This is a genomic window from Kangiella sp. M94 (assembly GCF_054926195.1).
Genome location: NZ_CM142903.1, coordinates 2,875,730 through 2,933,400 on the forward strand (window position 1 = coordinate 2,875,730; position 57,671 = coordinate 2,933,400).

Here is a 57,671-nt window from a genome sequence, read left to right on the forward strand (position 1 = left end):
AGCCAGTTGGATGCCTTGCCAGGCAATATCGGCAAGCTTATCAATTTCTTCAGGCGTAATGACATAGGGGGGCATAAAATAGACTATATTGCCGAGAGGACGAAGTAGTGCACCTTGTGACAGAGCATGCTCATAAACACGCATACCTCGGCGCTCCTTCCAGTCATAAGGAGTACGGCTGGCTTTGTTCTGAACCATTTCTGCTGCAAGAATCATGCCGGTTTGGCGGACTTCGGCAACGTTAGGGTGGTCCGCAAAATGAGCCGTGGCTTGAGCCATGTGCTGTGCTAAAACCTTGTTGTTCTCAATCACCGGCTCGCTCTGGAAAATATCCAGGGTCGCTTTAGCAACCGCGCACCCTGTGGCATAGCCAGTGTAGCTGTGCGAATGAAGGAAGGCAGTCAGTTTCTCGTAGTCATCGTAGAAAGCCTGGAAAATTGATTCACGCGTCAGCATGGCTGAAAGTGGTAAGAAACCGGCAGTAAGGCCTTTTGAAACACACATAAAGTCTGGGCTGATATCAGCCTGTTCACAAGCGAACAAGGTGCCAGTACGACCAAAACCAACCGCGATTTCATCGGCAATTAAATGTACATCGAACTCATCGCATAACTTGCGCAACTCACTAAGATAAACAGGGTGATACATGCGCATCCCTGAAGCACATTGTACTAATGGCTCGACGATGATGGCAGCGACATTTTTATGTTCGCGCTCAACCAGCTCACGCATTTTTTCAAATTGACGTAGCGAATAATCATGCCAGCTCTCGCCTTCTTCACGGAAAAAACAATCGGGAGAGGGTGCTGTCATAACATCAAACATCAGTGGCTTATAAGGAGCTTTGTATAAGCCTAGATCTGAAACTGCCAATGCACCGGTGGTTTCGCCGTGGTAACCACTTTCTAAGGCGATAAATTGAGTTTTCTCAGGCTTTCCTGACAGTTGCCAGTAATGCAGGCTCATCTTTAAGGCAATTTCTACCGCTGAAGAACCATTCTCACCGTAGAAGACACGATCTAACCCTTCCGGAGTCATGGCCACCAGTTGCTCAGCCAGATCAATGGCGGGCTCATGCGTGAACCCAGCAAAAATCACATGCTCCAGCTTATCGACCTGCTCTTTCATAGCGTTGGCAATGATAGGATTGCTGTGGCCAAATAGATTGACCCACCAGGAGCTGACTGCATCAATGTAGCGATTACCATCATAATCTTCTAAGTACACGCCATCACCGCGTTTAATCGGTGTCATAGGGTAGCGCTCATAATCTTTCATCTGACTGCAGGGATGCCAAAGAACGGCTAAGTCACGTTTTTTTAGGGAAGCGTTATCCATAGAGATAGTTTGAAACCATTGAAAAATGATGGCGCTATTATCGCGCATTTGTAATTAAGACTCAAAGAAGTAATCTTGTGCTAGAATCCAAGGCTTAAAAAAATTATGTATAAGAGGGATACATGACTTCTTTTGGGAAAATATTAGAAGAAACAGTAGATGTGGTTTTAGAACACAAATTAACGTTATTAAGAGTCACTTTGGTGCCAATCGTCTTAGGGATAGCCCTGAGTTGGACGCCTCTTTATCTTACAGAAACTTACCAATTCATCTTATATAACATTATAGATGCTGTAATTTGGGCGTTATTAGCAATTTCAGTTCATAGGGTGATATTACTTGGACCTACTGCGACAGGGCTGTTGGGTAATCTCCGCTTACAATCTAGGGAACTGATGTATATTGGTTATGGGTTTCTAATTGGATTAATGATGAGCCCTATAGTATTTTTTATAGGACTCCTCCCAATATTTGGATTCATATTAGGTATGATTGTAGCGTTAGTTCTGTGGAGTCGCTTATCAATAGTTTTACCTGCAGTCGCTGTTGATAAAGAGTTCGGACTTACTAAAGCATGGAACGCAACGAGCGGCTATAGTTTGACATGTTTTGGCACAGTGGTATTTATCCCGGTTCTGACTATGCTTCCACTGTTAATGCTTATGCCAGACTTCCCTGGAGTTGTGGCTTCGATCTTATCGACAGCTTATACCATGATAATAATGATATTCAATATTGGACTTCTGTCGACGACATATAAAAAACTGGTTGCTAACGACGAGGTGGAAGAAGATAAAATTGAATTGTAGAAATCAAAAAAAGCCGGCGTTTGCCGGCTTTTTTTTTTGAAGCTATCAGAACAATAAATTAATAACGATAGTGTTCTGGCTTGTATGGGCCTTCTACAGGAACGTTGATGTAATCAGCCTGATCCTGACGCAAGGTAGTTAAACGAGCACCAATACGTTCAAGGTGCAGGCGAGCCACTTTTTCATCAAGGTGTTTAGGCAGGATATAAACATCGTTGTCATATTTATCGCCGTTCTTCCATAACTCAATTTGAGCCAATACCTGGTTGGTGAAAGAGTTTGACATTACGAAGCTTGGGTGGCCTGTAGCACAGCCAAGGTTCACTAAGCGACCTTTAGCTAATAAAGTGATGCGCTTACCATCAGGGAATCTGATTTGGTCAACCTGCTCTTTAATGTTAATCCATTCGTATTTTTCCAGACTGGCTACGTCAATTTCATTATCGAAGTGACCAATGTTACAAACGATCGCTTGGTCTTTCATCCGCTCCATGTGCTCATGACGAATGATGTCATAGTTACCTGTCGCTGTTACAACAATATCTGCTTGCTCAACAATATTTGGATCTTCAAGATCAACCACACGATAGCCTTCCATTGCTGCCTGTAGCGCACAAATTGGATCAATCTCAGTAATCCAGACAGTGGCGCCTAAACCGCGAAGCGATTGAGCAGAACCTTTACCCACATCACCATAACCGCAAACGATAGCGATTTTACCGGCGATCATGACGTCGGTAGCGCGCTTAATACCATCTACTAGAGACTCACGACAGCCGTATAAGTTATCAAACTTGGACTTGGTCACTGAGTCGTTGACGTTAATGGCTGGGAATGGCAGTTCGCCACGTTTCTTCATTTGATATAAACGAGCAACACCTGTGGTAGTTTCTTCAGTCACGCCTTGGATGTTGGCCAAAGTACGCGAGTAAAAGTCATTGTCTTCAGATAGCTTAAGCTTGATTGCTTTGAATAAAGCTACTTCTTCTTCACTTTTAGGGTTGTCTAATACGGAAATATCTTTTTCAGCACGAGTACCAAGAATAAGAAGCGTCGTAGCATCGCCACCATCATCCAGAATCATGTTCGGAGAGCCGCCGTCATGCCATTCCATGATGTGGTGCGTGTATTCCCAATACTCATCTAAAGTTTCGCCTTTATAAGCGAAAACAGGGATGCCTTGATCAGCAATTGCTGCGGCAGCGTGATCTTGAGTTGAGTAGATGTTACAGGATGCCCAACGAACTTCAGCGCCTAATGCAATTAAGGTTTCGATTAGCATGGCTGTTTGAATAGTCATGTGCAGAGAGCCTGCGATACGAGCGCCTTTTAAAGGTTGTTCTGAACCATACTCTTCGCGAACAGCCATCAAGCCAGGCATTTCACTTTTTGCCATGTCGATTTCTTTGTGGCCCCAGTCAGCGAGAGCAATATCTTTAATGATGTGGTCAGTCATAATTTTCCCAGATTTTTTTCAGGCCTCTTTTAATCCAAAAATAGAATTAAAAAAGACCGTTCAGTGAGTGTAAAAGTAAATAGATTATAGGTTAGCGGCAGCGCGCAATGCGTCCGCTTTATCAGTTCTTTCCCAAGTAAAGCTGTCTTCAGTACGGCCAAAATGACCATAAGCTGCTGTGGCTTGATAAATCGGTTGAAGCAAGTTCAACATTTTTGTTAAGCCACGTGGACGCAAGTCAAAGTGCTCACGTACCAAGTTAACCAGCTGGTCTTCGCTGATTTTGCCAGTACCAAAGGTATTAATGCTGATTGAAGTTGGCTCCGCAACACCGATGGCATAGGAGACTTGAATCTCGCAACGATCGGCAAGACCGGCAGCAACGATGTTCTTGGCAACATAACGGCCAGCATACGCTGCACTACGGTCAACTTTGGATGGGTCTTTGCCGGAGAAAGCTCCGCCGCCGTGACGCGCCATACCGCCATAAGTATCAACGATAATCTTACGGCCTGTTAGACCGCAGTCGCCCATTGGGCCGCCGATAACGAACTTACCGGTTGGATTAACAAAGTATTTAGTTTTGTCACTGATCCATTCAGCTGGCAACACAGGCTTGATAATTTCTTCAATGACAGCTTCCTGCAGGTCTTTCAAGGAAATCTCAGGATTGTGCTGAGTGGACAGGACAACAGCATCGATGCCAACCGGTTGATCATTTTCGTAACGGAAAGTGAGCTGACTTTTAGCATCAGGACGCAACCAGGCTAGAGTACCGTTTTTTCGTAGCTCAGCTTGTTTTTGCACCAAACGGTGTGAATAAGTAATCGGAGCTGGCATTAAAACATCAGTTTCGTTAGAGGCATAACCGAACATTAAACCCTGGTCGCCCGCACCTTGTGCTTCAGGGTCGTCGCGGTCAACACCTTGAGCAATGTCTGGACTTTGCTTACCGATAGCATTCAATACCGCGCAGGACTCCCAGTCAAAACCCATTTCAGAGCTGTTATAGCCAATTTCTTTAATGGTGTTTCGCGCAAGCTCTTCAATATCAACCCACGCAGAGGTCGCAACTTCTCCTGCGACAATCACCATCCCCGTTTTAACCATGGTTTCGACAGCAACGCGAGCATTGATATCTTGCGCTAGAATGGCATCAAGTACCGCGTCGGAAATCTGGTCGGCAATTTTGTCAGGATGTCCTTCAGATACGGACTCCGACGTAAATACGGAATAATTGCTCATTTCTACTAAGTTACCTTTTATTTAAAACAGAGTGATAAAACCAACGTAACAACACTAAAATGCTGGTCAAAAAGTAGGCGGATTTTACACTGTTTAGCCGTCTAAATCACCTATTTTTACACCTTTGTCTGTGAAAATCACATGAAAAGAATTGATGTTTATTATAAAGAGCAAAAAAGATAAATAAACCTTAATAAAATTATAAAAGCCAATAAAATCAATGGTAAAAACCCTACATTAAATAATGGTATACCGCCGGCTATGGGCTGGTGTTAAATTAGAAAGTGCTAAATGTAGGTATGCAACATACCACCTATAACTGAAAGGTATAATTGATTAGAATTATATTCTAAGCTTTGAATAAATGATGGAACGGGAAGGATTAATGACGCCGCAATTTAAATACCGCAAGCATAAGTTTGACGAAGGTGAGCCTTTATCGCCCTGGCGCGAAAAAATTCATGAAGTGATTTTTGAAGCTGATACTTTCGCCGGTAAAACTTTTGATGTGGCTTTGATCATCACCATCTTTATCAGTGTCCTGGCGGTGATGCTCGATAGCGTTAAAGTGATTTCGGTACAATACGGTAGTTTACTGCTTGCAGCAGAATGGGCCTTCACCATACTGTTTACCATTGAATATATCTTACGTTTGATTAGCGTGCGCAAGCCTCTGCAATACGCCAAGAGCTTTTATGGTGTGGTCGATTTGCTTTCAATAATTCCAACCTATCTAACTCTGATTATTGTCGATGCAAAGTACTTCCTGATTATTCGTATTCTAAGAGTACTGAGGATATTCAGGATCTTTAAGCTGGTCAACTATATGGGAGAGGCCAGCCTGATGATGAACGCAATGAGAAACAGCGGTACAAAAATCAGTGTGTTTTTGTATACCGTTCTAATGTCTGTTGTGGTGTTCGGCTCGTTGGTTTACGTCATAGAAGGACCTGAAAATGGGTTTACCAGTATTCCAACGTCAGTCTACTGGGCCATCGTCACTTTAACCACAGTGGGTTACGGCGACATCTCACCACAGACGCCTTTTGGACAATTTCTTGCCTCTTGCATCATGATTTTAGGTTATGGATTAATTGCGGTCCCGACCGGAATCTATAGCGCAGAGATTACCCGCGAAGCGATAAGACAAAAAGGAGTAACTAACAATGCCTGCCCAGCCTGCGCTTACGAAGGTCATGATAAAGATGCAGAGTTTTGTAAAAAATGTGGGACCAAGCTTTAAAAGAAGTGTCGAAAAATTGAACACAAGTCAAAAATGCATATAATACGCCTTTTATAATAAAAAGGCTGGGATATGAAAAAAATACAATATGGAATCTTGATAGTGGTTCTGCCACTCATACTTGCGTTTGCTTATTACTTTTCACCTTCAAAACCACTGTCGATAGTAAAAGATATAGGTCAGTTACCGGTTGAGACTTACATTGACGGCATTAACGGTCAAAATACTATTGTGTTTAAAGAAAACTTGTATTTTTTTAAAGAAACACAACAAACCGGCCGAGAGTTATGGAAAGTGGATAAGTTTAACAATGTAAGCTTAACCCTTGAGACCATGCCAGGAAGAGAGTCTGGTAGAGTTGAAGCTCTTTTTAAGTCAGATACTACGCTTTATCTCATAGTACAGGAGCCGAATACCTATACTAGTCTAATATATTATCTCGAAGATCCACAGGGAGAATTTATAAAGATTAATCCAGGCATGTATATCAATCCAGACAACCTGAAAGAATTTAATGGCAAATACTTCACCCTCACAAACTCGGGAAATAATAGTGACAATACTATTGTGGAATTTGATGGGCCTGATACTAGTTATCATACGATAACTGGAAGTAATTGGTTTTACACAATAGAAGATTTTACCTACTTCAATAATGAAATTTATTATAGTTTTAGTGATGATCCATTACGAGAACTTCGCAAAATATCGGGTGGAACTGAAACAACGATTTATTCAAGCAACCATAGAATACCGTTTTTATTTACAACAGTTGATGGCGTATACATCGTTGAAAATAATTATGACACCACTCCTTCCTCTTATGACCTGAGTTTATTGCAAGAAAACCAAATAATTCCTTTAAAGAGTTTCAGTTCTATAGATTTCTCTAGGAGTAAGGTTGTAGATGAAAAGCTAGTGTTATTAGCTGCTACCACTGGAAGCCAAATTAACCAATTATGGCAGTTCAATGGGACTGAACAGAAACAGTTAACAGATTATCAAGAAGAGCATTATTTGAGGATTGAAGACCTAGCGGGAAGAAATAACGCTACGTATTTTTTTGAAGAGGGCTTTGATGGCAAGAAGTTAAAATATAGTGATGGTGTAAATCTTTATGATGTAGTTACAGGATATGATTACTCCAACTCACTTGGAAGTACAAGCTTACTAGAACTAGGTGGTAACTTTATAATCAGTGGTAGAAAGAATCAGGAGGAGACAACTAGTTTAGCAGTGGCAATACTAGAAAATGGGGAAGCCACTGAAGTGCTGCTTGATCAAAATGCATATTACTACCAGCTATTCATGATGGAAGGTGAGCTCTATGCCTTGGCCACAAAAAACAATTCAGTAATTGAACTTTATAGAATTGATACTCAATTAAAAGTTGCTACATTAGAAATGGCATTTGAAGGAGAGCATGCTTGGTATATTGGCGTTGACGACCTTAGTCACCGTATTTATCTAACTTATAGTGCAGTGGGCGAGTATGGTAGCCCGCTTTCAGTCATAGAAGGAGCTTCAGTACAAAAACTGCAGGTAACCAATGCAACTGGTGGGAGCTACCCCAAAAATTATACGGTTGTAAAAGATAAGACATATTTTATTGCGAAACATGATGAGTATGGTGAAATAATTTGGGAATCTGATGGTTATGATGCACAGCTTGTGGAGACTATCTATAACGAAAAATTAGATTATTACCCCGAGATGATGTTTAGCGTAGATGGTCGGTTAATTTATTTTCAAAAAAATGTAAATAGTAGTTATTTACAGGTCTGGGCTTTAAATGAGGGTGGACCGCAGAAAATTTCACAGAATTCATATAATTATCTGCAAGATTCATTTACTAATGATGGGACACAGCTATATTTTGTCGGTGGTTATGATGGAAGCAGTTTAAAATATTTATGGAGGGTTACTCCTAGCCGAGTTGATCTGATAGGTGAACTAGAATTCACTTCAACCGATATGGAGTTAATTAATACACCACATGGAATATTTTTCACCACGGGATACGACGGATATACAGGCGTGTGGCAGATAGATGGATCATCATTAATAGAATTTAACAAAAATGGGTTGGAATTTTCAGCGCCTCACCATAGGGAAATTCTTTGGGATTCAGGAAGTGTGTATGTTAAAGAGTGTATCGATGAGTATCATGTTGCACTCTACAAGATTAATGATGGAAGTGGATTAGAAGAGATAGATATTGGTGAGTTATCAGGTAAGCGTTGTACCGACATTTGGTTTCATCAGCTAGATAATGAAAATGTTATTTCAATAATTGACCATGGTAGTCAATCCATGGGGGTTTGGGTTTTAGAAGATGGCCAAATAGTTAAAGTTGATAGTTTTGGGATACCCTCTTATACACAGTTTGTGGCGAAAGACTCAAGGTTATATTTCAACGCTAGACCATCAGATTCAGGGCAAAATTACCTTTATGTTTATGAAAATGGGGAAGCTAAAAACCTGAACTTGGGACTAGTAAGTGATTTAAAAATAGCTAAAGGGAAACCGGAAGATGATGTTGACTGGTTATTCTATAAAGAGCAATACACTAGCAATGGATATCAACTGTATAAATATGATGGGACTAATATGAGCTTACATAACAGTATCTCAAATGACTACCTGGATATTTATAATGTTACTAAGGTTGGTGAAATTAACTTTCTACAAATTGGAAACTCCGGCGGTGATAATCAGTTGATTGCTTTGGATGACAGTGGTGAATTGACTTATTTAAATTCAGACCAAAGCATAAGTTTCAGTACTAATGGTTCTTATGGAGAGAACCTTATGGCTAATGGCCATGGGAAATGGTTGTTTATGCAAGGATGTCACTATACCGTTGGTTGTGAGCCGTATTCATTAAATTTAAACCAGTTACCATCAGCTGGATTTACAACTGACAAAAATCACTATGTTGCTGGTTATGAGGTAGTTGTAGATGGCTCTGAATCGACTGACCCAGAGAATAACATTATCAAATATAACTGGAAGTTGATTGACTATGAATATGCGCAAATAGAAGGGAATGGAAATAAGCAGGCTTCAATCAAGCTACCATTGGTAGCACAAGATACTAATTTAACCATTGAATTGGAAATTGTTGATGATGGTTATGATAAGAGTATCGCAACAAAGCAGATTAGTGTTGAATTCAATCATCCTCCTGAGGTGGTCATCAATGCCCCCGGCTCCGCTGTAGAGGGTTCAGTAATTGAGCTTAGTGCTGAAGGGTCAAGCGATGTAGAGGGGGAGTCGCTAAGCTTTCAATGGAGTGTTGTGGAAGGCGACAATATAGTGTTGAACAATGCAAATCAGATGGTTGCATCATTCACGGTACCGAGCTTAGAAGAGGAAACCGATATAACTGTGGCAGTTTCTGTCAGTGATACAGTTGGAAACACTTCTACTGCTGAGGCGAAAATTTCACTACAAAAGTCGAGTGGAAATACCAATCCTGATCCAGAGTCTGGTGGTGGCTCAAGCGGAGGTGGCTCAACCAACTGGTTGCTATTGCTGATGCTTGCATCACTGATGATAATAAGAGCTGGTTATTATCGTCGCTAAATTGTGTTAGTAAGAAAAAGGGTAGCTTTGAGCTACCCTTTTTTATGAGAGTTGCTAGGTTACTTACCTAATAACTCTTTAGTTCCTTGTAGATATTCTTTACCTTTTGCCTGCACAGTCTCTGGGTCATTAGTTTCAGAGGCGATATGTACTTTCTCCAAGTTTTCCTGAGTTTTGTCCAGATGCTCTTCGATAAATTGTAGAGCATTTTCCAGGCTGTATGACATCTGATGAATTTCGGCCATGGTGTAGGGGGTTAGCTCATATTGGATGCGACCTTCAAGTTGTGCATTATATTTTTCTATAATGGCGAAGGCTTCGGCGAGGGTTTCTGGTTTTTCACCTTTGAAGTGTCTGACATCGGTTGCGTGGGCAGCGGATAATGTTAGTGTTGCAAGGATTATTGTGGTGAATGTTTTACGAATTGACATGTTACACCCTTATTGAGAATGATTGTTGTTTGCATTCTACTATTGGGGTACTGGTGTGCCAAGTGATTCAGATCAATACTTTGATAGATATTCTTAATAGGTAATATGAATGACTCAATAGCTGCTTGAGTTAGATGTAATAAACGCTTTTGGTCATAACCTTGGACATTAATCCCATGGCGCCTTTTATCGGTTTGGGTAGTTCTGTACCACCATGCTCAAGTGCTGTAGTGGCATGTTTGAGCTCTTCTTCGCGCATCTGTTGCAATATGACACGGCTTTTACTGTCCTGGATCGGGAGTTTTTCAAGGTGTTCATCCAGGTGGCGGCAGACCTGATGTTCCGTCTCGGCAACAAACCCAAGACTCCACTTGTCCCCAGCAATGCCTGCCAGGGCACCAATGGTGAAAGAACTGGCATACCAGAAGGGGTTGAGCAGACTTTCACGGCTACCTAATTCATGGATACGCTCGCTACACCAAGCCAGGTGATCCACTTCTTCCTGTGCTGCCTGTTCCATCTTGTCACGAACATTGGGTAGTTTGGCGGTCAGTGCCTGCCCTTGATACAGCGCCTGGGCGCAGACTTCGCCAGTATGATTAATACGCATCAGGCTCGCGGCATGGTTCTTATCTTGATCAGACATTTTGGATTCATCAATGTCATGCGCAGGGGTTGGTCGAGGCTTGGCATCATAAATACCCCGAGTGGTTTTCAGCGCTGAGTCTGCTACCAGACAAAGTCGATCAAAAAAGCTGTATTGACGCATAGATCTGCTACACTTATTCGCTCAAAGAGAAGCTATTGTAGCGATAAATCATTAAAAAGTTAATCTGGGTCAGCAGGCACTAGCCATAAGAACAAGGAAATTGAGGCAATTTATTAACCATGGGCGATACTTTAGAAAAAAACGATCTGGCAATACTCATCGAATCCAAAAATCCTATCATTGTTATCGAGTCGCACGAAGAAGCTCGAGTCACTGAATTACTGACAAAAGTAGCAATAAAACTCAAGAAACCACTATTTGGCTGGCATTTGACCGAAGGCCTGCGCCGGGTAGAAATGACTGATTCACACTTTGCGCCACTCGACAGTACGCAAAAGCCTGATGACTGTTTAAAGCATATTAAACGCATGGAGCGTCCAGGCATTTATGTACTCTATGACTTCCACCCCTTTCTTGATGAGCAGCATCCGGAGCAGGTGCGATTGGTCAAAGATATTGCGCTACAGTTTCAAAAATATCATCAAACCCTGGTGCTGGTCAGCCACAAGCTGAAGCTGCCAGAAGAAATACGACGATTTTCTGCCAGATTTGATTTACGGCTTCCCAGTCATCAAGAGTTGGAAAAGTTAATTCATACCGAAGCCACGCGTTGGGCGCTCAGTAATCAAGGGCAAAAAGTAAGAACTGATAAACCAACCATGCAACGGCTGGTGCAGAACTTAACTGGCCTGACTTTGAGTGATGCGCAACAAATAATTCGTAACCTGATTTATGATGATGGTGCCATTACTGACTGTGAAATGGATAAGGTTAATCAAGCCCGCTATGAATTATTGGATCTGGAAGGCGCGGTGCATTATGAGTATGAGACTGCGCATTTTGCCGATGTTGGTGGCATGACCAAGCTTAAACAATGGCTGGAGATGCGCCGTAAGATATTTATCAGCGAACAAGACTTGGGCTTGGATAAACCAAAAGGGATTATGTTGGTGGGAGTGCAAGGAGGAGGGAAATCCTTGGCTGCCAAAGCTGTAGCAGGAATGTGGGGCGTCCCATTATTGCGACTCGATTTTGGCGCTTTATACAGCAAGTGGCATGGTGAAAGTGAAAAGAATTTACGTGAGTCGCTAAAGCTTGCCGAGATGATGGCGCCTTGTGTCTTATGGCTGGATGAAGTTGAAAAGGGTATATCGACTGGCGATAACGATGGCGGGACTTCCAAACGAGTGTTGGGCACCATGTTGACCTTTATGCAGGAAAACAAGTTACCGATTTTCATTGTCGCAACTGCTAATGATATTTCTGCACTACCGCCCGAGTTGGTTCGTAAAGGTCGCCTGGATGAAATCTTTTTTGTCGACTTGCCAGACTTTGATTCTCGCCAAGAGATCTTCAGAATACATTTAAGTAAGCGTAATCAAGATTTTGAGCTGTTTGATTTAGCAAAACTAGCTGAGGCCACTGAAGGCTTTAGCGGAGCTGAGATCGAACAGGCGGTGATTGCGGGTTTATACGCTGCACATTATGGTGATAAGCCCTTATGTAATGAGACATTGCTAGGTGAGGTTGCAGCTACCAGCCCACTCTCTAAAGTGATGGCAGAGAAAATGATAGCGCTTAGGCAATGGGCCGAAGGTCGTGCTGTCGTTGCCAACTGACTGAAAGAATAAAGGAGCTTTAATGAAACTGATATATTCCACCGCATCGCCCTATGCTCGAACTGCGCGGATTTTTGTGCAGGAGCTTGGATTAAACGATCAAGTAGAAGAAGTCTTTCAGCATCCTTTTGATAATCCTGCGGAGTTGATTGAAGCCAATCCACTGTGCAAGGTGCCTTGTCTAATTGATGACAGCGGCACTGCAATATTTGATAGTCAGGTGATTTGTGAATATCTGGATGCACAGGCCGGTAACCGTTTGTTTAAAGAGATTAACAACGATTGGCACTTGAAAACTCTATATTCTCTGACGCGTGGTTTATTGGATTCGGCCGTCGCTTGGCAACAGGATAAAATGCGCGCGGAATTGCAGTCTGATTTCTGGCAAGAGCGGTTTATCAAGAGTATTGATCGTGGCTTGGGCTATCTGGAGCAGCGACTGAATGAGTTACCAAAGGAATTTTCCGCCATCCACATTAATTTAATTGCTGTATTGGACTATCTGGACTTCAGGCATGCCGAGTACCAATGGCAGACAAAGTTTACTAAGCTCAAGAACTGGTGGCAGGCATATAAAGAAAAGCCTTCGATTGTAGCAACACAACCGAAGGCTTAGGTCTTTTGATTTAATCCGCAGTAATTTAACCGACTGGCGAGTTATTTTTTGCGCCAGGCACCATTGAGATTGATGTAGTGGCCGCTTTGGGTTTTCTCAAGATTTCGTTTCGCGGCAATTGCTTCAACTTCCGCTAAGGTTATGTTGGCTTTACGTGCTTCCTGAGCATAAATAGCGCGTCTTTTATCATTGATGTCCTGCACAAAAGAGCGAATCTGTGAGCTTGGATTAGAAACCACAATGCCAACATAGCCGGTAGACATTTCACCGACCACACCTTGATCTTTCAGTGTGCCAATGTCTAGCGCAAATGCCTGCGCTGACAACAACAAGCTGACCAATAGCGCCATTATTGAATAATTAAGCTTCTTCATAATTGACTCTCCTAAAATAGACCTGAGTCTTCGCTCAAGGCCTTATCCAATTCGCGTTCTACCTTAACCACAATCTCATGCTTGATGGTGAAATCACCGATGATGTGAATAGGCTTATCGGGTGCTTCCAACTTTACTGTGCAAGCCGTGGCCAAAATAGAACAGCTGGCTGCTGCAAGCAAAGTGGTTAATCCGCTTAGTTTCATACTGGTTCCTTACACAGATTATTAATAACTGTCATTTTACGAGCTTAACATGAATTCTCACTGAATTTTGAGTAAATCCTTCTGTTTTAAATCTTCCAGCACAGGCGTCGCCATATCTCCGGTTATCAGCATGGAGTAAAGCAGGTTTGGCAGGTTGCCACGCAAGGTCAGATCAAGTTTGATCGGGAAGCCATTATAAACATCAGGGTTAGAGCCCAGAGTATATAAAGTGATGATATAGTCGCCTTCACTGCTGTAATCAATGGTGCCGCTGAGTTCCTTATAATGAAAATTTTCCATTGCTTGAAAGGCGATATTGGCTTGTTTAGCACCTTCAGATTTAAGCTTAAGAACACCAGGCTGTTTGCTGATAAAAGTGCCATTAGTAATCTGTCGGCTGTCAGGTTTAATGATTAATGGCAGGATAATATCAAAGTTACTGGTTACTGATAGCTTTTCACTCTCAAGCGCAGATAACAATTTTTGCAGATTGATGCTGGATAACATCAATGTAAAAGGCTTAATCGAAGTCTTGTGCATATCAAAGCGTGGAATGCTGATGGTGCCGCCAAGTAACTGACCGCTGATATCATGGAATTGATAGTCAGTAGCAGTATGTTCGAGCCTAAAACTCAGATCAGTGATAGCGATACCGGCGGCTAACTCAATACTTTCAACTTTGGCATTGACCGAACCCTGCAAAGAGGATTTTTTACTCAGGTTATCGGTGACGGTAGCCTTGTTGAGAGCCAATTTATCATACAGCAGACTTAAATCATCAATACTGAGATTGCCTTCGAAAAGTAATTTTAATGGGTCACCACTGAGTTTGTTAATATTGAGATCACCACCAGTGATCTGTAATGCTGGGTTAGCATTTAAAAATGGCGTCCAGCTTTTCAGCGTTAGCATGGGCAGGCTTGAGCGGGCAATCTGTAGGTCATGGTCGCCGGTTTTAAGCTTATAGGCATAGCGTACTGGAATGGTGTTTTGCGAAGACTGCAACGAACCTTTGGCAGTCAATGTTTGCTTCAATAATTTCCAATCAAATTTACCGCTGACATAATCCACCGCAATATTGTCAGAAAGATAGCTGGCCTGATTAAATTCGAGAACACCATTGATCGCATCATTGTTGGCATCCGTACTAAGGCTGCCCTTAACTTCGCGCAACTTTAGGGGCTGTTTTAGGAGCGATAATTCGCCGGCGGAGTAGTTGGCTTTGAAAACATCGTTTGTAAGATTGACCTGAGCCATCAATTGAGTGGCGGTGACCGTTTCATCAGATAAAGCAAGTTTGAGGTCAATGGGCTTAACCAGTTTTAAATTAAGCTTTTTTTTGGCCTTAACTGACGACTGAGTCTTATTTTTTTCGCTGAGCGTAGCCGTCAGATTCTGTGTCCAATCAACATCACCTTGCCACTGGTGAGCGGGTAAATTAACAGTGTAGGCAGTTCCTTTCAGGGTGCTATTAGCAAGGTCCAGATGTAACTGCTGACTGTTAAGCTGTAAATTGCCAGTTTCTAAACTTGCCGAGGCATTGATATGAGCCTTGAGAGAGCTTGCATTAAAGTTAAGGCTTTTATCGTTAGCGCGATAGTTTGTTTTTGGTAAATCAAGGTCAGCAGTAATTTGCGCCGATACTCGTTGCTCTGATGCCGTGAAAGTTTTTGACAGGTCGAGAGAGGCGCTATCAATTGAAGCTGCAGTTTGCAAATTATGATTGTTGGCAGTTAGCTCTAACTTGCCGTTGGCTTTCAAGGTTTGCGTTTCAAGATTGAAATCGAGTTGGGTATCTTCGCGGGCAGTCAATTTAAGTAGGACATTTTTATCAAGCTGTTGTGTTTCCAGGGTTAAGCCGAATTCTTTCGCATAGCTTGCCACCTCTTGTTCAAACCATGCGGAATTAAATCGCAGCGGTATCTCTAATCTGCTGTTTTCTTGCAGTGTGGCTTTAAACTGTTTGTCGGCATTTTGTTGTAGGGTGGTGGCCAGATCAAAACTGATAGTGTCGAGGTCTGCAGAATAAATTTGGATGAATGGAATCTGTTCGATCTCGCCAGACAGGTCAAGTTGCCAGCCGGATTGAGACAATGGAAATGCATTCAATGTCAGGTGATTATTGCTTTGTTGCAAATCTAGAGTAAGCGTCTCAAGGGTTTGATTGCTGTGCTGAATGTTCGCTGCCAGATCGAAATTGAGACTCATCCAGTCAATTTGGCTATTCAATCGTAATGTATTGTCATCAGCTTTAAATTGAATATCAGAAAGTTGAAAGTTCTGTCCTGCAAAACCTTGCAGCTCAACTTTATCAATCGATAACTGATTGATCGGGAATTGTGGCAGCGTGATTGTTTGAGGGAGCTGAAAACTTGTGTCGGTGGATTTTTCCTCTGATGAGGATAACTTGATAATGGCAGCTTCAGCAGAAACGCCCAGTAATTTTTGCTGCCATAAAGAATAGCGAAGTTCGGTATTGTTGAGTTCTATGGCAACTGTATTTGGCCCATCAATATGCAGAGTCAGTTGCTTGACGTTGGTGCGAGTAAGACCGGGGCGCTCTAAGTCGAGTGATTCTAGCTGTATCGATGCAGGTAAAAATTTAGCCAGTTGACCAGGCACCCAATAAGGCGAAGTCCAGTAGGCAATCAGTAGGAGCAACGCCAGACAGGCGCTAATCCATGCAATCCATTTTAGAATTTTTTTAATCAAGTGAAACTAGTCCGCGTGTCTCTAACGTCGATTTTAAAGCATAAAAAAAGCCTTACAGGTTAGTGTAAGGCTTTTTGATGAATGGTCAATGAACTGAGATTAATTTGCCTGTTCGCGCGCTATCGCTCGATGACCAATATCAGTGCGGTAATAAACCTTATCCCATGAGATTTGCTTTACACCGGCATAAGCTTTGGCTTGTGCTTCCGTGACAGTATCACCCAAGGCAACTACACATAGAACACGACCACCATTAGTGACAATCTGACCGTCTTTTTCTGCGGTGCCAGCATGAAACACTTTAGCGCCCGACAGGGTATCAAGACCGAGAATGACATCGCCTTTGTGATAGCTTTCCGGGTAACCGCCAGCAGCCATAACCACGCCCACTGCTGCGCGTGAATCCCACTCGGCAGTAGTAGTATCCAACTTGCCATCAAGTGCAGCTAAACACAGTTCAGCCAAATCCGATTGCAAACGGCTCATGATCGGTTGTGTTTCAGGGTCACCAAAGCGACAGTTGTATTCCAGAACTTTTGGTACGCCATCAGCATCAATCATCACGCCGGCATATAAAAAACCAGTGTAAGGGTGACCTTCGGCGGCCATGCCTTCAACCGTAGGAATAATCACTTGCTGCATGATGCGGTCATGCATTTCAGGCGTGACAACCGGAGCAGGGGAGTAAGCCCCCATGCCGCCCGTATTTGGTCCTGTGTCGCCATTGTCGCGAGCTTTGTGATCTTGTGAGGTTGCCAATGGTAGAATATTTTTACCGTCGACCATCACAATGAAGCTGGCTTCTTCGCCTTGCAGGAATTCTTCAATCACGACACGATGACCGGCATCACCAAACTTATTGCCCGCCAACATATCGTCAATTGCTTCATCAGCCTGTTCGATAGTGTCGGCAATAATGACGCCTTTACCCGCGGCTAAGCCATCAGCCTTAATCACGATAGGCGTACCCATTTCGCGAACATAAGCTTTGGCTGGTTCGATGTCGGTAAAGTTCTGGTAAGCAGCCGTTGGAATATTGTGGCGCGCTAAAAAGTCTTTGGTGAAGGCTTTTGAGCCTTCCAGCTGCGCGGCACCCTTAGTAGGGCCAAAACATTTAAGACCAGCTTCAGTAAAGGCATCCACTACACCAATGACCAGTGGCGCTTCCGGGCCAACAATAGTCAGCTCGACTTTGTTGTCTTTTGCAAAAGCGATTAAGCCATCAATATCTTCAGCGCCAACTGCAACCGTCTGCACCTTATCTTCCAGCGCAATACCAGCATTACCAGGTGCTACAAATACAGTGTCGACATTAGCGGATTGAGCGACTTTCCATGCCAAAGCATGTTCGCGTCCACCGCTACCAATAATCAATACGTTCATATCAATTCCTATAGCAAACACTTATTAATGACGGAAGTGACGCATGCCAGTGAAGACCATGGCCATGCCATGTTCATTGGCAGCTTCAATAATTTCATCATCGCGAATTGAGCCACCAGGCTGAATCACTGCAGTTATACCTGCTTCAGCGGCTGCATCAATACCATCACGGAATGGGAAGAAAGCATCAGATGCCATCACAGAGCCCTTAACTTCAAGGTTCTCGTCGGCAGCTTTAATGCCAGCAATTTTGGCACTATAGACACGGCTCATCTGGCCGGCGCCAACACCAATAGTTTGCCCTTTGCGTGCATAAACAATGGCATTAGACTTAACGTATTTGGCCACTTTCCAGCAGAACATCAAGTCGCGCATTTCTTCTTTGCTTGGCTCGCGTTTGCTGACGATACGTAAATCGTCTTCAAAAACCATGCCCAGGTCGCGATCTTGCACTAACAGGCCGCCATTGACACGTTTGAAGTCATGTGCGGCAGCTGGTGCAGACCATTCGCCACATTCAAGCAGGCGAACATTCTGTTTGCTCGCAACTGCAGCTTTAGCTTCTTCAGACACTTTAGGTGCGATAATCACTTCGACAAATTGACGCTCAACGATGGCTTTGGCTGTGTCGCCATCCAGCTCGCGGTTAAAGGCGATAATGCCACCGAACGCTGATGTTGGGTCGGTCTGGAATGCTAAATCATAAGCCTGGCCAATGTTGTCGGCAATCGCCACACCACATGGGTTGGCATGCTTAACGATAACGCAGGCTGGCTCATCAAAGCTCTTCACGCACTCAAGCGCAGCATCGGTATCAGCAACATTGTTAAAGGATAGTTCTTTACCTTGCAATTGCGTGGCAGTCGCAACGCTGGCTTCCTGCGGATTATGCTCAACGTAGAAAGCAGCAGTTTGATGCGGGTTCTCACCATAGCGCATATCCTGTGCTTTCTTGTATTGCACAGAATAAGTCGGTGGAAATTCGCTGTTATCATCAGCTGCCTGCACACCAAGGTAGTTGGAGATAGCTGCGTCATAACGGGCAGTATGCGCGTAGGCTTTAGCCGCCAGGCGGAAACGGGTCGGTAGATCCACGCCGCCGTTCTCAGTAATTTGACGTGCTACCTCATTGAAATCATCATTTTCAACGACGATAGTAACGTCTTGATGGTTTTTGGCGGCAGAACGAACCATGGTTGGTCCGCCAATATCAATATTCTCAATCGCATCTGAAAGGGTTGCATCCGCGCGAGCAATAGTACTCTCAAAAGGATAGAGATTGACTACGACAAGATCGATACCAATGATGTCATGTTCCTGCATGACGTCATCGTCCATTCCGCGACGACCAAGGATAGCGCCGTGAACTTTAGGATGTAAGGTTTTAACACGGCCATCCATCATCTCAGGAAAGCCAGTGTAATCCGCAACGTCGGTGACTGTGATGCCATTGTCGCGCATCAATTTTGCAGTACCGCCAGTGGATAAAATTTCGATGCCTTTATCGGTAAGGGCTTGGGCAAATTCAACTACACCAGTTTTATCAGAAACGCTGATTAACGCGCGCTTGACTGGGCGATAGTTAGACATGGTAGCTCCTATAAAAAATTTAGGGTTCTGATACGAACCCTAATTTGTGGTGACTGTTTGTGTTACAGAAGATTGTAGCGTTTAAGCTTCTTACGCAAGGTTCCGCGATTAAGGCCTAAAACCTGGGCGGCTTTAGTCTGATTGTTGCGCGTATAGTCCATAATGGCGCGTAACAATGGTTCTTCAACTTGCGTTAACACCAGGTCATACACTTCGCTTAACGGTTGACCATGCATCTGCTTTAAGTAGTTCTGCATTGACATGGCAACGTGCTCACGCAAAGTTGGATTTGATGCAAACGAGTTACCGTCTACCTGGTTGTCTTGGTTGTTACTTTCTCGAGTTAGATTTGTATCAAAGATAGTCATGCTGCTATAGCCTGTTGCTTTTGTTCAAAATAACGGTCTAAAACGCCCAACTGTTCATCACCATCGTCGATGGCATTGAAGGTTCGACGAAACTCATTGGCATCTGCCTGTTCTTGCAAATACCAGGAAACATGTTTGCGTGCGATGCGAGGTCCCATCACAGTGCCATAAAACTCGTGCAAAGCGGCGATATGGCCGAGTAACACCTGGCGCACTTCCTGCCAGCTTGGTGCCGCAAGCTTCTCACCAGTCTGCAGATAGTGCCAGACTTCGCGGAAGATCCACGGATTACCCTGTGCGCCGCGACCAATCATCAACCCATCAACACCGGTGTAATCTAATACAAACTTGGCCTTTTCGGGGCTGGTGATATCGCCATTGGCAACTACTGGGATGGATACTGATTGCTTAATTGCCGCAATAGTATCGTACTCAGCGTTGCCCAGATATTTATCAGCGCGGGTACGGCCATGAACCGCCAACGCCTGAATGCCTGCCTGTTCCGCAATTTGGGCAATCTGCACACCGTTACGGTTGTCATGATTCCAGCCAGTACGGATCTTAAGGGTGACCGGAACCTCAACCGCGGCCACAACGGCATTCAGAATGTCTTCCACCAGCTGCGGATCTTGTAAAAGCGCTGAACCAGCGGCCTTTTTACAGACCTTTTTGGCGGGACATCCCATATTAATATCAATAATTTCAGCACCATTTTGCACATTATATTGCGCGGCCTGAGCTAACATAGCTGGCTCAGCACCGGCAATTTGCACAGAGCGGATGCCTGGCTCTCCCTGATGATTACTGCGCTGTATACTTTTACGCGTATTGCGAAGCTCTGGATTGGCAGCGATCATTTCAGAAACGGTCAGGCCAGCTCCAAGCTCTTTGCATAGTTGACGGAAGGGACGATCAGTCACACCCGCCATCGGCGCCAGGATCAACGGATTTGCTAGTTGATAAGGACCAATTCGCATAAGCGCCATCAGGGTTGAATTTAAGGTCGCCGATCATACACGCTTTAAATCGTTTTTTGAACGGAATTTGTATAAAAAAGCATCAATTTTTTGCTTGACAATAAAGAGTTCAAAGGCTTATAGGAAAAGCACTTATCAAATGTCAATTTAGTTGCTGGAGATCCCTTGTCCACAAAATCATGGCTTATATATGCAGCAATTAGACTCGAGTGTTAAGGGTAAGCACAAATAACCCATTTATATTGAGCTAAGCCATGTACAAAATATAGTAATCAAAATCTTGGAGGATTTTGATAAGAATTTTCAGCACAGGGATGTGATGTAAATTCTGGTGCGTTAAGTATTTTGGGAGTGGCGCAGGGAGTCACGCAAAGCGTGACCTCAATATACGGGTGGTCTTCTTTTGGTTACTTTTCTTGACCACGCAAGAAAAGTAACTCGCCGAGGGGCGAAAATTGGGATGAAGGAAGAATATCTGTAAGAAATGGATTCCCGCCTACGCAGGAATGACTGGAGTTAGATTGTAATTTTGTTGGCAGACGAACAAAGAAAAGTAAATTTAAGCAGAAAAACTACAACCTACTGAACCAGCTTGATCTGATAGCCACTGTAATGCTCAAGACTACTATTGAAGCTGAAGCCTATTTGTACGGATTGACCGGGTTGGATCAAGGCGTTGTGGTTCACTTCTGGCAGGTATTGTTCAGGTGTGTAAATAGGGCTTTTATATTGCTTCCCCTTTATATCGCTCAAAATAACCTGAATTTTAGGGAATGGTTGTTCAAAGTCGGCTAAGTTTTTTAGCACCATGCTGACTTCTTTCTGTCCGCCGGGACTTTCAGACACATCGATAGAGCTAACGCGATATTGCTTAAGGTCCTGTAGTGGTGGCACTACGCATTGAAATACTTTACAGGAAGCCTGCATCACTGGCCGCCAACTAGTGTCTTGTGACAATATCGTTTTGTTAGGCCAAATATAGAGAAACCATAACGCCAGGAAAATCAAGATAAGCCCAGCGAGGGAGTAGATGAACCATTTGATAAGATGGGGGGCAGAGCTGGTGGTTGCTTCTATCGCTAGCTCGTAATGCTCGCTTTTGTCTTCATCGGTCAGCTCTGGGATGGCGCTATCCATGATCTTGTCTTCAGCTTGCTCAACGGTCTCTTCCATTTGTGCTTTTTGCGTTTCTTTATCTAAAGACACCAAAGAGTCGGTGGCTAAAAATAAAGAATGGCAATTACCGCAACGGACGTGACCAGAAGCCACCTCAAGGTGCTCGCGACGCAATTTAAACACTGATTTACAGTGCGGACAATTGGTTAAAAAGGTTTCGCTCATAGCTTTGAAATGACTACCCCATTGAACAACTTAAATAGAAACGCCCAAAACATCATAATTAAGATTGCTTGGTTCCTGATAAACGCGCCCAGTCTTCCTGAACTTTGGCATCATCCATCTCGAACCATTGACTGTAAAGGCTGTTCAATTCTTCAGCCTGAGTTTCAAGCAGGCCTGATAATACCAGATTACCGTCTGCTTGCACCGAATTTGCAATGGATTCTGCCAACTGGCGCAAAGGTTCAGCCAGAATATTGGCAACCAGGATATCGGCCTGCGGCAGTTCTACTTGTTCAGGCAAACCTAATATCAGGCGGTCACTCTCAATGCCATTACGGTGCAGGTTTTGCTTGGTAGCTTCTATCGCTTGCGGATCAATATCGACTGCATAGACTTTTTCAGCGCCAAGCAGCAAAGCAGCGATAGCCAGAATGCCGGAGCCACAACCGTAATCAATAACGGTTTTACCTGTCAGGTCTGCGCCATCAAGCCATTGTAAACAAAGTGCTGTGGTGGCATGGGTTCCGGTGCCAAAGGCCAAACCGGGATCGAGTTTAATATTGACCGCGTCAGGTTCCGGCGTTTCACACCAGCTGGGCACGATCCAGACACGCTCACCAAACTGCATTGGCTTGAAGTTCTCCATCCATGAGCGCTCCCAGTCCTGATCTCGAATAATTTCCCATTCGTATTGCTGGCCGATATGTTGCGCAAAGTCATGAGATTGAATCGCCGCATCAATGGAACTGGTGTCAACATCAGCTTCAAACAACGCTAACACCACGAGATGTTCCCATAGCGGTGTTTCGCCCGGTTTAGGCTCGAGAATGGGTTTATCTTCAGCATCCAAAAAGGTAACTGCCAGCGCGCCAAGTTCCATTAAATAATCGCTTAATGAGTCGGCATCGGGGTTTTTGTAATCGAATTTAAGTTGAATCCAGGCCATGACAAAGAGAATCAATAATTTCCGGCTATTATAGAGGCAAAGTATAGGATCTACTAATCAGCTCATTGAATTAAATGGGTTACTTGCTATAGACTGAAGGCAACCGACAAAGATGTTGGGCTGCTTTTAGCAAAAGAGAAGGCAAACGGAAGCAAAAGATACAAGGAGTCATTATGCCGCTTAAGGACAGCGTAAAGGATGCATTGATCGAGCAGATCGAAAGGCACGAAGGTCGTGTTAGTCATTTCTATTTAGACTCATTAGGTAACGTGACGATTGGTATTGGCCATCTAGTCGCTTCAGAAGCCGCCGCCGCAGAACTTCCCCTCTATATACCGCGTATGTTTGGCTGGTGGTTGCGAAAGGCAACTGAAGAAGAGAAGTGCGCTGAATATCAGTTTGTGCTGTTAAATGGCCCAGAGTCTTTTCACCGTTACAAAGCCAGCTACTATAAGCAATTTACTCGACTCATCATGTTAGATGATGATATCGAGCAACTTTTGCTAAACCATATCGACAGCTTTTATAAAGAGTTACGTCAGCTGTATCGCCCACAGAAAGGATCCCAGCGACAGTTCGATGATTTCCCGGACGAAGTGCAAATGGCCTTGTTTGATATGATTTTTAATTTAGGCATGACCAATTTGCGTACTGCCTGGCCGAAATTTAACGGTGCTATTAAAGTTGAAGATTGGAAAACTGCTGCTGCAGAGTCGCGTCGTAGGCAAGTATCACCAGCGCGTAATCAATATGTGCGGGACTTATTGTTAATGGCTTATCAAAAGCAACAACAGGTTGAGGCTGGAAAATCTAAGGCTTCTTAGCCTTGTATTTTCTTAAGAAGAAAAAAGCCGCTCGACTGATTTTAATTAAACAGTGAGCGGCTTAATGACGTGCAGCAGTTACTTAGCTAATGAGCTAAAGAAGCTTACTCCTTTTCAGAGAACATATGCTGTTCCAAATAGTGGATATTGGTACCACCCTTCTGGAAATTAGCATCAGCAAGAATGCGCTTTTGTAATGGAATATTGGTTTTAATCCCATCAATCACGATTTCCTCCAGTGCCATCTGCATGCGCGCAATAGCGACTTCGCGAGTTTCACCATGCGTGATCAATTTACCGATCATTGAGTCGTAATAAGGCGGAACCTTGTAGGTTGCGTAAATGTGCGAATCAATGCGAATACCGGGGCCACCTGGTGCATGGTAACGCTGAATAACACCCGGTGATGGAATGAAAGTATCCGGATCTTCGGCGTTAATACGACATTCAATTGAATGGCCATTTAGCTTAATATCTTCCTGTTTGAAAGATAACGGTTGGTTACTGGCAATACGTAACTGTTCTTTGATGATATCAACACCGGTGATCAGCTCAGTTACTGGGTGCTCAACCTGAACACGGGTGTTCATTTCAATAAAGAAGAACTCACCTTTTTCATACAAGAACTCGAACGTACCGGCGCCGCGATAGCCGATTTCTTTACAGGCCTGCACACAACGTTCACCAATATGACGACGCATTTGTTCAGAAATACCTGGCGCGGGCGCTTCTTCGACCACTTTCTGGTGACGACGCTGCATTGAGCAATCGCGCTCACCTAAATAGATGGCATTGCCGTGACTATCAGCTAAAACCTGAATCTCAATATGACGTGGGTTTTCGAGGAATTTCTCCATGTAAACCATATCATTATTAAACGCAGAACCCGCCTCGGCTTTAGTCAGTTCAATCGCCTTAACTAATTCGCTTTCCTGGCGCACAACACGCATACCGCGACCGCCACCGCCACCGGCAGCTTTGATGATCACAGGGTAGCCAATGCGTTTAGCCATGGCTATATTTTCTTTTTCATTATTGCCTAATGGACCGTCTGAGCCTGGCACACAAGGTACGCCAGCTTTTTTCATTGAGGCAATCGCCGAAACCTTATCGCCCATTAAGCGGATGGTATCTGCTTTGGGGCCGATAAAGGTGAAGCCACTCTGCTCAACCTGCTCGGCAAAATCGGCATTCTCAGCAAGGAATCCGTAACCTGGGTGGATACCAACGGCATCGGTAATTTCAGCCGCAGAAATAATCGCAGGGATATTCAGGTAACTTAATTGTGCTGAAGCGGGACCGATACACACTGACTCATCAGCCAGACGTACGTGCATCAAGTCTTCGTCAGCGGTTGAGTGCACGGCGACGGTCTTGATTCCCAGCTCGCGGCACGCGCGCAAAATGCGCAAGGCAATTTCACCGCGATTGGCTATGACCACTTTTTCTAACATATTCAGTGTCCTATTAATTCATCGGGCTTTAATTAGCCGCTGGATTTACTCAATGATGAACATTGGCTCGTCGTATTCAACAGGTTCGCCGTTGGATACAAGGATTGCTTTAATCGTGCCGGTAACATCGGACTCGATTTGGTTCATCATCTTCATGGCTTCAACAATGCACAGAACATCGCCTGCTTTAACTTGTTGACCAACCTGGACAAAATCTTTAGCGCCTGGAGACGGAGCAGCATAGTAAGTTCCAACCATCGGCGAGCGGATGATATGGCCACTCATTTCAGGTTCGGCAGCTTCAGCTGGGGCGCTTTCTTGCTGAGGCGCAGGAGCCTGTTGCTGAGGAGCGGCTTGTGGAACTGAGTAATGAACTGGTGCTGGAGCTGTCGAGCTATGGCGCGAAATGCGAACCGATTCTTCACCTTCCTGAATCTCAAGTTCGGCAACGCCTGATTCTTCAACCAATTCAATTAATTTTTTAATTTTGCGTAAATCCATAATCACTACCTATTAATCATGTTGTAGGGTTTTAATGGCTGCATCTATGGCGTAGCGGTAGCTGTCCGCCCCAAACCCAGCCACTACGGCTAGCGCAACATCACTAAAATAGGAGTGACGGCGAAAAGCTTCGCGGCGATGGGGATTGGATAGATGCACTTCAATAAAAGGAATATCGACTGCTAACAAAGCGTCACGTAAAGCTACGCTGGTATGAGTGAAAGCAGCGGGGTTAATAACAATTAGCGACACATTGCCGGTTTTTGCATGCTGAATAGCGTTAATAAGCTCTGCTTCTGAGTTACTTTGCAGGCTTGAAAAACGTAGGTTTGCTGCTTCTACTTGCTTTTTAGCGGCCACATTGATGCTCTCCAAGGTGTCGCTACCATAAACGTCAGGCTCGCGTTGACCGAGAAGATTCAAATTAGGACCATGTAAAAGCAAAATATGAGACATATCAGTACCAAAGCAAGAGCAAAGTAACAGTAAAGTTAGCTTATTTTCGTTTAATTTCGCTGAAAAGCCAGTTTATCGACTTGGAACGGTGATTTAAAGCCGATCCATTGTGACGCAGTAAGCAAAAATAAGATGATGCATTTTACAGTATGTTAGACGCAAATAACCACATTTAATCTTAATGGTCGGAGTAGTAGCTTAGTAGGCTGGAAGAGTGGCAGAAATCAAGAGTCTCAGAATGTAAAATCAATAATTTTACATTTCAATAAAATCTGCTAGTGTAGTAAATGCGTATAAAAATTATACACAGTAAAAAAAGACGTCAGGTTTTTTGAAGTTATAAAAGCAAGGAGTCTCAAGCGAGCACTATATAGCAAGGAAAAAAGGGAGTATGGAACGATGTCTAGATTACCTAAAGTGCTACACCTGGTTCAAGAACTAGAGTTCGATGAGCCTCATCTGGCAGTGTTAAAAGATGCTGGGTTTTACTGTTATCTCAGCAATGATAGGAAACATCTGCTGAAGCAGTTAGAAGCAGAAGAATTCGATTTGCTTATTCTGGATTGGCGAGAGGATGATTCCACTGAATGGTTGTTGGAACAAATCCGACAATTCCTTAAGTGGCAAGGACCGATACTTTTCATAGCTGAAAGAGAGGATGCGGTGCTGCTTCAACAGGTCTGCACTCATCATCAAGATAACTTCCTGACCCGCCCCATTCAACCTAATACTTTACTCAGTTATGCCAATAAATTGGTGCACGATACACGCTGTTTAATGCATCAGGATAACTTTGATCTTGGCCCTTACCAAATTTCATTAGGGCTCAAGCAGATTTCCTTAAAAGGAAAACCGATAAATCTCACCGCAAAAGAATTTGAACTGGCTGCCTTATTCTTGCGTAATCCCGGCCGGCTCTATTCACGTAAATTTTTGCTGAAAAAGATTTGGGGTATTGATTGTGATATCAGTACTCGAACGGTAGATGCGCATATCAGCTCTTTGCGTAAGAAGTTGAATATAAAAGGTGATGGCCTTTATCGAATAAAGACCGTTTATCAGCATGGTTACCGTCTGGAACTTCTTGAAGAAGGGGAAGTTGTAGCTGTAGCTTGAGTATTTAGTCATACACCATTGGCTTTGCTAGTCTGACTCCTGCAAAAGAGTAGGTATGACAGACTGGCAGGCCTGGTTTCATCGTAATTATTTCACCCTCCAGTTCCCCCTCCAGAATTTCGCAGCTGTTGAAGGCTAAGCCGTAGAAGCACCTTCTATAACTTTAGCTTATGGTTACGATGAAAAAAGATCGTTTTTCTTATTTGAACGAAATTCATACAATGCGCTGCTTCAAATTATTAATTCAGTTGGGCAGGGCATGTCATGACAAAACTACCGCAGCAACAACTCGCGATGGCAGGATTAATCCTGGCAGTCGTTCTATGGTCGGCATCGTTTGTAGCGATGAAGTTGGCTATTGCCGAGTTTGGGCCGATTATGACGGTATTCCTGCGCATGATTCTGGCCACCGCCGTATTGATCTTCTTTTTGCCGCCAATGGCAAAAAAGCAGCAATATCAGAAAGGCGACTGGTGGCTATTGCTACTATTAGCGCTGTGTGAGCCATGCTTGTATTTCATCTTTGAAAGCTATGCATTAACTTACACAACTGCCTCAGAAGCCGGTATGGTAACAGCATTACAGCCGCTTTTAGTGGCAGTGGGCGCTTACTATCTATTGAAAGAAAAGCTCAATAGTCGCTTAGTAGTGGGCTGCGTGATAGCGGTGGTGGGCGTAGTCTGGCTGACATTAGCTGGCACATCCAGTGAGCATGCCTCGAACCCAATGCTAGGCAATGCCCTCGAATTTGGTGCTATTTTAGCGGCAACAGGTTATTGCCTGTTAGCACGCCGACTGTCGCAACGTTATTCACCAGTATTCTTAACATTACTGCAAACTGTCATGGGTAGCACCTTCTTCCTGCCGCTAGTATTTGTCCAGGGAGCGCCAGTAAGTTTTGATGTATCAGCTGAAGCAGTTTTAGCCATCATGTTCCTCGCCTTTGGCGTGAATATTTTTGCCTTCACCTGCTACAACTTTGCATTCAAAACCATGCCAGCCAGCCAGGTCGGCAGTTTAATGAACCTGTTGCCACTTGGCACCTTGTTCTTTGGCTGGGCCTTATTGGGCGAAACCCTCAACGGTATGCAATATCTAGCAGCAGGACTGGTCCTGTTCGGCGTCATCTGGTCACAGACCAGGCCACGCCCGAAAACGGTTTTCATCGAACAGGACATGGTTACCCGCTCATTGCGCCATAAAGCAAAGCAGAAAATTCGTAAAAGTTTTGGCTTAGTAGAAACCCCTTAGTGTGTGTTAAGCCAAGGAGAAAGCCGGCGCAAGCCGGCTTTTTTTTTGCATAATTACAGGAGACAAATGTAGACGGTAGGTTGGTGATGGGTTTGTGAATAATAATTTTTATCTGAATATCAAATTACGTGATTGAGTTATATATACTTTGATTTGTATTGTTTCGGTTATCACCGAGTTCCTTTTCTTTGCTTGTCCAAAGAAAAGGAACCAAAAGAAACGACACCCCGATATTGAGGTCACGCTCTGCGTGACTCCCTGCACCACTCCCAAAATACTTAACGCACCAGAATTTACATCACATCCCTGTGCTGAAAATTCTTATCAAAATCATCCAAGATTTTGATTGCTATATTTTGTACGTGGTTTAGCTCAATATAAGGGGGGAATTGGTGCAAGTCTGAGGCTTATGAGTGTAGTACTTAAAGAGTAAACGCCGCGTCAATTCTTCGCTTAAACACTTCCGCTTTTTCAAATCCATTGGCACGATATTGGGTCAACTCATTACCTTCTAGATCAAAAAACAGAATACTGGGTAAGCCGAGTATTTTAAAAGCGTTCATCAGTTCGACATCTTGTGGGTCATTGGCGGTGACGTCGGCTTGTAGCAGGACGGTGTTGCTGAGAGCTTGATGTACCGCTGGATCAGTAAATACGAGCTCTTCAAATTCGTAGCAGGAAGCGCACCATTCGGCGAAGAAGTCGAGCATGACGGTTTTACCCTGGGCATTGGCTTCTGCGACTCTTTGTTCGAGTTGACTAAGGGTTTTTATGCGTTCGAACTGTAGGTGCTGTTTAGATGTCGTGCTCTGAGAGTTTTTGCTTGGTGATTGTGCTGGTCCTTCTGCCATCTGCGAGTATTCGGTGGTCATCATTGAGTAGGACTGTCCAAGCGGTTGTAGCAGGTTACGGTTGCCTTGCGCGCCACCAATAACCAATAAGGCACCGTAAATCATTAAAACTAAGCCCAGTCCGGCAAACAGGTTACGCCAGCCCAGATTTGGAAGTTGGTTTCTGAATAAATAATAACCCGGAATAAGTGCCAACAGCGCCCAACCGTACATGTAAATGCTGTTGGGCAGCAGGTGTTTCACCAGGTACAGAGCAACCGCCAGCATGGCGACACCAAAGGCGGCCTTGATAGCGTTCATCCAGTTGCCAGCTTTAGGCAGGAAGCGGCCTTCGGTAACGGCAATAATAATTAATGGAATACCCATACCGACGCCAAGGCCATAAAGTGATACTGCGCCTAGAACAATGTCACCGGTTTGGGCGATGACCAGTAAGATGGCGATCAACGGAACCGTGACGCAGGGCGATACTATCAAGGCTGAAATAGCGCCCATGATGGCACTGCCAATATAGCTGCCGGTTTTTTGGCTGTTACTTTTTTCTGCCAGCTTTGCTTGTAACCCCGCCGGTAGTTGCAGTTCATAAAAGCCGAACATGGATAGTGACAACAAAACAAAAACAATGGCTGCGCCAATGACGAAAATCGGGTTTTGCAGGTAGCCGGATAAGGATTGACCTGCCAGTGCGACCAATACGCCGAAAATGGTATAGACGATGGCCATCGCCTGGGTGTAGCTCAAGGCAAGACCAAAGGCTTTACGAGTGGTTATGTCCTTACCCTGACCAGCAATAATCCCCGAAATAATCGGAATCATCGGAAATACGCAGGGGGTAAAGGTCAGGCCTAAGCCAACTAGAATAAATTTGAAAAAGTTCCATAGTGCGTTCTTTTGCTCAAGGTCATCCATCAAGCTTTGCTGTTCGCTGACGAAAGCTTTTTGACCATCTTTCGCTTCTGTTATCTTGTCAGTACCAGTTGTGCCACTGTTGGCTAATGCCAGGGTTGAGGCAGGAACCTCAAGCACCACTTCGCGAGTCGTTGGCGGGTAACAAAGGCGATCTTCGGCGCAGCCCTGAAAATCAATACTCAGTGTCATTGGATTGGAGGCATCGGAATAGGGCACAGCAATTTCGATGAAATGATAGTAAACCTCAGTCTGGCCCAAATAAGGGTCATCTTTTTCTTTGCCGTCCGGAATCAGTGGCTCGCCAAGCGTCGCGTCATTAGAAGCAAAACCAAAGCGTTCACGGTACATGTAATAGCCGTCGGCGATTTCAAACTTAACCAGAACCGTGTTGTCGAGAATTTCAGCCTGCAGCACGAAAGCATCATCTACTCGCAGCAACTCTTCTTCTTCGCCGAGTAAACTGTTGAGATCGATCTGAGCCGCCTGTGAACTATTTGAGGAAAGGCCTAAGGCGACGAAGCTTAAAAGCGCCAATAAGAAGCTGTGAATAGATGTTTTGATGCCGATTTTCATGTAAAGAATGACCTTTGATAATGATTAACAGCAGTTCAATCGCTGAGATAACACGCTATTTTACGCAAAGCCAGGTGAACTGTATGTAAATTCATGAAAGCCAGTGTCAGCTTTCTGTAAATAATCCGCTAAATGCTCGTAAATTTATGTTTTATGCGCTTATCGGCGCTGTATCCAATGCTCAACTTGTTGTGACTGCAGAAATTCTTCTGCTCCTTGTCCTTGTAGCATGGCCAGGGTGGAGAGCATGCCCGCCTGGGTGCAGTTATTGGCCAGCACCGTTACTGATGCCGGTGCTTCGCTCACAGGCCAGCCGGTTTTTGGGTTAAGCACATGACTTAACACTTTCCCCTTGTACTGCAAGAAGCGTTTGCTGTCACCGCTGGTGGCAACGCCGCCATGCTTTAAGGCGACTTTGGGCGGAATTTTGTTTTGCCCGAGCGCCAATGGCTCAATACCAATTAGCCAATGCTGGCGACTGATGGGTGGTGCGGTTGCCACAATATCGCCGCCGAAATTGATCAACACAGGACAGTCAGTTATCGCCCGCGTAAGCGTAGCAGCGGAATCCACTGCGTACTCTTTGCCAATACCACCGAAGTCAAGCGCCATACCCGCTGGCATCTGTAGGCGTGGATTTGCCCAGGAGACTTTATTCCAGCCAATTTTGGGCAACAATTTGTTAATCTCTTTCGGCGCGGGAACATTGGAACTGCCATCAAACTTCCAGATCTTGCCCAGGACGCCTGAGGTAATATCAAACATGCCATCACTCACCTCAAAGCAGAGATCGGCAAAGTCCAGCAGACGCGCCGTTTCCTCATCTACCTCAATAACCGCGCCATTGGCGTTGTTAATTTGATAGATAATATTGTCGCTGCGGTAGCGGCTGAAGGTGCTTTCGATACGCCAGGCTTCGTTGGCAACGGCTTGGGTGACTTGTTCTGCCAGCGCATGGTCCGAGGTTTCTATAATGACTTCGCAAGGTCCCGCCATGGCCGTAAAGTGGCCAGTAATGAAACCCTGCGAGTCTTTATAGGCAATTGAGTGCAATGCCTCGTTCATGAGCGTAAATGTCGTTAGAAGGAGTAATTGACCCTTAACATAACGGCATTCCAATCCGGTAACAAGGTTTGCTGCTGTAGCGCACCGTATTTCTCCGGCTCGGTTGGCGTCTGATGATACATCTCCAGAGAGAAGCGCCATTGATTGCCTGCCGCCGTCTTCATGCCGTATTCCAAACCAACCGTGATCGCATCGTACTCAGCCAATCGATAGTCTGACGAAGCAAACTGTGGTAGAGGCTGATCCTGGCGCAAATAAGGCTGGTAAAAATCGGCCTGGGTTTGCGTGTAATAGCGGATATGCGGCTGCCAGTAGTCGCCACTATCTAAGGCAAAGCGATATTTGAGATCGACGGTATGTGAATCGATTTCCCAGTCATCGGTCATATAACGGTAAGAAACGTCGAGAATATCGCCGTCAATATAACGTTTATAGCGGCCAAACAGACCGTGCTTGGTACGCTCGTCAGGGCGGCTTTCAAACAGGACATTCGCGACCGGAATACCATCATCAAAATAGTTGCCCTGATCATCCAGCACACTCAGCACCTTATAAGGGTCATTGTGATACCCGTCCGACATGCTGTAGGAATAATTAATCTGGAACAGACTTTCGCGGTCAATCACCTGAGTGATTCCAAGCAATAAATCCAGCGTATCTTTATCCTGAGTATCGCTCAATTTGTTTTGCGGGTCGCCCACCGGCTGCATCCGGCCAAAGGCAATCGGCGCTCCGCCAACTGGATCAATCGAGTCGAAAGCGTAGGATAGACCTGCGAATAAAGTGCTGTTGCGATTATTAAAGTCGTAACTGATATTGCCGTTTATCGAAGCCGACAGATAATCGTATTCTTTAGAAATATTGGCGCCAAGACCCGCTTTGGTCATATCGGATACCGGGAAAGTCCAGTTGGCTGCAAGCGCCGCACGAGTATCTTTGAAGGTATCGTCTAGAGGATATTCATTGGCATTGACCGTATAACTGGCATTGCCTGAAGGTCTAGTAAAAGTTAACGGCTGGTCGCTGGCAACAGCACCGCTGGGCGAAGCTCCTGTCAAGGAGTCAACCGTCAGCTTCAGATTCAGATACTCTTCTTCATCCAGCCGCTTGTTGGCATTGATGACCGGCTCTATGGCAGAAACACGACTGTCGCTTTCCGAGTAAAACAAAAAAGCAGCGTCAAATTTCCAGTCACCAATCGCCTGTTCTGTGCTGGCTGGTGCAGTTGTATTTTGCTCTTCTTCAGCGTGAGCAACGCCTGCGATCAGGGTCATTGTCGCAGTGGCTAGTGCTGATTTAAGTAATAGATTTTTCTTCATAGGTGAGTACTCACTATAGTGTTCTTATCTTGCAATTAATTACAGCCGCAACCACCGCCGGCATAGGCACGGCCACCACTGGAAGCTTCTTTACTGAAATAGATGTGGTCATCCAGCGCGTCAGTCAGAGGCTGTTCATCCAGCGCCATTTCCGGTTTGGCAAGCAGATCTTTTTCCCACGCATTGACGCCCATGGTCGAACAGCCGCTCAGTAAACCGAAACCGAGGATAGCGAGTAACAGTAGTGACTTTTGTTTCATTCTGAATCTCCTGTATTGCTCAAACTGGTGGACTGTTGAGCCGTTGTAGCGAGCAAAGCTTGAATCTGATCGTTGATTTGGCTTATGTCTTTCTGGTGGAAGCCACGATGACGGTATTTGGCTGCACCAGTCTGATCGAGAAGGTAGCTGGTCGGCATGGCATCAACTTTAAAGTATTTGGCTAACTCGCCATTTTGGTCATAGAAGATTGTGAAGTTGGCTGGGTATTGAGCTAAAAACTGCTCTGCGGCTCCTGGCTCGGAATCTTCATTGATAGCGATGATGACGAAATTGTCTTCACCATAAGTTTCCTGTAAATCATTCATAACCGGAAAAGACTGACGGCAGGGGTCGCACCAGGATGCCCAGAAATCAACATAAACTACTTTGCCATGATATTGCTCGAGATTAAGCTGCTCTAACAAAGCAGGACTGTGCTCCACATTATTAGCCATGACGGTAGAAGTACCGAATGAGCAAACGGCCAGCAGTAACGAGCTTCTAAAAAGCTGAGAAAAGTGAATTCGCATGATACAAGCCTATATGTCATATTAATGTTGGCTAATATGAGTGCTGACTTGATCTGGAGCAACGAACAAATGCGCGTACAGCGCACAGGGAGCAGTAAAAGATAGGGGACATATGTCTATAGCATCTATTATCAGGCTATAAAATGACTTCTAATTCAAAGAGATAGAGTTAATGAGGGCTAGGTGGCAAAAATCTATAAAGATCTAAGTTTTAGAACTTCAAACTGTTTTCGAGCCATTGCAGATAGGCTGAGGATGCCTGCTCAATATTGCAGCTGATCAGCTCAAAAACATCATAAGGATGTTCGTTTTCCAGTAATTTACCGAGATCAGCCATTAGCTCGGCATGGGTTTTGATGATCATCAGCACTTCAGAGTCTTTTTCAACAGATGTCTGCCCAGATGAGTCATGCCATCGATACACGCTGGTTATATTAGGTACTATATTAACGCAAGCGGCCAATTTTTCATGAACCATTAACTCTGCCAAACGCTCCGCAGTTTCCTGATCGGGTGCAGTACATAAGGCGACCTGAAAGTCTTCTTGCTCAGAAAGTCGTGACATATCAATCGAACTTGTGATTTACTCGAATGTCCCCATTATAAAGCTATCGTTTAACAAAGACAGACCTATGTTTTTTCGTTTCTTTTTCTTAATCTTTATTGTTCTGGCAGTGCTGGAAATTTTTGTGCTGATTGAAGTCGGCAACTGGATTGGCGCACCCGCCACCATCGGTTTAATTCTACTGACCGGTATTATTGGCGTAGGCTTGCTTAAGCATCAGGGCTTATCGGTGTTCGAGCGTTTTAAAAGCAAGATGCAACAAGGGCAGGCGCCTGCTCAGGAAATCATTGAAGGCGTATTGTTGATTATTGCCGGGGCTTTTCTTATTACACCCGGTTTTGTCACTGACACCATTGGCTTTCTATGGCTGATCCCGGTTACTCGTAGTGCTTTTGCCAAAGGCATGGTGAAAGCCGGTTGGTTCAAGTTCCAGAAGATGAATGGGCAGGGAAACTTCCATTATGAGTATCACGAAAGCCGCACTGAACACAGCGAAAACTATAGTCACTCAGAAACCAGTGAAAAGGAACATAAACAGGTCAGTGGAAGCCGTGTGATTGAGGGTGAATACGAGCGGAAAGACGATGAAAAACAGTAGGTTAGAGCTGTCATTCAAGAAAATGATAAAAAAATGCAAAAATTAGCACTCAAGCCCCTTGAGTGCTAGCAAATAACCCCCATATTATCCCGCAACTAATTCAAACAAACTTTCAAACAAACTTTTCATAGTGAGTTAACTACTTTCTATATCAGGAGAAAAACATGAACTTACGTCCATTACATGATCGCGTCATCGTGCGCCGTTTAGAAGAAGAAACAACCTCTGCAGGCGGTATCGTCATTCCTGATAACGCCAAGGAAAAGCCTAGTCGTGGCGAAATTCTTGCCGTGGGTAACGGTAAGCCACTTGATTCAGGCGAAGTACGTGCAGTCGACGTTAAGGTTGGCGATAAAGTATTGTTCGGCAAATATGCTGGTACTGAAGTGAAAGCCGATGGCGAAGAACTTCTTGTATTACGCGAAGATGACATCATGGCCGTAATTGAAGGCTAATTAACAGAAATTAACCGAAAATAAACTAATTTTAGAGGAAATTTATCATGGCAAAAGAAGTAAGGTTTGGTGATGATGCTCGCCAACGCATGCTTAAAGGCGTCAATACTCTAGCTAACGCAGTTCGCGTAACTCTAGGTCCTAAAGGCCGCAACGTGATTTTAGACAAATCGTTCGGTGCTCCAACTATTACTAAAGATGGTGTTTCTGTCGCTAAAGAAATCGAACTAGAAGACAAGTTCGAAAACATGGGCGCGCAAATGCTAAAAGAAGTAGCCTCGCAAACTAACGACATCGCGGGTGACGGTACAACAACTGCAACCGTATTGGCTCAGTCAATTGTTACTGAAGGCTTGAAAGCTGTTGCAGCGGGCATGAACCCAATGGATCTGAAGCGCGGTATCGAAAAAGCCGTTATTGCAGCCGTTGAAGAATTGAAAAACATCTCAGTACCTTGTGAAGATCAGAAAGCCATCGCACAAGTAGGTACTATCTCAGCAAACTCTGACGAAAGCGTTGGTAAAATTATTGCTGAAGCCATGGCCAAAGTAGGCAAAGAAGGCGTTATCACTGTTGAAGAAGGTTCAGGCCTTAACAACGAATTAGACGTGGTAGAAGGTATGCAGTTCGACCGCGGTTACTTGTCGCCTTACTTCGTGACTAACGCAGAAAGCATGCAGGCTGAACTTGAAAGCCCATATATCCTGTTGGTTGACAAGAAAATCTCAAACATCCGCGAATTGCTACCAGTATTAGAAGGCGTTGCCAAAGCAAGCCGTCCATTATTGATCGTCGCTGAAGACGTAGAAGGCGAAGCGCTAGCTACTCTAGTGGTCAATACTATGCGCGGTATCGTCAAAGTTGCTGCGGTTAAAGCTCCAGGCTTCGGCGACCGTCGTAAAGCCATGCTAGAAGACATAGCAATCCTAACTGGCGCAACAGTGATTTCAGAAGACATCGGCATGAGTCTTGAAAACACCACTCTTGAGCAACTAGGTACAGCGAAAAGCGTACAAATCACCAAAGAAAACACCACCATCATCGATGGTGCCGGTGATAAAGCGCAAATCGATGGTCGCGTAAAACAGATTCGTGCGCAAATCGAAGACACTTCATCTGATTACGACCGCGAAAAATTGCAAGAACGCGTTGCTAAATTAGCAGGCGGTGTTGCAGTAATTAAAGTTGGCGCAGCCACCGAAGTTGAAATGAAAGAAAAGAAAGACCGTGTTGACGATGCACTACACGCAACTCGCGCCGCCGTAGAAGAAGGCGTAGTAGCAGGTGGTGGTACAGCATTAGTACGCGTACTTTCAAGACTAGGTGAGCTACGTGGTGACAACGAAGAGCAAAACGTCGGTATCAAAATCGCACTACGCGCCATGGAATCACCACTTCGTCAAATCGTCTCAAACTCTGGTGGTGAACCAGCAGTGGTCGTAGACAAAGTGAAAGCAGGCAAAGATAACTTTGGCTACAACGCCGCAACCGGTGAATTCGGTGACGTGGTTGAAATGGGTATCCTTGACCCAGCCAAAGTAACTCGTAGCGCCCTACAAAATGCCGCTTCAATCGCAGCTCTTATGATCACAACTGAAGCCATGATTACAGACCTACCTAAAGAAGACGGTGGGCCTGATATGGGCGGCGGTATGGGTGGTATGGGCGGTATGCCTGGCATGATGTAATTTAACGGGTCTTTTTGCTGCATTTCTTTGTTAGGTTAACTTTCACGTTTGGTCATTGGCTAGTAGCCAACTCCGGCACTTAAAAAGTTAACCTGCCTCGAACTGAAGCAAAAATCCTCCGTTAAAACCATCCCTTTAAAGGCCTCGCGAAAGCGGGGCCTTTTCATTTGTAGGGTCGAATTGCGATGCTCATTGGGCACCTAGCCAACTGTGCTTCTCATTACGACCTGCGCCTCGTTACAAAGCAAAACATCTGCGTTAAATACTCACCTATATAAAAAGCCCTGCCATTGGTAGGACTTTTTTATTTGCTGCATTTCTTTGTTAGGTTAACTTTTACGTTTGGTCATTGGCTAGCAGCCAACTCCCGCACTTAAACAGTTAACCTGCCTCGAACTGAAGCAAAAATCCTCCGTTAAAACCATCCCTAAGGCCTCGCGAAAGCGGGGTCTTTTATTTATAGGGTCATAAGGGCGAGCGCCACTCGCCCCTACAGTTATAAGTTGGGTAGACTTAACAAAGTGTAACCCATCGTGGTATTGATGAATGTGTTCATTGATGGGTTACGCCGTTGGCTAACCCATCCTATATTCCTATTATGTTAATAGATATCGTAGGCTGGTGATGAGCGTAGCGAATCCCAGCTTTTATGACTTTTCGAAAAGGATTTGCTGGGATTCGCTACGCTCATCACCAGCCTACACACTTCTATATTGACACCAGCTTGGTAGGGGCAGACCTACGTGTCTGCCCACTTTAATGGGCAAGTATAAATACCAGTCACCTGTGTTAGCGATAGATAGTCAGAAGGTGTTTCCTGTGGCGAAAAATTGTGATTGAAGCTAAAGTTAGCCCTGTTTGTTGTAGGACAACGATTCTGCAATGTTGGATTTAAATAAAAATAGAGGAAGAGCAATGAGTTCTATAATTAAAGTTGTAATTGGAATAATCGTTGGGGTTACCGGTTTTTGGGCTCTTGATCGATATGTTGAGGAAGGTGATAACAAGGCGCAGCAGGACACTAAAATTGAACAGGAAGTTTCGCTGTCAGGAAAGAATGAGAGCCGCACTCCAAACAATAAATTATCTAATGCTAAAGAAAAAGATGAAGCCGGTGAAGTAGAAAGTCTAACCAATGAACTTGAGTCATTAAAACGTGAAATGGAAATCAAAAATCAAGAGTTGATGGCTTCAAAGCTGGAAAGCAAGCGGTTGAATGCTATCTTGAAAGGTGATGGCACAAGTCTTGATGGTTTAACTGCAGAGCAGACCCCTTCTAATGATAGGAGTTCTAGCGTCCAAAATAAGTTTGAGGGTATCCCTGAGTCACACCATTCTTTATTAAGCCGTCCTGAGTCGATGCCTAAAGAAACCTACGAGCTTCACGATGACTTTGTCAATGAGCCGGAAGATATCAGTTGGGCGACATTGAAGGAGCAGCAGATTAATCATTTCTTGATGAATCATAAGGACAGCTCTCAGTTTATCGTCCATGTTGTTGAGTGCCGTAGCACTATGTGTGAGATTGTCGGCACTCAATTCCTTTCAGATAAAGATCTGTGGTCCGATATTACTCAACAGATGAGAAAGCAGGCTTGGTGGGACTTTCGAGGGTCGCATACAACGGGAACACCAGACGGAAATGGTAATGGCTTGTTTGCAACTATTCTGCGAAGAGCTCCTGACAACGAAAAAGAGAGCTAGAGGTCGGAAGATCTCGCAGGATTAATCGTGGTATTATTCAGCCATTAACTGATTCAAATAAATAACAAGGTTTAGCATCAATGAGTGACATTCAAGAGCTATTGAAGAACAACAAAGAGTGGGCTGAACAGATCGAGAAGGAAAACCCCGGCTTTTTTAAGACGCTTTCAGAACAACAGTCGCCAAAGTATTTGTGGATTGGCTGTTCCGATAGTCGAGTGCCTGCGAACCAGATTACGGGTTTGATGCCGGGTGAAGTGTTTGTCCATCGTAATGTAGCTAATGTAGTGTCGCACAGCGATCTTAACTGCTTGTCGGTGTTGCAGTTTGCGGTTGAGGTCTTGAAAGTTGAGCATATTATCGTTTGTGGTCATTATGGTTGCGGTGGTGTCAATGCTGCTTTAACCAATAAAAAACATGGGTTTATCGACAATTGGTTGAGCAACATCAAGGATGTGTATTTAAAACATGAGATGAAATTTAAACCCATTAAGAATGAGCAAGAGCGTTCAAACTTGATGTGTGAATTAAATGTTATTGAGCAGGTCAGCAACGTTTGCCGTACAACGACGGTTCAGGATGCCTGGGATCGCGGACAGAGTTTAAGTGTCCATGGCTGGTGTTATGGCCTCGAGAATGGCTTGATCACTGATTTAAAAGCGACCATTAGCGGTAAAGAACAGGTACCGGCCATTTTCAATTACGAAGAATAAGCGGTAAGCTGTATGCTATAGCGGTTTTGGGGAACCGCTGTCGTACCAAGGATAAAAATAGGAGGGGGAATGCGCAGTGATAAGGATAAAACTGTTGCCGGGACTAGTCAGTCTGTAGAGCAATACTATACTTATCGAATCTTTTCACCACTTGGAGCCTATCCGGCACAAGGATTAACTTCGCCTTTGGGTCAGTTAATCGCTGAAAAAGATTTTATTGCACTGGCGTTTAAAGATAACCGCCAGGCTCATGATCTGAAGTTCATGTTGGCCATGCTGTTATCGGTTAATGATGACAGAGGTTTTTTAAAACTGTACCCCTTTCCTTATAAGCACTTCTTCGAGTCTCGAAGTTACCAGATCACACCTAAACAGCTTCAATTTGATATCAAGCAAAAACTGTCGGAGCAGTATCGGCAAAGCGGTGAAACCATTCCCGAATTTGATCTGTATCAGAATGCTAAAGGAGCATCCTTACCCATCATTCTTGGTGGAACTCTCTATAGTACTTTTGATGGCTTAATCGATACTCATCAATTCAATTTATTGTCTGATATTTTATATCAGAAGAATGACCAGCGGTTTAATTTGCTGTGTAAGAGTCTGCTGATGAGCAATCAAAACAGCTGCCACTTTCAGTTCAGTCAGCAAGCGGTTTTATTTTTGCTTGATGCATTGATGTTGTTCGAAGATTTTATGGGTATCGAAAAAATCGACAGCTCCAGACTGCAAACTCTTTTAACTCAGTTAGGCGATAATAAAACTGATGCGCTGATTGCAAAATATCAGTTAGCGGAATCTATAACCCCCATGGAATACCATAAAACTTTCGATGCTATATGCCATGCCCTGACTAAATACTTGTTAGGTAAGAGCTAGCGTCCGACCCAGACTTCAACACGACGGTTCTTGTTGCGACCATTTTCTGTGTTGTTAGAAGCAATGGCCCCCTTGCTACCATAGCCTTGAACGTAAAAGGGGGGCACGCCAGCCTGCTCAAGCTCAGCTTCAATAATGCGCGCCAGTTTCTTCGAGTCTTGCTTGTCGTTTTCTACATTGCCAGATTCGTAACTAAATCCGAATAAGAATAAATCCTCCAGCTGATGCTTTTTAACGTACTTAACTAAACGTTGAATATCCAGTTTGGCTTTATTATCCAATTCATCGGTGCCCTCATCAAAATGAAAAGTGATAGAGAGGCGCTTCGAATCAGTAATCATGTTGAGGTAGCGTGGTGGGTAATTACGATTAAAGCGAATAGTCGCGTCATTAACCTTCAATGAAATCAGGCCGGTTTTTTCAACGACCGTTTGCGCTTGATCCTGCTGAACAAACTGCATAAAACGGCGCGCATGTGGATTGGTATTGTTGCTGGGATAATACATATACAGACGGCGACTTAATACATAATCTTCAGTGCTCACAGTAAATAGATTAGGTTTGAAAGAAAGGGCAACCCCAGTTTCGGATAGCGCTAATGGTTTATTGTCATTAACGTAGGAAAGACCGATAAAGCCGATGGCACCAGGGGTGTTATAGACCATATTCGAAAGCTCACCGGAAGATTCATAGCGTTTGGCGTACTCTGACAGTTTTACCTGATGACGATCGAGTACCAGTGATTTAAAAGTATCAAAGGTTCCTGAGTTATCATCACGCGCAAACAGGCTGATTTTTTGATTGGGGCCACCAATCTCCTGCCAGTTGCGAATCTCCCCTGCAAAAATACGCGCCAGATTTTCTGTGTCTAAAGTGTTCACTTCAAGCTGTGGGTGAACAATGACTGCCAGACCATCAACCGCAATGGTCAGTTCACTGTCAACAGACTTCAGATCACCATACAAGCTACGCATTTGGATGCGTTCTTTTTCTTTGATGCGACGTGACGACATGGCGATATCGGTATCTTCGGCGGCCAACGCTTTAAAACCGGTGCTAGATCCATGCGCTTTGATATCAACCCCTTTAATCGAGCCGTCAGCAAATTGACTCAGTACGGTTTTTTCAACCGCATGGGTTTCGACGATACCCGTTCGAGTGGCGCCTTCTGCTCTTAAAAACTCCTCAGCCAACCTCGGGGCGAGTGATTCGCCAATGGTGTTGGATCCTTTCATTGCAAACAAAACGGTCGCTTTACTGATATCACTTTCAGTAAATGTCCGGCTTTGATTTTCGGTAGTTTTAGCAATTAAGGGCTGTACTAATAGCGTGCAAAGTAATGAGGCAGTAACAAGGATTCGCGCAAGTGATGTCATGATCACTCCTGATAGTTTTAATTAAGCGGTTAGATGCAAGTTCGCAGAATTATAAGATCTAACAGGGAGTGGGAAATGACAGTTTTATGACATTGCGATTTGGTTTGCCAGTCAATATGACAAGCGTGGTCCGTAAATCAAGTTCAGCTTTGGCGGAGCACCGCAAAGTCGGCCTGCATGGTGGCTTTGCTTTCGCCGGCTTCAATCACATCGATTTCAAGTGACAATCGGCCGCGACCCCTTGAATCAAATCTTTTAAGAAAGTGAGCAATAATATCGGGATCTGCAATTTGACAACTGGCAACGATATCTCCATTGATTGGTTTACTGTAGCGAATGGTGGCGCTAGCCAGTACCACCGAACCGTGACGTTGTCGTTGTTGAACCAGGTGTGTCACCAATGACCAGCCGGCCAGCGTTGCTGTGGTGTAGATGCTACCGGCAAAGGCGGTGTTATGAATGTTCTTATTGGCCTCAAAAGGTGCCGAGACCTGAATGCTATTGCTGGTCAGGTTATCGACCTGAATTTGCAGCGCTTGAGTGATCGGAATTTCTTTATACAGCAGTTGTTGCAGCTCAGCAGCTTCCATGGGTACACAAGGGTTTGCGGATAGTAAGAAGTTACTCTAACAATATTTTCAAAAAAGTTAACCCTTTTCCAACTGGTCGGCGTTTATAGCAGTGTTGTTAAGTTAAATAGCTAACATAAATATGAATCAAATGGATGGAGCACTAACATGAGTACTGACAAAGCAAACACTGCGAAAACATCATTAAAAATCAGCGTCTTGGCTAGCATGATCGCCTTGGCAATATCCGGCTGCCAAAACACTGATACCAGTGAGCAAAGAGCTGAACAAGACAAGCGAGTCGAAATAGCAAAAGCTGAGGAACTGAAGCGACAAAGGATAGAGCAGGAACGCATTGTAGTGACTGGGTCGCGTATTCAAGCAGAGGCCAAAGAGCGTAAAGTGGCTATGTATGATATGGCGATGCCTGCGCCACAGGCTCCGGGTATTTGGCAACAACCGCAAGTCAATCGCGAACAATATCAACACTTTGATGATTCAGGTATTTTTCTGGCTAAAGAACAACCCGTTTCTACCTTCAGCATCGATGTGGATACCGGTTCTTATTCAAATGTACGACGCATGTTGAATGATGGTTATTTGCCACCGGAAGATGCGGTGCGGCTGGAAGAGTTTGTGAATTATTTTAATTATGACTATCAAACGCCGGATACTACAGAACAACCCTTTGCGGTCAATACGCAGGTGTTTGACGCACCCTGGAATACTAATGCCTATCTGATGCAGGTTGGTATTAAAGGTTTTGAGCCTGAGCAGCAGGAGTTACCGCCATCCAACCTGGTGTATCTGATCGATGTGTCCGGCTCAATGAATAGCGAAGATAAGTTGGGGCTGGTTAAGAAATCACTCAAGCTGTTAGCGCAGGAAAGCAGTGATCAGGACAAGATCTCAATCGTGGTTTATGCCGGAGCCAGTGGTGTGGTGCTTGAGCCAACTAAGGGCAATGACCGTATGGCGATTGAGCAGGCTTTGGATCGCTTAAGTGCTGGTGGCTCAACCAATGGTGGTGCAGGTATTGAGCTAGCCTATAAGCTGGCCGAACAGGCTTATATTGAAGATGGCATCAATCGAGTGATTCTGGCGACCGATGGTGACTTTAATGTAGGTACCGTTAATCGTGAGCAATTAATCGATTTGGTAGAGCGTAAACGTGAAAGCGGTATCTCATTTACCACGCTGGGCTTTGGCAGTGGTAACTACAATGAGCATCTGATGGAGCAGTTGGCTGATAAGGGTAACGGCAACTACGGGTATATCGACACCTTGCAGGAAGCTCGTAAATTATTGGTCGAGCAGCGCGCCGGCACCTTAATGACGATTGCCAAGGACGTTAAAATTCAGGTGGAGTTTAATCCGCAGGTGGTTGCTGAATACCGTTTGCTGGGTTATGAAAATCGCGCCCTGAACCGTGAAGATTTTAATAATGACAAAGTGGATGCCGGTGAAATCGGTGCCGGTCATACCGTGACAGCTCTCTATGAAGTGGTATTGGTTGGTTCGGAAGGACGCCGTGTGGATGAGCTGCGTTACGCTGAAAAGGAAGCTCAAAAGCAAAAGTTGTCAGACGAGGCGGCGCTGGTAAAACTGCGCTATAAAATGCCGGATCAAGATAAAAGTCGACTAATCAGTCATGTCATTGAGCGTAGCCAGTTTAAGCATGGCAACAGGGTTGCTGGTGACAGCGAGTTCGCAGCCAGTGTTGCTGGATTTGCACAACTGTTGCGTGGCGGTCGCTATTTGAATGGTTGGGATTGGCAGCAGGCCATTGAGTTAGCACAGACCAGCAAAGGCGCTGATAAAGATGGTTATCGCGGTGAAATGATTCAGCTGATGAAGATGGCGCAGCTTTTAGATGAGCAGAACGACCAGGCTGATGAGCAAGTCAGTAGCCAATAGTTTATGGCAAATACAAGCATTGAGCAGGCAACAATATGCTTGAAAGCCTGAAGCTAACAAGCCATTATGGCGCTGGGGATGTGTTTCACAAGAGATCACGAGTGACCAGAAGTAACGAAACCTTTGACAGCAATCAACAGCGCCAAGCCTCTCAATCAGCCGAGCTGAGCGATGAGGCTTTGATGGTTGGCTATGCCAAAGGCAATATGCGCGCTTTCGAGCAACTCTATTTGCGGCATAAAAATCCCTTGTTACGCTATTTTTTACGCCAGGTGGATAGTCGCGCCACCGCCGAGGAGCTGTTTCAGGAAACCTGGCAAAGTGTGATCAAGGCTAGTGATGGCTATCAGGTCAGTGCCAAATTTACCACCTGGCTCTATCACATGGCGCGCAACAAGCTGATTGACCATTATCGCAAGCAGGGACGAGGCGAGGTTTTATCCTTGGATGATGAGGTGGATATGCAGCCGGTGGCGAGTTCAGCCAGCGAGCCAGAGCAGCAGCTCAATGAGGCTCAATCCAAGCAGCAGTTTTTATGGGCATTGAACCAATTACCGCCAGCGCAACGAGAAGTGCTGGTGTTGAAAATCGAGAGCGCCATGACGGTGCAGGAAATTGCAGAAACCATACAGGATAACGCGGAAGCGGTGAAGAGCCGGCTGCGTTATGCGGTACAGAAGCTCAAGCAGTTCATCAGTGAAGCAGCGCTTGAGGTGGAGTTATGAGTAAAGATAAAGACCTAGACAAGTTGCAGCAGTGGCAGGGCGAGGAAGAAACCAGCTCAGAACTGGATCAGAATATCCTGGCTATGGCCGAACAGCATCTTAAGCAAAAAGAATCCAAGGCTGCTGGCGGAAGCTGGTGGCATCGTTTGCGCGTGCCAGTTTCAGTGGCCGCTGGGTTACTGGTGACGCTTGGTGTCGCCCGTCTGATGGTCAATTTAAGCGGCGAAGATATGAATAATAGGGCGCAAATCGTCAGTTCAAAGCCGCTTGAAGAGCGTTATGCAATAGAAATGGATGCCGAGATGGCCTATTTAGAAAGAGCGCGTCAGAAGGAAGAGCAGGCCAAAGCTCAGGCAATGCATGAAAGTAAAAAGCGAATGCTGGCAGCACCGGCAGCACCGCAGGAGCCGGTACTGGAGCCACCTCCGGTCAGCGAAGTGGCCTCGGATAGCATTGCCTCCTCAGAAACCATTGTGGTAACAGGTTCCAGAATTAAAGCGGAAGAGTCAGAGTCAGCTGAGCCGGTGACGACTATCGTGGCAGAAGGCAATCAAACAGCCGGCTTTGATGATCATGGCGTATTGGATGAAGCAGTGCTTGGATACCCTTTACCCGAGGTCTGGCTCGAGGAAATTGAACAGGCATTAGATGCGGGTGATGAAATAACCGCATTGGATGAGTGGGAACAGTTTCAACGTACCTATCCTGAGTTCGAAGTTGATGAAAAATTGCTTAAGCGTATAAAAACCCTACAAAAACTGCGAGAAAACCCCTAGGGTCTGTTGACCTTTGAGGTTCGTTTTTGCAGCTGTTTGTTTGGGTTTTATACAAGGCATCGCGTGTGAGGTGTAGTCATTCTCCATCCACGCGCGTATAACACAGTAGAAAAGCCAAACAAACGCTGTCCTTCGGGTTCAATCAAAAGCGCCCTGCTCTTTGTTGCTCGCCATTACCTTAGAATGACTAGGCTACATGGCGATCGCCGCGATCAGAACGCTTTTGTTTTGAACAAAAATTGAACCCCAAAGGCCAACAAACCCTGGACGTGTTGGGTTTTATTACAGATCCGTCTAGTTTTTCCCTATCTTCTCAGATAAAATGGCCGCCCTTAAATCTTGATTCCGATCAAGGTTGATTGGCTAAATTCCTGCTAGGGCAGACAGGAATTCTTAGTATTTATTATCTAATTAATAACAATTTTCCGCATTTTGCGGGTTAACGTTAGTGGAGAGAAGAGCATGTCATTGTTCCGCAAAGTCGCTCTCGCTGTAGCCGCGCTAGCTGTATTAGTGCTAACCGGTTGTAGTGAACAGGCGTATAACATGCGTGAAGGTGTGACTGAGATCAGTAAAGAAGTTTACGAATTACACATGATCGCGATCTGGGTCTGTGTAGTGATCGGAGTCCTAACTTTTGGCGCAATGTTTTACTCGATGTTTGCGCATCGTAAAAGCAAAAACCCTATTCCAGCTAAGTTTTCTCACAGTACCACAGTTGAGATTATTTGGACCGTTATTCCTTTCATCATCCTTATCGCATTAGCAGTTCCGGCTGTTAGCTTGTTGATAAAGATGGAAGATTCCAGTAATTCAGACATGACCGTTATGGTTAAAGGTCATCAATGGAAGTGGGAATACAAATACATCGATGGTGATAATGACCCAAGTAACGATGTTAGCTTCTTCTCAAATCTAGATCAGCAATCAATAGAGGTTAGGGATAATTCAGGAAAGAACTTCTCAGGCACTCCTATCGATTATGAAAATTATCTATTAGAAGTCGATAATCCTCTAGTTATCCCTGCGGGCAAAAAAGTTCGCTTCTTAGTTACAGCAGAAAAAGTTATTCACTCATTCTGGGTACCTGATTTTTCTGTCAAAAAAGATGCGATTCCAGGCTTTGTTAATGAAGTATGGACTAAGGTAGACGAGCCAGGCATATACCGCGGAGTGTGCGCGGAGCTATGTGGTGCAAATCATGGCTTTATGCCCATCGTGGTCAAAGTTGTTGAGCCAGCAGAGTATGATGCATGGATGACAGAGAAAGTCGCAGAGGCTAAATCAGGCCCTGACTTGAATGAGCGTACTATGGCTCAGTTAATGGCAGATGGCGAAAAGTCATACAATACCTATTGCTCAGCGTGTCATAAAGTAGATGGCACTGGTTCTGGTCCATTCCCTGCATTGATTGGAAGCCCTGTTGCAACAGGCGATATCGAGAAACATATTGATGTGGTGGTAAATGGTGTTCCAGGTACTGCGATGCAGGCGTTTGGTGCTCAATTAACTGAAGCTGAGATTGCTGCAATCGTCACTTATGAGCGTAATGCCTGGGGCAACGACATGGGTGATAAAGCTCAGCCACAAGACGTCTATGACTTCAAAAATGCCGGTAAGGAGGAATAATTATGGGTGATCATAAACCAACCGGCATTTCACGCTGGTTATTTACTACGAACCATAAAGACATCGGTACTATGTACCTGGTCTTCTCGTTCATCATGTTCCTGATTGGTGGTGCTATGGCAATGGTTATCCGTGCCGAGCTATTCCAACCGGGTTTACAGTTCGTTGAACCTAACTTTTTCAATCAGATGACAACCCTGCACGGCTTAATCATGGTCTTTGGTGCCGTGATGCCAGCAACTGTTGGTCTTGCTAACTGGTTGATTCCGATGATGATTGGTGCGCCAGACATGGCCTTGCCACGTATGAACAACTGGAGTTTCTGGATCCTTCCAGCAGCCTTTATCCTGTTGTTGTCATCATTGTTCATGGAAGGTGGAGCGCCTAACTTTGGTTGGACATTCTACGCTCCATTATCAACCTATCCCGGTTCTCCTCCTTCCACCGACTTCTTTATCTTTGGTGTTCACTTGATGGGTATCTCATCCATCATGGGTGCTATCAACGTTATCGTGACTGTATTCAACATGCGTGCTCCTGGCATGACATTGATGAAAATGCCATTGTTCGTATGGACCTGGTTAATTACAGCCTTCTTGCTGGTTATGGTTATGCCAGTACTTGCCGGCGCGGTCACTATGATGTTGACAGACCGTCACTTCGGTACCTCATTCTTTGATGCTGCTGGTGGTGGTGATCCAGTGATGTTCCAGCATATTTTCTGGTTCTTCGGTCACCCTGAAGTTTACATCATGATTCTTCCTGCGTTTGGTATCGCTTCTGCGATTATTCCAACCTTTGCTAGAAAGAAGCTGTTTGGTTACTCTTCAATGGTTTATGCAACAGCATCGATCGCTTTCCTATCATTCATCGTTTGGGCTCACCATATGTTTACAGTGGGTATGCCGGTTAAAGGTGAATTATTCTTCATGATTGCGACTATGTTGATTGCTGTACCAACTGGAGTGAAGGTGTTTAACTGGATTGCTACTATGTGGCAAGGTTCTATCACCTACGAAACGCCTATGTTGTATGCGATTGCTTTCGTGATTCTATTTACTATTGGTGGTTTCTCTGGCGTGATGTTGGCGTTAACTCCGGTAGATTGGCAGTATCATGATACCTATTTCGTGGTTGCTCACTTCCACTATGTACTATTCCCGGGTGCTATTTTCGGTACCATGGCAGCAGTTTATTACTGGATGCCTAAGTGGACTGGTCGTATGTATGATGAGAAGTTGGCTAAAGTCCACTTCTGGTTATCAATCGTGTTTGTTAACTTAACTTTCTTCCCAATGCACTTCTCAGGTTTGGCGGGTATGCAACGTCGTGTTCCTGATTACAACATTATGTTCTCTGACTTCAATATGTGGTCAAGTATTGGTGCATTTGGCCTAGGTTTAACTCAGTTCCTATTCTTGTGGATTCTGGTTAAAACCTGCATGTTGAAGAAAGGTGAAAAAGCGACTGATCAAGTATGGGAAGGTGCAGAGGGTCTTGAATTTAATCAATTACCTTCACCAGCACCGTACCATTCATTTAGTACGCCACCTAAAGTGGACTAATAGTGATTAATCTGACGAAGTAACTGATTATGAGTGATATTAACCAACAGCCCGAGCAAGATAAAAACAAGGTTATGACCCGTAAGCTGGTCATGGTGGTGTTGATCATGTTGGCTTTTGGTTTTGCCATGATTCCTTTATACGATGTGTTCTGTCAGATCACGGGCTTAAATGGTAAATCAAACGGTCTTGCTGTTTACCAACAGCAAGAGCCGGATACCAGCCGTGAGATTACCGTTCAATTTATGACAATCACCAAGAACGACATGCCTTGGGATTTTCAGCCGGTACAAACACAAATAAAGGTCTATCCTGGCAAGGAATATGAAGTTAACTTCCGAGTTAAAAATCGCGCAGGTAAAGCTATTGTAGGGCAAGCGATTCCGAGCTTTTCGCCAAACCTGGTCAGCCAGTATTTCAATAAAACGGAGTGTTTCTGTTTTAATCAGCAAACGCTGGCTGCCGGTGCTACTGAAGAAATGCCAATGCGTTTCTTTGTGGATAAAGATTTGCCGGAAAAGTATGACACCATTACATTGGCTTATACGCTACACAACGTGACGCCTGCCGAGCAACAAACACAGGCTGCTGACTAAGACGTCAGCGCAACGGTCTTTAACGGAGACATACGATGAGTGAACAAACAAATACAGAATACGAAAAGTATTATGTACCAGAGCAGAGCAAGCTGCCGTTTATCGGTTCTATCGGCTTGTTTTTAACTGCTTTTGGTGCAGGCCATATGGTCCAAGGTGGCTCTCTATCTTGGGTTTTATGGATAGGTTTAGCAGTATTGATCTGGATGGTATCTACTTGGTGGGCAACAACCATCCGTGAATCGATGAGTGGCTTATACAGCGCACAAATGAGCCGTTCATTCCGTCAGGGCATGATGTGGTTCATTACTTCAGAAGTAATGTTCTTCGCGGCATTCTTCGGCGCACTATTCTATGTTCGTATCCTGGTCATGGAATGGTTGGGCGGTTCAAGCAACAACGCTGCAACGCATGAGTTCTTATGGCCTGAGTTTATTCCTAACTGGCCAATGGAGAAAACTCCTGGTGGGGAAACGACTCAAGGCATGGGCGCCTGGGGCTTGCCTGCTATCAACACCGCGATTCTTTTATTCTCTTCATTTACTTTGACCATTGCGCACCATGCTTTGGTGGAAAAGAATCGCCAAACACTAATCCTGTTCACTGCCATTACAGCAGCCCTGGGTGTTATTTTCATGGGTCTTCAGATTTGGGAATACATCCATGCCTACACTGAAATGGGATTAACCTTAGGTAGTGGTATTTACGGTTCAACCTTCTTTATGTTGACCGGTTTCCACGGCTTGCACGTTACGGTTGGTACGATTTTCTTAATTATTCTGACTATCCGTTGCGCAAAAGGTCACTTTACCCCGCAAGATCACTTTGCCTATGAAGCTGGCGCCTGGTACTGGCACTTCGTAGACGTGGTCTGGGTATTCCTGTTTATCTTCGTTTACATCCTGTAAGCAGCTAAACAGACATAAAAAAACCGCCTTGATTGGCGGTTTTTTTATGTCGTTAAATGAGTAAGGCATGATTTAAGATATGAGTGAACTAGTCTCCCCACATTCTTAACAAGTTACTATAAGACTTGCTGAGGCGGTCATACTGTTCTGACTTCCCTTGAGTCTCTAGTTCATGTGCAGTGGACTGTTCTAAATCGAATAACAGTTCTCGGTGGCTGGCTTGACGAACTTTGCTTTGTAACCAGCCGACCATGGCGATACGTTCGCCTTCTATAACAGAGTTAACGCGGTGTAGCTGGGTGCTTGGATAAACCAGTACCTCGCCCTTGTCGAGTTTCCATGAGCGCTCCCCGGTTGAGTCGCACAACACCAGTTCTCCGCCATGGTAATCACTGGCCGAAGATAAGCAGAAGGTAAAAGACACATCAGTACGCACGCCTGCAATGTAAGCATCATCTATGTGATTACCGTATTGCATGCCTTGTTGATAACGATTGAGCATCACTCTGGCAAACTGCCGGGGCAAGCAGGCAGCCTGAAAGATGGGGTTTTTAGCAAGATATTTGAGTAGCATAGCTAAGGGGGCTGGCTGGTCATCTGCCAGCAGAATCTGCTGATTATTTTTAAGCGAGCGTACTGCTCTGCCAGCGGTTTGCTGGCCGGAATGGAAGTCGAGCTTTGCCACCTCTTCGTAGATTACATTGAGAGTATTGGGCTCGATGATGTCAGAAAGCTGCAGTATCATAAATATGTTATTGAGAATCAATCGCATCTATGGAATGATAGCCAGTATAAAGCAATGTCAGTTAGAAAAGAAACTTCAAAGGGTAATTCTATGTACGAAAAGCGAAAAATATGGCTTGGCGTGAGTTCAGCCTTGCTGGCAACCAGTGTGGCGTCAACCGCAGTGGATGCTAAACCATTAGCATCTGATGGCAATCAATTCGTTGCAGGAATAAGCAGCGTCTCTTTACTCAGTGGTGGAGAGGGTGAAGGTGGCGAAGGCGAGGGTGGCGAAGGTGAAGGCGGAACCAGCATCGATTTAGTCAAAGATGATGCGGCTTTTTTGTCCCAATTAGGATTGATTCGCGGTCATTTATGGGTTGGCTATAAACTCTACCGAGAAGGTCATATTGACATGGCTAAAACTCATATGAAGCATCCGGAAGACGAACTCTATGCAGGATTGAAACCCGTATTTGAGGCGCGCCAAGTTAATGGTTTTGCCAAAGAGTTACAGATTCTGGCCAAGGCCGTTAACGAAGAGAAAAGTGAAGCGGCTGTGACCAAAGCTTATAGCGCGTTGCAAAGCAGAATTGCTGAAAGTGAACAAGTCGAGAATAAAACAGCTCGAGATGTGTTGTTGAGTATCAGTTTAATGGTCAGAACTGCAGCGGATGAATATGCTATTGGGGTAAAAAATGGTGACGTGGTCAATGTCCATGAGTATCAGGATGCTTATGGCTTTACCGAAATTGCCATCGAAAGGTTGGATGCTATTAATAGTGAGCAGCAAGAACTGGCCAAAGACGACATTGCGAATACAAGGCAGTGGCTGTTAGAGCTAAGAGAGCTATGGCCCACAGTTGACCCAAAAGGAAAGCTGCAGGGTGATGCTAGTCACCTGTATGGCGCAGCCGCAAGAATTGAATTGGCGGCAATGAATAACTAAAGTTTTAATGTTTGTAAAAGCCGCCCTCTGTGGCGGTTTTTTTATGCCAAATTCACATCTGAAAAGGCACAATCCTATTTTTATGGAGTCGATGCCTGAAATGAACATCTTTGTTTTGGATAAAAATATAAAGCTTTGCGCCGAGTTTCACTGCGATCAGCATGTGGTCAAAATGATTCTTGAAAGTGTGCAAATGCTCTGTACAGCACTTAACAAGAAGGGATTTGAGACACCTTATAAGAGCACACATGCTAAGCATCCTTGCGTATTATGGGTTGAGCACTCTTATAGTAATTTTGTGTGGCTAACAGAATTAACTAAAGCATTAAATGCTGAGTATCGTTATCGGTTTAACAAGACTCATGACCATAAATCGATGAACGTATTGGCACAGGTGGAAAAGTTGAAGTATCCAGATTTGGGTCTAACTGAGTTTGCTCAGGCGATGCCTGAGCAATACAAGGTAAAAGGAAATGCTGTGGCCGCTTACCGTAATTTTTATCGCGGTGAAAAGCTGAGTTTTGCAAAGTGGACTAAGCGGCCCATGCCAAAGTGGTTTTAAGGAATGTTTGAACTTAGCTGTCGGAAAGTTGGGCTAAAAGAAATTCATCCAACCAGCTATGCAGTTTCGAATTTTTGATAAAGCCGCAATGTCCGCCATGGTCGGATAAAAAATATTGAATATTTGGCTTGGCTGGTAGACCGTAAACAGCCTTATAGTCAATGATTGGGTCATCTTTAGCGAGCAGGATACAAGTGTTCAGATCCAGGTCCTTAAGATAGTCGCCGGTAATGTCGTAACCGTCAAAATAGGCATTAATACTGTCGTAATCGCCATAAAAGCTGACTAATTCTTCGGTTAGCTGACGCATCGAATCTGTTTGTAAGGATTCTTCCATGTCGTAGAGATGTGGAAAAATAGTCTGCTTTTTTCGTAATGAACGTTTCCACTTATACATGAAATATTTAATATAAAGTGGCAGTCCATTTTCAAGCTTTTCGAGCACATCCTTTGGATCAAGAGCCGGACAGATAGCAACCGTTTTAGCAAGCTTGATACCATGCTGTTCGGCTTGGTTGGCGACTCGTAATGCAAAATTACCGCCAAGAGAAAACCCGGTCAAGAATAGAGTGCTTGGGTTATATTGTGATTGGATAGATTTTACTGCGCTAATCACTTCATCTAGTCTGTTGGAGTGAAATAGCTCTTGATTGAGGTGATGACTATCACCATGATCGCGCAGATTCAGCCTTAGGACATTGTAGCCATGGTTAAACAGGGTGCTGGCGCAGGAAAGCAGATAAAGCGATTGATGGCTACCTTCCCAGCCGTGTATGAGTATGACCAGTGGTGCATCACTCCTGGATTCAGTGTAAAAACTTTGTAATTTAACGCCATCATCGCATTCAATAATGACTTCGTTGGAGGCATCAAGCATCGCCTGCGCTTGTTTTTTGACAAAACGACGTCTTAACTTGAAGGTAGCCAGAAGGGATTGAATATGCTCATTGCGTGCCCAGCCTGGTGCTTTATAACTGGCAGCGTGAGTTTGAATTTTGGGAGCTTCTGCTTGCATGGCAACTAGTTGTAGTGGAATAGCTGTTAAGGATAAGGAAAAAAGACACTAAAGTCATCGTTAGTGTCGCTCCGCTTAGTAGTAATTCAAACAACGCTTTTAATATAAGTTTCGTAGCAGAAGTCGGCTTCACTATCAGCTAAAGGTCGTTTTATACGTAATATATTGCCTTCGGAGTCTGTGGGGTGTTTTGATAAGTCGCTGGCAATGGGGCTGATACGCTTACCTTCTGGGCTGGTTAAAAGTTCGACCACTGGCTCGAGTTTGTGCTCTTGATTAACTGTAAGAATTAAAGCGAGTTGTCCATTATTCATTTCAACCAAGCTTCCCACAGGATAAATCCCTACCATCTGGATAAATTGCTGCACCAGTTCAGCATCGTAATGATTGGTTTGTTCTTTATACAGAATCGAGAGCGCCTGACTGGCGGCAATTCCTTTGTGATAACAGCGATCACTGGTCATGGCGTCGTAGCTGTCAACAATTGCAATAATGCGGTCATAGAGCGATAAAACCTGTGATTCAAGATGGCGTGGATAACCATCGCCGTTCATGCGTTCGTGATGATTCCTTGCAACTGCACAAATGTCGTCATCCAGACCACCATGTTGTTGCAGGAACTCATAGCCCAATACCGTGTGCTTTTTGACTTCAGCAAACTCCTCGGCGCTTAAAGAAGCGGGTTTATTGAGGATTTCCTGTGGCACTTTCATTTTACCAACATCGTGCAACATGCCGCACATGCCTAGTGTTTCAAGGTTTTCACGGGGTAGTTGTAGGTATTTACCAAAAGCGATTGCCAAGATGGCGACACGCACGCAATGCTCGGAGGTGTATTCGTCCTGATGTTTAATCTTGGAGAGCCAGAACATAGCGGTTTCATTGCGTAAAATGCTGTCAACCGTATGAGAAACAATGTCTTTGGAGCCCTCAATATCAATCTGGCTATCGCGCTGAACATCTTTCATCAGCTGATAAATGTGGGTATAGGAGCGATCAAAGGTGCTTTTAACCTTCTTCAGCTCCTGACGTACGTTTTGGCTAGCTTCAGTGGGTCTAAGGTCAAGTTTTGGGTACAGCACCTTACGGTTAGCGAAATTTTCAATAGTTTTATAAAAGGAGCGATATGATTCTGCATCAATAAAGACATGTTGGCAGTACTTTTGTAGCAGATGAATTTCTTTTTGGTTGGATATTTTGAGCTCCTGAAACATGACAGGGACTTCGGTCCAAGGTCTGTCGAGCTCAATAACAGTCATGCCCACCCGCAAGCGAGAGGCTGGGATTTTGCGCTTTTCGACAATCTTTTCAGTGACCAGCTTACCTTGCTGTCGAGAAAAGCTTTTATTTTCTGAGTGTTTTGGGGCGCTGGATTTGATACCCAGCAATTCCAATACTTTCATGCGATTTACTCCCTGACACCTAATGATAGTACGGCTGACAAGGAAATGACAAGCAAAAGTGGTTAAAAAACAGTCAGTGCTGCGGTAAAGGGTTCGTGATTAGATTTTGTGTACTGGGCGTTTAACCTTCAATTAAGCAACTTGATGGGCGGGTATGGAGGAAAGCAACACGGCCTTTAAGTCAAATTGGACCTCGTTGTCAGCCAGCGAACGTTTAATTTTCAAATAATTACCATGAGAGTCGGTTGCATGTTTAGATAAATCTACCGCAGTTGGCTTAATCAAGTTTCGGCTTGGATCGGTGAGCAATTCTACCACTGGTTCCAATTTATGATCTTCGTTGGTTGAAAGTACTACAGCAATTTGACCGTTATTCATTTTAACCAGGCTTCCGACCGGATATATGCCCACCATTTGAATAAAAAGTTGCACCAGTTGGCTGTCATAATGCTGGTGTTGCTCGTTATATAAAATAGACACTGCTTGTGAAGCAGGCATACCTAAACGATAACAGCGATCGCTGGTCATGGCATCGTAGCTGTCAACAATGGCAATCATTCGGTCAAAAAGAGATAGTTCATCTTGCGAAACTTGCCGAGGGTAACCTTGGCCATCAATATGCTCATGATGATTGTGAGCAGCTTGTTGAACTTCGGGCTGTAAGTCTGCATGCGATGCAAGATAGTTGTGGCCAAGCACAGTATGCTCTTTGATGGTGTCGAACTCTTGCTGGGTTAAGGGGGTGGCTTTATTTAAAATATGAGTTGGGATGTGCATTTTCCCGACGTCGTGTAGCATTCCGCACAACCCCACCAGCTCCAGTTGGTCACGTTCGAGCTGCAGATATTTGCCAAAAGTAATGGCCAGAATGCCGACACGCAAACAGTGCTCTGCGGTATAGTCATCCTGGTTTTTAATTCGAGTCATCCAGACCATGGCACTTTCATTGCGAAGAATACTGTCTACACAATCAGCAACGACTTCTTTAGCCGCTGCAATATCAATTTGACTATCACGGGCGACATCATCCAGCACCTTATGAATATGGCGTAAACTGCGATCAAATGCTTTTTTAGATTGCGGTAGCTCAGCTTTAAGTTCGTAGCTGGTTTGTGCGGCATTAGCAGCTTTCTTTAAAAATGGCTTTTTCTTTTTGCTATGGAAATGATTGTCAGATGTCACGCTGGTATAAGATAGATAGTCTACATAAACTTCGTCGCAGTATTTTTGTAATAATGCGATGTCACTACGCGTGTAAATAGTAATTTCTTGAAAATCAACAGGAACGTCGGTCCAGGGCCTATCCAGTTCAACAACAGTCATACCCAGCTGTAGTTCTGTGACTTTGAGTTTCTTTTTCTCGAGCTTTACTGATTGCTTGGACTGGGGGGCATGAGGTCGTGAGGAACCATATTGATGGCCTGGCTCATTGATAGAGCCTTGTCTCTTGTCTATGCCCATCCATCGGGTCAATGTGTCCAAGATTTTCATGCCAACCTCCTTGTGTCGAATTTTTATACTATTCTTTTATAAAGGAGGGTGCAAGTAGAAATTATTCTTTGAAAAAGAGGGGGTTAGCCATTACCTCGAATAAAGTCCTCTAAGTTTATGTCTCGTGAGCTATCTCTAAGAGGCTTTTTAATCGCATAGAGGTTGTTATCCTGATCATATTGGTCTTTGGTTAAATCAATGACAATCGGGCGCCGGAAGTTGCCTTTGGTATCAAGGATGATCTCAATTTTAGGTTTGAGTTTTTGATCGGGGTTAGCAGCTAATACAATACCGGTTTCGCCATTAGTCATTTCAACCAGACTACCGGGTGGATAGATGCCAACCATCTGAATAAATTTCTCAACCAGCTCCGTATCGAAGTGAGTACCGCGTTCTTTAAATAGAATCCCGAGTGCTTCTAGCGGAGCCAGGCCATCGCGGAAGGTGCGGTCACTGGTTATGGCATCATAGGCGTCAATAATACCAATGATTTTGGGGTATAAGCCGATACGCTCGCTTTCCAGTCGTTGTGGATAACCTTTACCGTCAACTCGCTCATGGTGAGCGTGAGCCACGTCGCATACAACTTCATCAACACCGCCGTGTTGTTTTAAGAAGATATAGCCAAGCACCGTATGCTCTTTCATGACTTTAAATTCATCATCGGTTAATGGACCTGGTTTATTGAGAATTTCCTGTGGAACCTTCATTTTCCCAACATCATGCAGTAAACCACACATACCAA

General features: G+C 44.5%; 53 protein-coding genes (2 of these 53 running past the window's edge). 23 read left to right on the forward strand and 30 right to left on the reverse strand.

Annotation, left to right across the window (positions count from 1 at the left end; genetic code table 11):
* Positions 1-1,338, reverse strand: the 5' portion of a protein-coding gene (locus ACYTXU_RS13390; RefSeq protein WP_462207350.1) for an adenosylmethionine--8-amino-7-oxononanoate transaminase. It extends 12 nt beyond the left edge of the window; the window shows 1,338 of its 1,350 coding nt (coding positions 1-1,338); the start codon lies at positions 1,336-1,338; its stop codon lies beyond the left edge, outside the window.
* A gap of 122 nt (positions 1,339-1,460) precedes the next feature.
* Between ACYTXU_RS13390 and ACYTXU_RS13395 the strand changes: the two genes are divergently transcribed.
* Complete coding sequence (locus tag ACYTXU_RS13395; protein ID WP_462207352.1) at positions 1,461-2,147, forward strand: hypothetical protein; 687 nt, start codon at positions 1,461-1,463, stop codon at positions 2,145-2,147.
* A 58-nt stretch (positions 2,148-2,205) separates the two neighbouring features.
* On the opposite strand, the gene ahcY is transcribed toward ACYTXU_RS13395, so the two are convergent.
* Positions 2,206-3,603: an adenosylhomocysteinase gene (gene ahcY / locus ACYTXU_RS13400; protein WP_462207353.1), complete on the reverse strand. Its 1,398-nt coding sequence runs from the start codon at positions 3,601-3,603 to the stop codon at positions 2,206-2,208.
* Positions 3,604-3,687: 84 nt separating this feature from the next.
* Positions 3,688-4,848: a methionine adenosyltransferase gene (gene metK / locus ACYTXU_RS13405; RefSeq protein WP_462207354.1), complete on the reverse strand. Its 1,161-nt coding sequence runs from the start codon at positions 4,846-4,848 to the stop codon at positions 3,688-3,690.
* A gap of 385 nt (positions 4,849-5,233) precedes the next feature.
* On the opposite strand from metK, the gene ACYTXU_RS13410 reads away from it, so the two are divergent.
* On the forward strand, positions 5,234-6,091 hold the full coding sequence (locus ACYTXU_RS13410) for an ion transporter (RefSeq protein ID WP_462207355.1): 858 nt from the start codon (positions 5,234-5,236) through the stop codon (positions 6,089-6,091).
* Between the two features lie 72 nt (positions 6,092-6,163).
* Positions 6,164-9,679 (forward strand): TolB-like translocation protein, encoded by a 3,516-nt coding sequence (locus ACYTXU_RS13415; protein WP_462207356.1) that lies wholly within the window; start codon positions 6,164-6,166, stop codon positions 9,677-9,679.
* 59 nt (positions 9,680-9,738) lie between these two features.
* Here ACYTXU_RS13415 and ACYTXU_RS13420 read toward each other — a convergent pair whose 3' ends face one another.
* The gene (locus ACYTXU_RS13420; protein WP_462207358.1) at positions 9,739-10,110 is read right to left on the reverse strand and encodes a DUF6746 family protein; all 372 of its coding nucleotides are present in this window, start codon (positions 10,108-10,110) and stop codon (positions 9,739-9,741) included.
* 130 nt (positions 10,111-10,240) lie between these two features.
* On the reverse strand, positions 10,241-10,879 hold the full coding sequence (gene coq7, locus ACYTXU_RS13425) for a 2-polyprenyl-3-methyl-6-methoxy-1,4-benzoquinone monooxygenase (RefSeq protein ID WP_462207359.1): 639 nt from the start codon (positions 10,877-10,879) through the stop codon (positions 10,241-10,243).
* A 119-nt stretch (positions 10,880-10,998) separates the two neighbouring features.
* On the opposite strand from coq7, the gene ACYTXU_RS13430 reads away from it, so the two are divergent.
* Positions 10,999-12,498 carry an AAA family ATPase gene (locus ACYTXU_RS13430; protein ID WP_462207360.1) on the forward strand — a complete coding sequence of 500 codons (1,500 nt, stop codon included), beginning with the start codon at positions 10,999-11,001 and terminating at the stop codon, positions 12,496-12,498.
* 22 nt (positions 12,499-12,520) lie between these two features.
* Positions 12,521-13,114: a glutathione S-transferase gene (locus ACYTXU_RS13435; RefSeq protein ID WP_462207362.1), complete on the forward strand. Its 594-nt coding sequence runs from the start codon at positions 12,521-12,523 to the stop codon at positions 13,112-13,114.
* A 41-nt stretch (positions 13,115-13,155) separates the two neighbouring features.
* Here ACYTXU_RS13435 and ACYTXU_RS13440 read toward each other — a convergent pair whose 3' ends face one another.
* From ACYTXU_RS13440 to prmA, 9 genes are all read right to left on the reverse strand, one after another.
* Positions 13,156-13,488, reverse strand: a complete 333-nt coding sequence (locus ACYTXU_RS13440; RefSeq protein ID WP_462207363.1) for a YdbL family probable chaperone protein — start codon at positions 13,486-13,488, stop codon at positions 13,156-13,158.
* A gap of 11 nt (positions 13,489-13,499) precedes the next feature.
* Entirely contained in the window at positions 13,500-13,694 is a 195-nt protein-coding gene (locus tag ACYTXU_RS13445; RefSeq protein WP_462207364.1) for a YnbE family lipoprotein, read from the reverse strand.
* Positions 13,695-13,751: 57 nt separating this feature from the next.
* Positions 13,752-16,406 (reverse strand): intermembrane phospholipid transport protein YdbH family protein, encoded by a 2,655-nt coding sequence (locus tag ACYTXU_RS13450; RefSeq protein WP_462207365.1) that lies wholly within the window; start codon positions 16,404-16,406, stop codon positions 13,752-13,754.
* A 99-nt stretch (positions 16,407-16,505) separates the two neighbouring features.
* Positions 16,506-17,789, reverse strand: a complete 1,284-nt coding sequence (gene purD / locus ACYTXU_RS13455) for a phosphoribosylamine--glycine ligase (RefSeq protein WP_462207367.1) — start codon at positions 17,787-17,789, stop codon at positions 16,506-16,508.
* A 24-nt stretch (positions 17,790-17,813) separates the two neighbouring features.
* The gene (gene purH / locus ACYTXU_RS13460; RefSeq protein ID WP_462207368.1) at positions 17,814-19,379 is read right to left on the reverse strand and encodes a bifunctional phosphoribosylaminoimidazolecarboxamide formyltransferase/IMP cyclohydrolase; all 1,566 of its coding nucleotides are present in this window, start codon (positions 19,377-19,379) and stop codon (positions 17,814-17,816) included.
* 62 nt (positions 19,380-19,441) lie between these two features.
* Complete coding sequence (gene fis, locus ACYTXU_RS13465) at positions 19,442-19,747, reverse strand: DNA-binding transcriptional regulator Fis (RefSeq protein ID WP_462207370.1); 306 nt, start codon at positions 19,745-19,747, stop codon at positions 19,442-19,444.
* Positions 19,744-20,724, reverse strand: coding sequence for a tRNA dihydrouridine synthase DusB (gene dusB, locus ACYTXU_RS13470; RefSeq protein ID WP_462207372.1), 981 nt, complete (start codon positions 20,722-20,724; stop codon positions 19,744-19,746). Before dusB ends, fis begins: the two co-directional genes overlap by 4 nt.
* Positions 20,725-21,303: 579 nt before the next feature.
* Positions 21,304-22,065, reverse strand: coding sequence for a zinc-ribbon and DUF3426 domain-containing protein (locus ACYTXU_RS13475; RefSeq protein ID WP_462207374.1), 762 nt, complete (start codon positions 22,063-22,065; stop codon positions 21,304-21,306).
* Between the two features lie 58 nt (positions 22,066-22,123).
* Positions 22,124-23,011, reverse strand: coding sequence for a 50S ribosomal protein L11 methyltransferase (gene prmA / locus ACYTXU_RS13480; RefSeq protein WP_462207375.1), 888 nt, complete (start codon positions 23,009-23,011; stop codon positions 22,124-22,126).
* Positions 23,012-23,184: 173 nt separating this feature from the next.
* On the opposite strand from prmA, the gene ACYTXU_RS13485 reads away from it, so the two are divergent.
* Positions 23,185-23,835, forward strand: coding sequence for a lysozyme family protein (locus tag ACYTXU_RS13485; protein WP_462207376.1), 651 nt, complete (start codon positions 23,185-23,187; stop codon positions 23,833-23,835).
* Positions 23,836-23,939: 104 nt separating this feature from the next.
* Here ACYTXU_RS13485 and accC read toward each other — a convergent pair whose 3' ends face one another.
* The 3 genes from accC to aroQ are packed head-to-tail and all read right to left on the reverse strand — an operon-like array spanning position 23,940 to position 26,246.
* On the reverse strand, positions 23,940-25,289 hold the full coding sequence (gene accC / locus ACYTXU_RS13490; RefSeq protein ID WP_462207378.1) for an acetyl-CoA carboxylase biotin carboxylase subunit: 1,350 nt from the start codon (positions 25,287-25,289) through the stop codon (positions 23,940-23,942).
* 45 nt (positions 25,290-25,334) lie between these two features.
* Positions 25,335-25,790, reverse strand: coding sequence for an acetyl-CoA carboxylase biotin carboxyl carrier protein (accB, locus tag ACYTXU_RS13495; protein ID WP_462207379.1), 456 nt, complete (start codon positions 25,788-25,790; stop codon positions 25,335-25,337).
* 12 nt (positions 25,791-25,802) lie between these two features.
* Positions 25,803-26,246 (reverse strand): type II 3-dehydroquinate dehydratase, encoded by a 444-nt coding sequence (gene aroQ, locus ACYTXU_RS13500; protein ID WP_462207381.1) that lies wholly within the window; start codon positions 26,244-26,246, stop codon positions 25,803-25,805.
* 399 nt (positions 26,247-26,645) lie between these two features.
* On the opposite strand from aroQ, the gene ACYTXU_RS13505 reads away from it, so the two are divergent.
* Both ACYTXU_RS13505 and ACYTXU_RS13510 read left to right on the forward strand, forming a co-directional pair.
* Positions 26,646-27,362, forward strand: a complete 717-nt coding sequence (locus ACYTXU_RS13505; RefSeq protein WP_462207382.1) for a winged helix-turn-helix transcriptional regulator — start codon at positions 26,646-26,648, stop codon at positions 27,360-27,362.
* Between the two features lie 264 nt (positions 27,363-27,626).
* Positions 27,627-28,613, forward strand: a complete 987-nt coding sequence (locus ACYTXU_RS13510) for a DMT family transporter (protein ID WP_462207384.1) — start codon at positions 27,627-27,629, stop codon at positions 28,611-28,613.
* Positions 28,614-29,035: 422 nt separating this feature from the next.
* Here the strand turns inward: ACYTXU_RS13510 and dsbD are convergent, their stop codons facing one another.
* The 6 genes from dsbD to cutA form a co-directional block, all read right to left on the reverse strand.
* Positions 29,036-30,946, reverse strand: a complete 1,911-nt coding sequence (dsbD, locus tag ACYTXU_RS13515) for a protein-disulfide reductase DsbD (RefSeq protein WP_462207386.1) — start codon at positions 30,944-30,946, stop codon at positions 29,036-29,038.
* A 159-nt stretch (positions 30,947-31,105) separates the two neighbouring features.
* On the reverse strand, positions 31,106-32,011 hold the full coding sequence (locus ACYTXU_RS13520) for an FAD:protein FMN transferase (protein WP_462207388.1): 906 nt from the start codon (positions 32,009-32,011) through the stop codon (positions 31,106-31,108).
* Between the two features lie 14 nt (positions 32,012-32,025).
* A complete protein-coding gene (locus ACYTXU_RS13525; protein WP_462207390.1) occupies positions 32,026-33,330 on the reverse strand; it encodes a DUF3570 domain-containing protein in 1,305 nt (434 codons plus the stop codon).
* Between the two features lie 35 nt (positions 33,331-33,365).
* Entirely contained in the window at positions 33,366-33,590 is a 225-nt protein-coding gene (locus tag ACYTXU_RS13530) for a DUF4266 domain-containing protein (RefSeq protein WP_462207392.1), read from the reverse strand.
* Positions 33,587-34,120 (reverse strand): TlpA disulfide reductase family protein, encoded by a 534-nt coding sequence (locus ACYTXU_RS13535; RefSeq protein ID WP_462207394.1) that lies wholly within the window; start codon positions 34,118-34,120, stop codon positions 33,587-33,589. Before ACYTXU_RS13535 ends, ACYTXU_RS13530 begins: the two co-directional genes overlap by 4 nt.
* A gap of 211 nt (positions 34,121-34,331) precedes the next feature.
* Complete coding sequence (gene cutA / locus ACYTXU_RS13540) at positions 34,332-34,685, reverse strand: divalent-cation tolerance protein CutA (RefSeq protein ID WP_462207396.1); 354 nt, start codon at positions 34,683-34,685, stop codon at positions 34,332-34,334.
* A gap of 67 nt (positions 34,686-34,752) precedes the next feature.
* Between cutA and ACYTXU_RS13545 the strand changes: the two genes are divergently transcribed.
* The 6 genes from ACYTXU_RS13545 to ACYTXU_RS13570 all read left to right on the forward strand — a co-directional run bounded on the left by ACYTXU_RS13545 (position 34,753) and on the right by ACYTXU_RS13570 (position 40,722).
* Positions 34,753-35,283: an FxsA family protein gene (locus ACYTXU_RS13545; protein ID WP_462207397.1), complete on the forward strand. Its 531-nt coding sequence runs from the start codon at positions 34,753-34,755 to the stop codon at positions 35,281-35,283.
* Between the two features lie 164 nt (positions 35,284-35,447).
* On the forward strand, positions 35,448-35,738 hold the full coding sequence (gene groES, locus ACYTXU_RS13550) for a co-chaperone GroES (protein ID WP_012800203.1): 291 nt from the start codon (positions 35,448-35,450) through the stop codon (positions 35,736-35,738).
* 44 nt (positions 35,739-35,782) lie between these two features.
* Positions 35,783-37,426 carry a chaperonin GroEL gene (groL, locus tag ACYTXU_RS13555; protein ID WP_462209441.1) on the forward strand — a complete coding sequence of 548 codons (1,644 nt, stop codon included), beginning with the start codon at positions 35,783-35,785 and terminating at the stop codon, positions 37,424-37,426.
* Between the two features lie 915 nt (positions 37,427-38,341).
* The gene (locus ACYTXU_RS13560; protein ID WP_462207399.1) at positions 38,342-39,130 is read left to right on the forward strand and encodes a hypothetical protein; all 789 of its coding nucleotides are present in this window, start codon (positions 38,342-38,344) and stop codon (positions 39,128-39,130) included.
* 80 nt (positions 39,131-39,210) lie between these two features.
* The gene (gene can / locus ACYTXU_RS13565; protein WP_462207400.1) at positions 39,211-39,843 is read left to right on the forward strand and encodes a carbonate dehydratase; all 633 of its coding nucleotides are present in this window, start codon (positions 39,211-39,213) and stop codon (positions 39,841-39,843) included.
* Positions 39,844-39,912: 69 nt separating this feature from the next.
* Positions 39,913-40,722 (forward strand): hypothetical protein, encoded by an 810-nt coding sequence (locus ACYTXU_RS13570; protein ID WP_462207402.1) that lies wholly within the window; start codon positions 39,913-39,915, stop codon positions 40,720-40,722.
* On the opposite strand, the gene ACYTXU_RS13575 is transcribed toward ACYTXU_RS13570, so the two are convergent.
* Together ACYTXU_RS13575 and ACYTXU_RS13580 are read right to left on the reverse strand one after the other, a co-directional pair.
* Complete coding sequence (locus ACYTXU_RS13575) at positions 40,719-42,098, reverse strand: substrate-binding domain-containing protein (protein WP_462207404.1); 1,380 nt, start codon at positions 42,096-42,098, stop codon at positions 40,719-40,721. The two genes, ACYTXU_RS13570 and ACYTXU_RS13575, sit on opposite strands and share 4 nt — an antisense overlap.
* A gap of 143 nt (positions 42,099-42,241) precedes the next feature.
* Positions 42,242-42,688: a YiiD C-terminal domain-containing protein gene (locus ACYTXU_RS13580; RefSeq protein ID WP_462207405.1), complete on the reverse strand. Its 447-nt coding sequence runs from the start codon at positions 42,686-42,688 to the stop codon at positions 42,242-42,244.
* Positions 42,689-42,835: 147 nt separating this feature from the next.
* Between ACYTXU_RS13580 and ACYTXU_RS13585 the strand changes: the two genes are divergently transcribed.
* From ACYTXU_RS13585 to ACYTXU_RS13615, 7 genes are all read left to right on the forward strand, one after another.
* Positions 42,836-44,584, forward strand: a complete 1,749-nt coding sequence (locus tag ACYTXU_RS13585; RefSeq protein ID WP_462207407.1) for a vWA domain-containing protein — start codon at positions 42,836-42,838, stop codon at positions 44,582-44,584.
* Between the two features lie 101 nt (positions 44,585-44,685).
* Positions 44,686-45,309 carry an RNA polymerase sigma factor gene (locus ACYTXU_RS13590; RefSeq protein WP_462207408.1) on the forward strand — a complete coding sequence of 208 codons (624 nt, stop codon included), beginning with the start codon at positions 44,686-44,688 and terminating at the stop codon, positions 45,307-45,309.
* The gene (locus ACYTXU_RS13595; RefSeq protein ID WP_462207410.1) at positions 45,306-46,085 is read left to right on the forward strand and encodes a hypothetical protein; all 780 of its coding nucleotides are present in this window, start codon (positions 45,306-45,308) and stop codon (positions 46,083-46,085) included. Before ACYTXU_RS13590 ends, ACYTXU_RS13595 begins: the two co-directional genes overlap by 4 nt.
* A 462-nt stretch (positions 46,086-46,547) precedes the next feature.
* Positions 46,548-47,714 (forward strand): cytochrome c oxidase subunit II, encoded by a 1,167-nt coding sequence (coxB, locus tag ACYTXU_RS13600; RefSeq protein WP_462207411.1) that lies wholly within the window; start codon positions 46,548-46,550, stop codon positions 47,712-47,714.
* A 2-nt stretch (positions 47,715-47,716) separates the two neighbouring features.
* Positions 47,717-49,279, forward strand: coding sequence for a cytochrome c oxidase subunit I (ctaD, locus tag ACYTXU_RS13605; protein ID WP_462207412.1), 1,563 nt, complete (start codon positions 47,717-47,719; stop codon positions 49,277-49,279).
* Positions 49,280-49,308: 29 nt separating this feature from the next.
* On the forward strand, positions 49,309-49,875 hold the full coding sequence (locus tag ACYTXU_RS13610; protein WP_462207414.1) for a cytochrome c oxidase assembly protein: 567 nt from the start codon (positions 49,309-49,311) through the stop codon (positions 49,873-49,875).
* Between the two features lie 35 nt (positions 49,876-49,910).
* Positions 49,911-50,783, forward strand: a complete 873-nt coding sequence (locus tag ACYTXU_RS13615; RefSeq protein WP_462207415.1) for a cytochrome c oxidase subunit 3 — start codon at positions 49,911-49,913, stop codon at positions 50,781-50,783.
* A gap of 88 nt (positions 50,784-50,871) precedes the next feature.
* Here ACYTXU_RS13615 and ACYTXU_RS13620 read toward each other — a convergent pair whose 3' ends face one another.
* Complete coding sequence (locus ACYTXU_RS13620) at positions 50,872-51,528, reverse strand: Fe2+-dependent dioxygenase (protein ID WP_462207417.1); 657 nt, start codon at positions 51,526-51,528, stop codon at positions 50,872-50,874.
* 54 nt (positions 51,529-51,582) lie between these two features.
* Between ACYTXU_RS13620 and ACYTXU_RS13625 the strand changes: the two genes are divergently transcribed.
* On the forward strand, positions 51,583-52,455 hold the full coding sequence (locus ACYTXU_RS13625) for a hypothetical protein (protein ID WP_462207418.1): 873 nt from the start codon (positions 51,583-51,585) through the stop codon (positions 52,453-52,455).
* Between the two features lie 100 nt (positions 52,456-52,555).
* Positions 52,556-53,017, forward strand: a complete 462-nt coding sequence (locus ACYTXU_RS13630; RefSeq protein ID WP_462209442.1) for a pyrimidine dimer DNA glycosylase/endonuclease V — start codon at positions 52,556-52,558, stop codon at positions 53,015-53,017.
* 13 nt (positions 53,018-53,030) lie between these two features.
* Here ACYTXU_RS13630 and ACYTXU_RS13635 read toward each other — a convergent pair whose 3' ends face one another.
* From ACYTXU_RS13635 to ACYTXU_RS13650, 4 genes are all read right to left on the reverse strand, one after another.
* Positions 53,031-54,032, reverse strand: a complete 1,002-nt coding sequence (locus ACYTXU_RS13635) for a YheT family hydrolase (protein ID WP_462207419.1) — start codon at positions 54,030-54,032, stop codon at positions 53,031-53,033.
* A gap of 86 nt (positions 54,033-54,118) precedes the next feature.
* Positions 54,119-55,435 (reverse strand): HD-GYP domain-containing protein, encoded by a 1,317-nt coding sequence (locus ACYTXU_RS13640; protein ID WP_462207421.1) that lies wholly within the window; start codon positions 55,433-55,435, stop codon positions 54,119-54,121.
* Between the two features lie 132 nt (positions 55,436-55,567).
* On the reverse strand, positions 55,568-56,926 hold the full coding sequence (locus ACYTXU_RS13645; protein ID WP_462207422.1) for an HD-GYP domain-containing protein: 1,359 nt from the start codon (positions 56,924-56,926) through the stop codon (positions 55,568-55,570).
* A gap of 83 nt (positions 56,927-57,009) precedes the next feature.
* Positions 57,010-57,671, reverse strand: partial view of an HD-GYP domain-containing protein gene (locus ACYTXU_RS13650; protein WP_462207424.1) — the 3' portion only. The gene runs 628 nt beyond the window's last position; the window shows 662 of its 1,290 coding nt (coding positions 629-1,290); its start codon lies beyond the right edge, outside the window; the stop codon is at positions 57,010-57,012.

What these genes read in the sequence shown, in the direction of transcription:
- ACYTXU_RS13395 (WP_462207352.1), top strand. Translation starts at nt 1,461, where the DNA reads ATGACTTCTTTTGGGAAAATATTAGAAGAAACAGTAGATGTGGTTTTA.
- ahcY (WP_462207353.1), bottom strand. Translation starts at nt 3,603, where the DNA reads ATGACTGACCACATCATTAAAGATATTGCTCTCGCTGACTGGGGCCAC.
- metK (WP_462207354.1), bottom strand. Translation starts at nt 4,848, where the DNA reads ATGAGCAATTATTCCGTATTTACGTCGGAGTCCGTATCTGAAGGACAT.
- ACYTXU_RS13410 (WP_462207355.1), top strand. Translation starts at nt 5,234, where the DNA reads ATGACGCCGCAATTTAAATACCGCAAGCATAAGTTTGACGAAGGTGAG.
- ACYTXU_RS13415 (WP_462207356.1), top strand. Translation starts at nt 6,164, where the DNA reads ATGAAAAAAATACAATATGGAATCTTGATAGTGGTTCTGCCACTCATA.
- ACYTXU_RS13420 (WP_462207358.1), bottom strand. Translation starts at nt 10,110, where the DNA reads ATGTCAATTCGTAAAACATTCACCACAATAATCCTTGCAACACTAACA.
- coq7 (WP_462207359.1), bottom strand. Translation starts at nt 10,879, where the DNA reads ATGCGTCAATACAGCTTTTTTGATCGACTTTGTCTGGTAGCAGACTCA.
- ACYTXU_RS13430 (WP_462207360.1), top strand. Translation starts at nt 10,999, where the DNA reads ATGGGCGATACTTTAGAAAAAAACGATCTGGCAATACTCATCGAATCC.
- ACYTXU_RS13435 (WP_462207362.1), top strand. Translation starts at nt 12,521, where the DNA reads ATGAAACTGATATATTCCACCGCATCGCCCTATGCTCGAACTGCGCGG.
- ACYTXU_RS13440 (WP_462207363.1), bottom strand. Translation starts at nt 13,488, where the DNA reads ATGAAGAAGCTTAATTATTCAATAATGGCGCTATTGGTCAGCTTGTTG.
- ACYTXU_RS13445 (WP_462207364.1), bottom strand. Translation starts at nt 13,694, where the DNA reads ATGAAACTAAGCGGATTAACCACTTTGCTTGCAGCAGCCAGCTGTTCT.
- purD (WP_462207367.1), bottom strand. Translation starts at nt 17,789, where the DNA reads ATGAACGTATTGATTATTGGTAGCGGTGGACGCGAACATGCTTTGGCA.
- purH (WP_462207368.1), bottom strand. Translation starts at nt 19,379, where the DNA reads ATGTCTAACTATCGCCCAGTCAAGCGCGCGTTAATCAGCGTTTCTGAT.
- fis (WP_462207370.1), bottom strand. Translation starts at nt 19,747, where the DNA reads ATGACTATCTTTGATACAAATCTAACTCGAGAAAGTAACAACCAAGAC.
- dusB (WP_462207372.1), bottom strand. Translation starts at nt 20,724, where the DNA reads ATGCGAATTGGTCCTTATCAACTAGCAAATCCGTTGATCCTGGCGCCG.
- ACYTXU_RS13475 (WP_462207374.1), bottom strand. Translation starts at nt 22,065, where the DNA reads ATGAGCGAAACCTTTTTAACCAATTGTCCGCACTGTAAATCAGTGTTT.
- prmA (WP_462207375.1), bottom strand. Translation starts at nt 23,011, where the DNA reads ATGGCCTGGATTCAACTTAAATTCGATTACAAAAACCCCGATGCCGAC.
- ACYTXU_RS13485 (WP_462207376.1), top strand. Translation starts at nt 23,185, where the DNA reads ATGCCGCTTAAGGACAGCGTAAAGGATGCATTGATCGAGCAGATCGAA.
- accC (WP_462207378.1), bottom strand. Translation starts at nt 25,289, where the DNA reads ATGTTAGAAAAAGTGGTCATAGCCAATCGCGGTGAAATTGCCTTGCGC.
- accB (WP_462207379.1), bottom strand. Translation starts at nt 25,790, where the DNA reads ATGGATTTACGCAAAATTAAAAAATTAATTGAATTGGTTGAAGAATCA.
- aroQ (WP_462207381.1), bottom strand. Translation starts at nt 26,246, where the DNA reads ATGTCTCATATTTTGCTTTTACATGGTCCTAATTTGAATCTTCTCGGT.
- ACYTXU_RS13505 (WP_462207382.1), top strand. Translation starts at nt 26,646, where the DNA reads ATGTCTAGATTACCTAAAGTGCTACACCTGGTTCAAGAACTAGAGTTC.
- ACYTXU_RS13510 (WP_462207384.1), top strand. Translation starts at nt 27,627, where the DNA reads ATGACAAAACTACCGCAGCAACAACTCGCGATGGCAGGATTAATCCTG.
- dsbD (WP_462207386.1), bottom strand. Translation starts at nt 30,946, where the DNA reads ATGAAAATCGGCATCAAAACATCTATTCACAGCTTCTTATTGGCGCTT.
- ACYTXU_RS13520 (WP_462207388.1), bottom strand. Translation starts at nt 32,011, where the DNA reads ATGAACGAGGCATTGCACTCAATTGCCTATAAAGACTCGCAGGGTTTC.
- ACYTXU_RS13525 (WP_462207390.1), bottom strand. Translation starts at nt 33,330, where the DNA reads ATGAAGAAAAATCTATTACTTAAATCAGCACTAGCCACTGCGACAATG.
- ACYTXU_RS13530 (WP_462207392.1), bottom strand. Translation starts at nt 33,590, where the DNA reads ATGAAACAAAAGTCACTACTGTTACTCGCTATCCTCGGTTTCGGTTTA.
- ACYTXU_RS13535 (WP_462207394.1), bottom strand. Translation starts at nt 34,120, where the DNA reads ATGCGAATTCACTTTTCTCAGCTTTTTAGAAGCTCGTTACTGCTGGCC.
- cutA (WP_462207396.1), bottom strand. Translation starts at nt 34,685, where the DNA reads ATGTCACGACTTTCTGAGCAAGAAGACTTTCAGGTCGCCTTATGTACT.
- ACYTXU_RS13545 (WP_462207397.1), top strand. Translation starts at nt 34,753, where the DNA reads ATGTTTTTTCGTTTCTTTTTCTTAATCTTTATTGTTCTGGCAGTGCTG.
- groES (WP_012800203.1), top strand. Translation starts at nt 35,448, where the DNA reads ATGAACTTACGTCCATTACATGATCGCGTCATCGTGCGCCGTTTAGAA.
- ACYTXU_RS13560 (WP_462207399.1), top strand. Translation starts at nt 38,342, where the DNA reads ATGAGTTCTATAATTAAAGTTGTAATTGGAATAATCGTTGGGGTTACC.
- can (WP_462207400.1), top strand. Translation starts at nt 39,211, where the DNA reads ATGAGTGACATTCAAGAGCTATTGAAGAACAACAAAGAGTGGGCTGAA.
- ACYTXU_RS13570 (WP_462207402.1), top strand. Translation starts at nt 39,913, where the DNA reads ATGCGCAGTGATAAGGATAAAACTGTTGCCGGGACTAGTCAGTCTGTA.
- ACYTXU_RS13575 (WP_462207404.1), bottom strand. Translation starts at nt 42,098, where the DNA reads ATGACATCACTTGCGCGAATCCTTGTTACTGCCTCATTACTTTGCACG.
- ACYTXU_RS13580 (WP_462207405.1), bottom strand. Translation starts at nt 42,688, where the DNA reads ATGGAAGCTGCTGAGCTGCAACAACTGCTGTATAAAGAAATTCCGATC.
- ACYTXU_RS13585 (WP_462207407.1), top strand. Translation starts at nt 42,836, where the DNA reads ATGAGTACTGACAAAGCAAACACTGCGAAAACATCATTAAAAATCAGC.
- ACYTXU_RS13595 (WP_462207410.1), top strand. Translation starts at nt 45,306, where the DNA reads ATGAGTAAAGATAAAGACCTAGACAAGTTGCAGCAGTGGCAGGGCGAG.
- coxB (WP_462207411.1), top strand. Translation starts at nt 46,548, where the DNA reads ATGTCATTGTTCCGCAAAGTCGCTCTCGCTGTAGCCGCGCTAGCTGTA.
- ctaD (WP_462207412.1), top strand. Translation starts at nt 47,717, where the DNA reads ATGGGTGATCATAAACCAACCGGCATTTCACGCTGGTTATTTACTACG.
- ACYTXU_RS13610 (WP_462207414.1), top strand. Translation starts at nt 49,309, where the DNA reads ATGAGTGATATTAACCAACAGCCCGAGCAAGATAAAAACAAGGTTATG.
- ACYTXU_RS13615 (WP_462207415.1), top strand. Translation starts at nt 49,911, where the DNA reads ATGAGTGAACAAACAAATACAGAATACGAAAAGTATTATGTACCAGAG.
- ACYTXU_RS13620 (WP_462207417.1), bottom strand. Translation starts at nt 51,528, where the DNA reads ATGATACTGCAGCTTTCTGACATCATCGAGCCCAATACTCTCAATGTA.
- ACYTXU_RS13625 (WP_462207418.1), top strand. Translation starts at nt 51,583, where the DNA reads ATGTCAGTTAGAAAAGAAACTTCAAAGGGTAATTCTATGTACGAAAAG.
- ACYTXU_RS13630 (WP_462209442.1), top strand. Translation starts at nt 52,556, where the DNA reads ATGAACATCTTTGTTTTGGATAAAAATATAAAGCTTTGCGCCGAGTTT.
- ACYTXU_RS13635 (WP_462207419.1), bottom strand. Translation starts at nt 54,032, where the DNA reads ATGCAAGCAGAAGCTCCCAAAATTCAAACTCACGCTGCCAGTTATAAA.
- ACYTXU_RS13640 (WP_462207421.1), bottom strand. Translation starts at nt 55,435, where the DNA reads ATGAAAGTATTGGAATTGCTGGGTATCAAATCCAGCGCCCCAAAACAC.
- ACYTXU_RS13645 (WP_462207422.1), bottom strand. Translation starts at nt 56,926, where the DNA reads ATGAAAATCTTGGACACATTGACCCGATGGATGGGCATAGACAAGAGA.